At 63.1% G+C, this 57,671-nt stretch carries 47 protein-coding genes and 1 pseudogene (1 of these 48 cut by a window edge); 12 read left to right on the top strand and 36 right to left on the bottom strand.

From position 1 onward, the window contains the following. From G3N59_RS08965 to G3N59_RS08925, 9 genes and pseudogenes are all read right to left on the bottom strand, one after another. A pseudogene (locus tag G3N59_RS08965) lies at positions 1-671 on the bottom strand (aldehyde dehydrogenase (NADP(+))) (it extends 924 nt beyond the left edge of the window). 46 nt (positions 672-717) lie between these two features. Continuing rightward, the gene (locus G3N59_RS08960; RefSeq protein ID WP_205982196.1) at positions 718-2,355 is read right to left on the bottom strand and encodes an APC family permease; all 1,638 of its coding nucleotides are present in this window, start codon (positions 2,353-2,355) and stop codon (positions 718-720) included. 505 nt (positions 2,356-2,860) lie between these two features. Then, positions 2,861-3,649 (bottom strand): AraC family transcriptional regulator, encoded by a 789-nt coding sequence (locus G3N59_RS08955; RefSeq protein WP_241023283.1) that lies wholly within the window; start codon positions 3,647-3,649, stop codon positions 2,861-2,863. 107 nt (positions 3,650-3,756) lie between these two features. Continuing rightward, positions 3,757-5,037 carry an FAD/NAD(P)-binding oxidoreductase gene (locus G3N59_RS08950; RefSeq protein WP_205982195.1) on the bottom strand — a complete coding sequence of 427 codons (1,281 nt, stop codon included), beginning with the start codon at positions 5,035-5,037 and terminating at the stop codon, positions 3,757-3,759. Next, complete coding sequence (locus G3N59_RS08945; protein ID WP_205982194.1) at positions 5,034-5,300, bottom strand: (2Fe-2S)-binding protein; 267 nt, start codon at positions 5,298-5,300, stop codon at positions 5,034-5,036. Before G3N59_RS08945 ends, G3N59_RS08950 begins: the two co-directional genes overlap by 4 nt. Continuing rightward, complete coding sequence (locus tag G3N59_RS08940; RefSeq protein ID WP_205982193.1) at positions 5,293-6,483, bottom strand: FAD-dependent oxidoreductase; 1,191 nt, start codon at positions 6,481-6,483, stop codon at positions 5,293-5,295. Before G3N59_RS08940 ends, G3N59_RS08945 begins: the two co-directional genes overlap by 8 nt. Next, complete coding sequence (locus tag G3N59_RS08935) at positions 6,465-7,442, bottom strand: 4-hydroxyproline epimerase (protein WP_346777868.1); 978 nt, start codon at positions 7,440-7,442, stop codon at positions 6,465-6,467. Before G3N59_RS08935 ends, G3N59_RS08940 begins: the two co-directional genes overlap by 19 nt. Positions 7,443-7,672: 230 nt before the next feature. Further along, entirely contained in the window at positions 7,673-8,821 is a 1,149-nt protein-coding gene (locus G3N59_RS08930; protein ID WP_205982192.1) for a branched-chain amino acid ABC transporter substrate-binding protein, read from the bottom strand. 349 nt (positions 8,822-9,170) lie between these two features. After that, positions 9,171-10,115 carry a dihydrodipicolinate synthase family protein gene (locus G3N59_RS08925; RefSeq protein WP_205982191.1) on the bottom strand — a complete coding sequence of 315 codons (945 nt, stop codon included), beginning with the start codon at positions 10,113-10,115 and terminating at the stop codon, positions 9,171-9,173. 349 nt (positions 10,116-10,464) lie between these two features. Between G3N59_RS08925 and G3N59_RS08920 the strand changes: the two genes are divergently transcribed. Further along, positions 10,465-10,827, top strand: a complete 363-nt coding sequence (locus tag G3N59_RS08920; RefSeq protein WP_205982190.1) for a translation initiation factor Sui1 — start codon at positions 10,465-10,467, stop codon at positions 10,825-10,827. Positions 10,828-11,029: 202 nt separating this feature from the next. Then, positions 11,030-11,701, top strand: coding sequence for a hypothetical protein (locus G3N59_RS08915; RefSeq protein WP_205982189.1), 672 nt, complete (start codon positions 11,030-11,032; stop codon positions 11,699-11,701). A gap of 47 nt (positions 11,702-11,748) precedes the next feature. Here G3N59_RS08915 and G3N59_RS08910 read toward each other — a convergent pair whose 3' ends face one another. From G3N59_RS08910 to G3N59_RS08850, 13 genes are all read right to left on the bottom strand, one after another. Then, entirely contained in the window at positions 11,749-12,063 is a 315-nt protein-coding gene (locus G3N59_RS08910) for a helicase (RefSeq protein WP_205982188.1), read from the bottom strand. A 302-nt stretch (positions 12,064-12,365) separates the two neighbouring features. Beyond that, positions 12,366-13,469 carry a porin gene (locus G3N59_RS08905; RefSeq protein WP_205982187.1) on the bottom strand — a complete coding sequence of 368 codons (1,104 nt, stop codon included), beginning with the start codon at positions 13,467-13,469 and terminating at the stop codon, positions 12,366-12,368. 37 nt (positions 13,470-13,506) lie between these two features. Beyond that, on the bottom strand, positions 13,507-14,529 hold the full coding sequence (locus G3N59_RS08900) for a histone deacetylase family protein (RefSeq protein ID WP_205982186.1): 1,023 nt from the start codon (positions 14,527-14,529) through the stop codon (positions 13,507-13,509). 35 nt (positions 14,530-14,564) lie between these two features. Beyond that, positions 14,565-16,034 (bottom strand): NAD-dependent succinate-semialdehyde dehydrogenase, encoded by a 1,470-nt coding sequence (locus G3N59_RS08895; RefSeq protein ID WP_205982185.1) that lies wholly within the window; start codon positions 16,032-16,034, stop codon positions 14,565-14,567. Then, on the bottom strand, positions 16,021-17,424 hold the full coding sequence (locus G3N59_RS08890) for an aspartate aminotransferase family protein (protein ID WP_205982184.1): 1,404 nt from the start codon (positions 17,422-17,424) through the stop codon (positions 16,021-16,023). Before G3N59_RS08890 ends, G3N59_RS08895 begins: the two co-directional genes overlap by 14 nt. Positions 17,425-17,492: 68 nt before the next feature. Continuing rightward, positions 17,493-18,557 (bottom strand): ABC transporter ATP-binding protein, encoded by a 1,065-nt coding sequence (locus G3N59_RS08885; RefSeq protein ID WP_205982183.1) that lies wholly within the window; start codon positions 18,555-18,557, stop codon positions 17,493-17,495. A 33-nt stretch (positions 18,558-18,590) separates the two neighbouring features. Next, a complete protein-coding gene (locus tag G3N59_RS08880) occupies positions 18,591-19,400 on the bottom strand; it encodes an ABC transporter permease (protein ID WP_205982182.1) in 810 nt (269 codons plus the stop codon). Positions 19,401-19,404: 4 nt separating this feature from the next. After that, a complete protein-coding gene (locus tag G3N59_RS08875) occupies positions 19,405-20,307 on the bottom strand; it encodes an ABC transporter permease (RefSeq protein ID WP_241023281.1) in 903 nt (300 codons plus the stop codon). An 83-nt stretch (positions 20,308-20,390) separates the two neighbouring features. Then, a complete protein-coding gene (locus G3N59_RS08870; RefSeq protein WP_205982181.1) occupies positions 20,391-21,509 on the bottom strand; it encodes an extracellular solute-binding protein in 1,119 nt (372 codons plus the stop codon). Between the two features lie 50 nt (positions 21,510-21,559). Then, positions 21,560-22,525, bottom strand: coding sequence for a dipeptidase (locus tag G3N59_RS08865; protein WP_205982180.1), 966 nt, complete (start codon positions 22,523-22,525; stop codon positions 21,560-21,562). After that, positions 22,519-23,226: a hypothetical protein gene (locus tag G3N59_RS08860; RefSeq protein WP_205982179.1), complete on the bottom strand. Its 708-nt coding sequence runs from the start codon at positions 23,224-23,226 to the stop codon at positions 22,519-22,521. The genes G3N59_RS08865 and G3N59_RS08860 overlap by 7 nt, the downstream gene beginning before the upstream one ends. A 35-nt stretch (positions 23,227-23,261) precedes the next feature. After that, positions 23,262-24,986: a hypothetical protein gene (locus G3N59_RS08855; protein WP_205982178.1), complete on the bottom strand. Its 1,725-nt coding sequence runs from the start codon at positions 24,984-24,986 to the stop codon at positions 23,262-23,264. Continuing rightward, entirely contained in the window at positions 24,983-25,705 is a 723-nt protein-coding gene (locus G3N59_RS08850) for an IclR family transcriptional regulator (RefSeq protein ID WP_205982177.1), read from the bottom strand. Before G3N59_RS08850 ends, G3N59_RS08855 begins: the two co-directional genes overlap by 4 nt. 212 nt (positions 25,706-25,917) lie before the next feature. Here G3N59_RS08850 and G3N59_RS08845 point away from each other — a divergent pair, with 212 nt between their 5' ends. Both G3N59_RS08845 and G3N59_RS08840 read left to right on the top strand, forming a co-directional pair. Further along, positions 25,918-26,592, top strand: coding sequence for a hypothetical protein (locus tag G3N59_RS08845; protein ID WP_205982176.1), 675 nt, complete (start codon positions 25,918-25,920; stop codon positions 26,590-26,592). Continuing rightward, entirely contained in the window at positions 26,522-27,394 is an 873-nt protein-coding gene (locus G3N59_RS08840) for a beta-lactamase family protein (RefSeq protein WP_241023280.1), read from the top strand. Before G3N59_RS08845 ends, G3N59_RS08840 begins: the two co-directional genes overlap by 71 nt. A 48-nt stretch (positions 27,395-27,442) precedes the next feature. Here the strand turns inward: G3N59_RS08840 and G3N59_RS37435 are convergent, their stop codons facing one another. Then, positions 27,443-28,705: a leucine-rich repeat domain-containing protein gene (locus G3N59_RS37435; RefSeq protein ID WP_205982174.1), complete on the bottom strand. Its 1,263-nt coding sequence runs from the start codon at positions 28,703-28,705 to the stop codon at positions 27,443-27,445. Positions 28,706-28,902: 197 nt separating this feature from the next. Between G3N59_RS37435 and G3N59_RS08830 the strand changes: the two genes are divergently transcribed. Then, complete coding sequence (locus G3N59_RS08830; RefSeq protein ID WP_205982173.1) at positions 28,903-30,567, top strand: cyclic nucleotide-binding domain-containing thioredoxin-disulfide reductase; 1,665 nt, start codon at positions 28,903-28,905, stop codon at positions 30,565-30,567. Positions 30,568-30,636: 69 nt separating this feature from the next. On the opposite strand, the gene G3N59_RS08825 is transcribed toward G3N59_RS08830, so the two are convergent. Together G3N59_RS08825 and G3N59_RS08820 are read right to left on the bottom strand one after the other, a co-directional pair. After that, positions 30,637-31,440 carry an OmpA family protein gene (locus G3N59_RS08825; protein ID WP_205982172.1) on the bottom strand — a complete coding sequence of 268 codons (804 nt, stop codon included), beginning with the start codon at positions 31,438-31,440 and terminating at the stop codon, positions 30,637-30,639. Between the two features lie 116 nt (positions 31,441-31,556). Further along, positions 31,557-34,967: a YadA-like family protein gene (locus tag G3N59_RS08820; protein ID WP_241023279.1), complete on the bottom strand. Its 3,411-nt coding sequence runs from the start codon at positions 34,965-34,967 to the stop codon at positions 31,557-31,559. A gap of 851 nt (positions 34,968-35,818) precedes the next feature. Here G3N59_RS08820 and G3N59_RS08815 point away from each other — a divergent pair. Next, positions 35,819-36,550, top strand: coding sequence for a response regulator transcription factor (locus tag G3N59_RS08815; RefSeq protein WP_205982170.1), 732 nt, complete (start codon positions 35,819-35,821; stop codon positions 36,548-36,550). Between the two features lie 144 nt (positions 36,551-36,694). Here G3N59_RS08815 and G3N59_RS08810 read toward each other — a convergent pair whose 3' ends face one another. Both G3N59_RS08810 and G3N59_RS08805 read right to left on the bottom strand, forming a co-directional pair. Then, positions 36,695-37,396 carry a response regulator transcription factor gene (locus G3N59_RS08810; RefSeq protein WP_205982169.1) on the bottom strand — a complete coding sequence of 234 codons (702 nt, stop codon included), beginning with the start codon at positions 37,394-37,396 and terminating at the stop codon, positions 36,695-36,697. Positions 37,397-37,435: 39 nt separating this feature from the next. Next, the gene (locus G3N59_RS08805) at positions 37,436-39,802 is read right to left on the bottom strand and encodes a CHASE2 domain-containing protein (protein WP_205982168.1); all 2,367 of its coding nucleotides are present in this window, start codon (positions 39,800-39,802) and stop codon (positions 37,436-37,438) included. A gap of 628 nt (positions 39,803-40,430) precedes the next feature. Between G3N59_RS08805 and G3N59_RS08800 the strand changes: the two genes are divergently transcribed. Beyond that, positions 40,431-41,225, top strand: coding sequence for an EAL domain-containing protein (locus tag G3N59_RS08800; protein WP_241023278.1), 795 nt, complete (start codon positions 40,431-40,433; stop codon positions 41,223-41,225). 34 nt (positions 41,226-41,259) lie between these two features. Here the strand turns inward: G3N59_RS08800 and G3N59_RS08795 are convergent, their stop codons facing one another. From G3N59_RS08795 to G3N59_RS08775, 5 genes are all read right to left on the bottom strand, one after another. Next, positions 41,260-42,252: a beta-ketoacyl-ACP synthase III gene (locus G3N59_RS08795; RefSeq protein WP_205982166.1), complete on the bottom strand. Its 993-nt coding sequence runs from the start codon at positions 42,250-42,252 to the stop codon at positions 41,260-41,262. 84 nt (positions 42,253-42,336) lie between these two features. Further along, positions 42,337-42,663, bottom strand: coding sequence for an acyl carrier protein (locus tag G3N59_RS08790; protein ID WP_205982165.1), 327 nt, complete (start codon positions 42,661-42,663; stop codon positions 42,337-42,339). A gap of 18 nt (positions 42,664-42,681) precedes the next feature. Then, a complete protein-coding gene (locus tag G3N59_RS08785; RefSeq protein ID WP_205982164.1) occupies positions 42,682-46,512 on the bottom strand; it encodes a type I polyketide synthase in 3,831 nt (1,276 codons plus the stop codon). A 32-nt stretch (positions 46,513-46,544) separates the two neighbouring features. After that, entirely contained in the window at positions 46,545-47,822 is a 1,278-nt protein-coding gene (gene ccrA, locus G3N59_RS08780; protein WP_205982163.1) for a crotonyl-CoA carboxylase/reductase, read from the bottom strand. A 74-nt stretch (positions 47,823-47,896) separates the two neighbouring features. Continuing rightward, a complete protein-coding gene (locus G3N59_RS08775; RefSeq protein ID WP_205982271.1) occupies positions 47,897-48,655 on the bottom strand; it encodes a glucose 1-dehydrogenase in 759 nt (252 codons plus the stop codon). Positions 48,656-48,891: 236 nt separating this feature from the next. Here G3N59_RS08775 and G3N59_RS08770 point away from each other — a divergent pair, with 236 nt between their 5' ends. Both G3N59_RS08770 and G3N59_RS08765 read left to right on the top strand, forming a co-directional pair. Further along, entirely contained in the window at positions 48,892-49,917 is a 1,026-nt protein-coding gene (locus tag G3N59_RS08770) for a carboxymuconolactone decarboxylase family protein (RefSeq protein WP_205982162.1), read from the top strand. Between the two features lie 69 nt (positions 49,918-49,986). Then, positions 49,987-50,457: a MaoC family dehydratase gene (locus G3N59_RS08765; RefSeq protein ID WP_205982161.1), complete on the top strand. Its 471-nt coding sequence runs from the start codon at positions 49,987-49,989 to the stop codon at positions 50,455-50,457. A gap of 17 nt (positions 50,458-50,474) precedes the next feature. Here the strand turns inward: G3N59_RS08765 and G3N59_RS08760 are convergent, their stop codons facing one another. Together G3N59_RS08760 and G3N59_RS08755 are read right to left on the bottom strand one after the other, a co-directional pair. Beyond that, positions 50,475-51,470, bottom strand: coding sequence for a PDR/VanB family oxidoreductase (locus G3N59_RS08760; protein WP_205982270.1), 996 nt, complete (start codon positions 51,468-51,470; stop codon positions 50,475-50,477). A gap of 21 nt (positions 51,471-51,491) precedes the next feature. Further along, positions 51,492-52,817, bottom strand: coding sequence for an aromatic ring-hydroxylating dioxygenase subunit alpha (locus G3N59_RS08755; protein ID WP_205982160.1), 1,326 nt, complete (start codon positions 52,815-52,817; stop codon positions 51,492-51,494). Between the two features lie 282 nt (positions 52,818-53,099). On the opposite strand from G3N59_RS08755, the gene G3N59_RS08750 reads away from it, so the two are divergent. After that, on the top strand, positions 53,100-54,221 hold the full coding sequence (locus G3N59_RS08750) for an FAD-dependent monooxygenase (RefSeq protein WP_205982159.1): 1,122 nt from the start codon (positions 53,100-53,102) through the stop codon (positions 54,219-54,221). Positions 54,222-54,251: 30 nt separating this feature from the next. Then, entirely contained in the window at positions 54,252-55,028 is a 777-nt protein-coding gene (locus G3N59_RS08745; RefSeq protein ID WP_205982158.1) for an IclR family transcriptional regulator, read from the top strand. Between the two features lie 11 nt (positions 55,029-55,039). Here G3N59_RS08745 and G3N59_RS08740 read toward each other — a convergent pair whose 3' ends face one another. Then, positions 55,040-55,681 carry an MAPEG family protein gene (locus G3N59_RS08740; protein ID WP_205982157.1) on the bottom strand — a complete coding sequence of 214 codons (642 nt, stop codon included), beginning with the start codon at positions 55,679-55,681 and terminating at the stop codon, positions 55,040-55,042. Positions 55,682-55,942: 261 nt separating this feature from the next. Between G3N59_RS08740 and G3N59_RS08735 the strand changes: the two genes are divergently transcribed. Then, the gene (locus G3N59_RS08735; protein WP_205982269.1) at positions 55,943-56,527 is read left to right on the top strand and encodes a lipocalin family protein; all 585 of its coding nucleotides are present in this window, start codon (positions 55,943-55,945) and stop codon (positions 56,525-56,527) included. A gap of 22 nt (positions 56,528-56,549) precedes the next feature. Here the strand turns inward: G3N59_RS08735 and G3N59_RS08730 are convergent, their stop codons facing one another. Then, positions 56,550-57,158, bottom strand: coding sequence for an antibiotic biosynthesis monooxygenase (locus G3N59_RS08730; protein ID WP_205982156.1), 609 nt, complete (start codon positions 57,156-57,158; stop codon positions 56,550-56,552). Between the last annotated feature and the right edge of the window lie 513 nt (positions 57,159-57,671).

Below are 57,671 nucleotides of genomic sequence, written 5' to 3'. Positions count from 1 at the left end.
ATTGCAATGCCGCCATCGAACAGCAGCGAGAACACGCCTTCGGGCAGACCGCATTGCGCCACGGCACGCTGGATCGCGCGCCCGACGAGTTCCGACGTGCCCGGATGCGCGCCGTGCGCTTTCACCACCACGGGACATCCCGCCGCAAGCGCCGAAGCCGTATCGCCGCCGGCTACCGAAAAAGCCAGCGGGAAATTCGATGCGCCGAACACCGCCACCGGCCCAAGCGCAATATTGCGCAGACGCAGGTCCACGCGCGGCATCGGCTTGCGTTCCGGTTGCGCGGGATCGATACGTGCATCGACGTAATCGCCCTGGCGCAGCAGATTGGCAAACAGCTTGAGCTGGCCGATCGTGCGGGCGCGCTCGCCTTCGAGGCGCGCGCGCGGCAGGCCGGTTTCGGCCATGCAGCGTTCGATCAGCGCATCGCCAATCGATTCGATCTGTTGTCCTATCGTTTCCAGAAATGCAGCGCGCGCTTCGAGCGAAGTCTCGCGATAGCGATCGAATGCTGCCTCTGCCAGAGCGCAGGCGCGCTCCAGATCATTGGCATTCGCGCTGCCGAACTTCGGTTCGAGCGCTTCGCCCGTGCGTGCGTTTACGCCTTGAAAAAAGCCGTCGATTCCACTCACGCTTGCTGCGCCGATCAACGACTGGCCGGTAATAGTCATAGTGCTTCCTGCAAAAGAATTGAATGCGATGTCGCGATGCGCGGCGTTACTGGTCGTCATCGTCGAGACGCAGCTTGCTGGCCGGCACGCCCGTATTGGCGCCCCAGTAGTAAATAACGAGGCTCGCGATCGCCACGGCGATGGTGTCGAACGGATGCGCCAGCGTGCCGACACCGCCAAAACTGCCCTGCCACGACAGCACGATCATCACGGCGTAAAACGCAATCAGCCACAGCGACGAACGCACCTGTTCCGCGAGACTCAGATCGCGCGTCGGCACGAAACGCCCTGCTGCAAGATAGATCACGAACATGACGATCTGCAGACCCAGCAGCCACGACACCGTGCTCCAGCCCGACCAGTAGACGATCAGCGCGGCGATCACGAACGACACCGGACCGACGATGCCAAAACGCCCCACGCGAAACGGACGCGCCATATCGGGCGCATTGCGGCGCAACGCCGCGACGGAGATCGGCGCGACGGCGTAGCTGAGCACGAGCGCCGCCGACACCACGTTGATCAGCGCTTCCCACGAAGGAAACGGCAGTGTCCAGAATACGGCCAGCGCGAACGTGAGCCACAGACCCGGGCGCGGAATCCCCGAAGCCGCATCGACACGCGTAAACACGCGGAAAAACGTGCCCGTCTTTGCCCACGCATACACCACGCGCGGCGTGGCGTTCATGTAGATGTTGCCGCAACCGCTCGGCGAAATCGCCGCGTCGGCCACCACCATATAGGCGAGCCAGCCCACGCCGAGCGCCAGCGCGATGTCGCGATACGGCAGCGAAAACGCCTTGCTCACGCCGTCCCAGCCGCTCTTGAGGATATCGGTCGGAATGCTGCCGATAAACGCCAGTTGCAGCAGCACGTAAATCAGCGTGGAAAGCAGCACGGAAAGAATCAGCGCAATGGGAATCGTGCGTTGCGGATTACGCACTTCGCTCGCCACGGAAATGATCGGCGTGAGACCCAGATACGCGAAGATGATGCCGCCCGCCGACACCGCCATTTCAATGCCCGAAAGACCGAACGGCGCAAAGCCTTGCACGTGCAGATTCGCGGGTTTGAAAAACGTGAACAGCACGCCGATCACCGAAAGCGGCACGATAAATTTGAAAATGCTGATGAGGTTATTCGCGCGCGCAAAGGTTTTTACGCTCGAATAATTGAGCCGGAAAAACAGGCCGAGCAAGGCGAGTTGAACGAACCATCCCACCATCGTCGGATTGCCCGAACCCGGTTGGCTCAGCATCGGAAACCAGGCGGCCGCGTATTGGCGCGCGGCAACCACTTCAATCGCAATCAGGCTGGAAAACGCAATCAGCGTGACAAAGCCCATCAGATAGCCAAGCAAGGGACCATGCGAATACACGGGATATCGCACCACGCCGCCCGCACGCGGCAAGGCAGCGCCCAGTTCGCAATAGACGATGCCGAGCAGCAGCACCGCGAAGCCGCCAATCAGCCAGGAGACGATGCCAGCCGGTCCGGCGATGGCCGAAACATGGCTCGCGGCGAACAGCCAGCCCGATCCGAAGATCGCGCCCAGGCCGATAAACGTGAGGTCCGTCAGCGACAGTTGTTTCTTGAAGCGGCCTTCTCCGGCCTGTTCATATGCGGCAGCCGATGTGCCGTCGCCAACCGGCAGCGGACGGGATAAATTGCCTTGACTGGACATAGTCGAGTCTCCTGATTTGGGAATTAGCGCTTGAGCGTTTGCCTGCTGCATCGACATGCAGAAGCAGAACGTGAACGAGGTATGCGCTTTGACGTGCTATGAATGACGCGCAATTGCGCACGTGTGAACACGCAGGGCGGCGAGCGCGCTGCCTGACGTCAGATCACAGAAAGATGGGGACTTGCCGCCACGGCGCGCGAGTGTGACGCGCGGCGGAATGCAGATATCTAAGGGCGGAAAACACGCTGCCCGATGGGATAACGTTACGGCTCACAGTGCCAGGCTCCTTCGTTGAATACATCGCGCCAGATCAGCAACGATGCGAAGAAGTATCGCTATCCATATTCTCTTCGGCTTGAGGGCTTTCGCACCTCAGCGTGACGAATTCGGCACAATCGCCGTTATCGACTCATGCAAACAAATCACGCGCGCAAGCGCTATCGGTGAGAACACTTAGAAAATTGCGCGCGGAATTTGCAGGGTCGAACAATCGTTTTTGAATGCGTTATTGATCGGATGGCGCCGCTTGCGGATGCAGCAACGCGCGATATTGACTCGGCGTAATACCCACCGTCGCCTTGAATTGACGCGTGAATGCGCTGTGATCGTTGTAGCCGCAACGTGTAGCGATATCGGTAATGCTCGAATCGCTTGCAAGCAGTTCCGATGCTGCATCGAGCCGCGTTTTCAGCAGCATCTGGCGCGGCGTGAGATGAAAAACTTTATGGAAATAGCGCTCGACCTGCGCCACCGACATATCGATGAGCGCCGCGAGATTCGAAAGCTTCAGCGGCTGCGCGTAATTGTCCTGAATGTATTTCGCTGCGATAGCCACACGCTGATACGCCGGATGCGTGCCTTCCGCCGCGCGCAGATCGCGCGAGATACCGGCCACGCCCAGCACACGCCCTTGCGCGTCCTGCAGCGGCACCTTGGAAGTGAGGCACCAGCCAGGCTGCCGGCCCGGATAAAGATGCAGTTCGAGCTGATCGATCAGGCGGCTGTTGTCGCGCACGACCGCTTCGTCCTGTTCGGTGTAAATGCGGCCGAAACGCGAAGGAAACGCCTCGGCAGCGGTTTTGCCCAGCAGCGCACGCCGATCCTTATAACCGCAGCGCGCCGCCAGTGTTGCATTGACGATCACATAGCGCGCTTCGTGATCCTTCACGAAGAAGACCACGTCGGGCATCGCGTCGAACAGCGGTTCGAGCAGCGAGAAATGCGCCACCATCTGGGCGAGCGTCTGCGGCGGCGTCGAGTGTCCGCTGGCAGCGGGCGTGAGCAGGTCGTGCATGGCAATGCGTGGCGAGTCGGGATCGGCTCGATTATGCCTTCGTCGCCGCCGCTTGCACACCTGCAAAGAAATACGGGCGACGCTTTCGCATCGCCCGTTCAGCCGTTTCAACTTTGCGCCTGCACGCTGGTTTGCACCGCCATCAGCGTGCCGATACGTGCGGGCGAGAACGGCGGGCGCAGGCCATTGCGCGACCAGCCCAGGCAAAACGCCGCCGCTTCACCGCAGATTTTTCCCTGGCACGGCCCCATGCCGCAGCGCGTGTGCAATTTGGCATCGCGCCACGTGCGATGTTGCGCGGCATCGGCGAAACGGACGTCTTCGCAACGGCATAGCACCGTGTCCGGCGTGGCGAGGCCGCGCAATTGCGGATCGAGCGCGAAGGCCTCGTGCATACGCGCAGCGAAGTTGCGGTAACGCTGGCGCTCGGCAAAATGCGCACGCGCCTGCGCGACGTTGCCAAGCGCCGCATACGCCGCGATCAGCCCTTCGACAGCGGACAATTCCATGCCGCCCACGCCCGTGCATTCGCCTGCTGCGTAGATATCGGTTTGCGAAGTGGCTTGCAACTCGTCGACTGCAATCGACAGTACGCCTTGCATTTCGTCGATATCGCAGCCGAGCGCCGTACCCAACGTGGTATTCGGCACCAGCCCGAAGGCACACGCGAGCCGGTCGCAATCGATCTGCGTCTGCTTGTGCCCTTGCTGCACCGTCACCCGGGTGAGTTTGCCGTCGCCCTCCGCCGCGCTCACGTGTGCGCCGCACAGATACGGCGTCGCACGCAGGTCGAAACGCATGCGCGCGGCCTGCACGAGCTTCGCGGGCGTATGCACGAGCGACGCCGCGAAGCCGCGCACCGCATGCGCCGGCGCCTGCTCGACGATGGCCGCCACCTGTGCGCCCTGTTCGCGCGCGGTCACGGCAGCCGCCCACAACAGCGGGCCCGTACCGGCAATCACGATGCGCTCGCCGCGCACGGGCATGCCGCCCTTGATCAGCGCCTGCAAACCGCCCGCCCCTGTCACGCCGGGCAAGGTCCAGCCGGGATACGGCAGAAAGCGTTCGCGCGCGCCGCTCGCGACAATCAGCTTGCGGTAGCCGATCGCATAGCCACGCGAAGCATCTTCCACGAGCAGTTCACGGGGGCGCAGCGCCTGCACGACGCGCGTGCCGCCCAGACGCGTAACATTCGCCGCTTGCGCAATCGCTTCGATTGCCTGGCGTGCGCGCCCTTTGGGCGCATATTGCGGGCCCTGCCGCCAGATCTGGCCGCCGGGCAACGCATTGTCGTCGACGATGCCGACTTTCGCGCCCGCCTGTGCCGCCACGCTCGCGGCGTGCAAACCCGCAGGCCCCGAACCAATAATCAGGATATCGAAATTCATGATTCAGACCTTGCTGTCCTGATGTTCATTCCTTCGGCGCAAAGCGTCTGACATGCCAGCCGATGGCGCACGCCATCGATCGTCACGCGGCATTCCTGACACACGCCCATGCCGCACAGCGGGCCGCGCGGCGCGCCGCTCACCGACTCGCGCGTGACGATGTCCGCCGTGCCGCTCGCCTGCGCGATCGCCGCGATGACCGAACTGCCGTGCGCGACCCGCACGCTGCGTCCATCGACGTCGAGGGTCAACAGATCAGCCATGGCTCACTCCCCTCACATCCATCGTTTCGAAGCGCGCGGGCTGGTACGGCGCCGGGTCGATCGGCAAACCATCGCCTGAGTTCAGCATTTGCGCAGCGATCAGCTTGCCGGTCGCCAATGCGGTGGTCACGCCCAGACCTTCGTGCCCCGTTGCGAGCCAGGTCGAGCGGTGGCACGTATCGTTCGCAAATTGCGCGGCCGGGCCGATCAACGGCAAGCCGTCGCTGGTGGCAGGCCGAAAGCCCGTCCACGCGCGAATGGCGTTGAGCGTTGGCAAGGCGGGCAGATACTCGGCGGCGCGGCGCAGCATGCGCGCAAGAATCTCCGGTTCGATGGCGGGATCGACACTGTCGAATTGCCGCGACGAGCCGATCAGAATCTGCCCGGTCGGACGCGGCTGCACGTTGAACGCAACCGACGTGCCGCTCGCGTTATGCGCGCTCTTGATATAGCCGAGTTCGAGTATCTGATGGCGGATCGTGCCGGGATAGCGATCGGTAATCAGCAGATGGCCTTTCTTGGCCTGCATTGGCAAACCCGGCAGCAACTCCACCGACTGAAGCCCGTTGGCCAGCAACACGGCACCGGCCGCGAGCGCCTCGCCGTTCGCGAGCACCACGCCTTCGCGGGTCACGCGCACAACCTGCGTATCGAGCCTGCAGGTCACGCGGCCCTTGACTGGTTGCGCGAGCAACCATGCTGCGGCGGCAGGCGCGTAGACCACCGCGTCGTCGGGGAGGATCATGCCGCCGCGCAAGCCCTCGCGCAGTTCGGGCTCGGCTTCGCGCACCTGCTGGGCGTCCAGCAGCGAACACGCCACGCCGGCCTGCGCAAGCGCCTGCTGGCGTGTTTGCGCGAGTTCGTATTCTTCGTCGTCGACGGCGACCCAGAGCGTGCCGCAACGCACGAACGCCTCACGCTCGCTCAGGCGCGGCGCAAGTTCGAGCCACAGATCGCGCGACCACGCCGACAATGCAAACTCGGCCGGCGAATCGTCCATCAGAACGAGGTGGCCCATGCCCGCCGCCGTCACGCCGCCGCCCACGCCTGCGCGATCGAGCACCAGCACGTCCGCGCCCTGCTGCGCCAATTCGTGCGCGCAGGCAGCGCCGACGATGCCCGCGCCCACCACGATCACATCCGGGCTCGAATACAGCGGCTTGCTCACGCGCGGATGCCCCATGCGAAAGGATCGTCGGCGGCGAAAATCAGCTTCGCTTCGGCGCTCACGTGAGCCGTGCCGCGAATGCTCGGGCGCACGTAGTTGCGCGCTGTATTGCCTGCATCGCTCGCATCGACATACGGCGCGTAGCTCGCTTCGAACACGCTGCCGATGATGCTTTCCTGCCGCCACGTCGCGCCCGCGGCGAGATGCGCGTCCGCCGCCAGGCAAGCGATCTTCGCGCTCGTGCCGGTGCCGCACGGCGAGCGGTCATAGGCCTTGCCGGGGCACAGCACGAAGTTGCGGCTGTCGAGGCCCGGCGTGGTGGAATCGGCGAGCAGTTCGATGTGGTCGATATGCGCGCCGCCTTCGCCGGTGATGCCATTGGCTTCGAGCGCGGCGCGAATCGCCCACGACACGTCGGTCAGCGTTTCGACGTTGGCGAATTCGAGCTTTTGACCGTGATCGGCGACGAGGAAAAACCAGTTGCCGCCCCATGCGATATCGCCGTGCACGCGACCGAGGCCGGGCACATCGAGCGGCACTTCCGTGCGATAGCGATACGCGGGCACGTTGTGCACGGTGACGCTGCCATCGGCGTGCAATTCGGCTTCGACCACGCCAACCGGCGTTTCGATCCGATGCACGCCCGCCTGAATGCGACCCATATGCGCAAGCGAAACGATCAGCCCGATCGTGCCGTGTCCGCACATCCCCAGAAAGCCGACGTTATTGAAGAAAATCACGCCTGCCGAACAGCTCGGATCATGCGGCTCGCACAGCAACGCGCCGACCATCACATCCGAGCCGCGCGGTTCGTTGACCACACCGGCGCGCACATGATCGAAATCGCGGCGGAAGATTTCAAGCCGCTCGGCGAGCGGGCCGCGGCCCAGATCGGGGCCGCCTTCAACGACGAGCCGCGTAGGCTCGCCGCCGGTATGGGAGTCGATAACGGTAATGGAGTTCATGTCGACAATCCTAGGCATCGGCCGTCAAGCCGTCTTGTTCGAACGGGCCCACCGCGATGACGATTTCAGCATAGCGCACGAACGGCGCAGCAACGGGCGAAGTGCCCGCTACACGCCCTGCAGTGTGCGAGTGGGGAATCGAAAAGTATGGGGAATTCACGGCGGGCGCCGATGGAAACATCTGAAGAAGGAAGCGCGTGCGCGGCGGTGCGTCTATGCACCGCCGCGATTCAAACCAGTTACTTCGTGCCCACCGTCTGCAGCGGCTTCCACGAACCGTTGACGACCTTGTACACCGTCACGCCGCCATACTTCAGATCGCCATATTGATCGTAGGCGAGTTCGCTGGTCGTGACGCCCTTCATGTTCGTCGCTTTCAACGCGGTGAGAAAGACATGCGGATCGGTGGAATCGGCTTTCTTCATCGCATTGAATACGGCCATCGTGCCGTCATAGGCATAAGGCGCGTACAGTTCGACCGGCTGGTTGAAGCGCTTCGCGTAACGCTCGCCAAACGCCTTGCCGCCCGGCATCTGCGCAAGCGGGCTGCCTTCCGATGCCGCAAGCGTGCCTTCCGAAGCCTCGCCCGCGACCTTGATGAGGTTATCGGACTGCAGCATGTCGGGGCCGATCAGCACCGATTTGATCGCCAGCGAACGCATCTGTTTGAGCATCGGCGCGGCCTGGGTATCGGCGCCGCCGTAGAAGACCGCATCGGGATTCACGGACTTGATCTTGGTGAGAATCGCGCGGAAATCCACGGCCTTGTCGCTCGTGTATTCTTCGTCGACGATGGTGGCGCCCGCGGCCTTCGCCGCCTTGGCGAACTCTTCCGCGACACCTTGCCCATAGGCCGTGCGATCGTCGACGATCGCAATACGCTTGAATTTAAGGCCCTTCACGGCGAAGTCGCCGAGCACGCTGCCAAGCTGCGTATCCGAAGTCAGCAAACGGAAGGTGGTGGGCAAACCCAGACGCGTATAAGTGGGCGACGTCGCCATGGCGATTTCAGGCGTGCCGGCTTTGGCGTAAATCGGCGCGGCCGGAATGCTGGTGCCCGAGTTGTAGTGGCCGATCACGGCCACCACGCCGTCGTCCACGAGCTTTTGCGCGACCGTCGTGCCGGTGCGGGGATCGGCCTGATCGTCCTGCGCGTCCAGCACGAAATGCACGGGCTTGCCGCCGATAACCGGATTCGTGCCATTCATATCTTCGATCGCCAACTGCACGCCGCTGCGGAAATCCGCACCGTAATGCGCCTGGCCGCCGGTGAGGGGCGCTGCAAAACCGATCTTGATGTCGACCGGTGCCGCGGCATAGGAGCAGGTTGCGCCGGCCAGAAGGCCCGTGACTAACGCAGTGGAGATGACCGTCCGTTGGAATTGCATTGTTCTCTTGCTCCTCGATAGTGGATAACCCCGGTACCCGCAACCTTGCTGGTGTGGTGGGCACTTGCCTCTCGTTTTCCGGCTTGACCGGTGGTTGGCTGAAGCAATATAAGATTCCAAAAATCGAGGAGTCTTGAGGAAAATCGACAGTGAAAATGCAGAAATCGGCATAGTGCCTGGCACGCGCAACGCTGTGCTTTCTTCCCGCAAAACTCACTGCTTGTTCACTGCCTGTTCAGCGTTTTTTTAATAGCATCGATAAACAAAAAAAGCGCCCTGTCAAAAGGGCGCTTTCTCATACTTCATTGCTGCGTTGCTGCATTGCCTGCGTGAGGCAGGCGTTCAAGCCTCAGGCATTCACTTCCTTCGACCAGCCCGCGTACCAGCTACGGAACAACTCATACTGCGTTTGCGCATAACGGCGTTGCGCTTCGCTCAGCACATCGGTTTCATTGAAGTGCAGCGTATATTCCTTATCGCCATTCAGGACCATCAGATACTTGTAGTACAGCACCAGATCGGTTCCTTCGTCGAACGACGACAGCACGGCCAGCGCCGCTTCCAGCTCACGCGCCTGACGACGCGCCGTGACATCGCCCTTCGCGGCCTTGCGGCACAAATCGACCAGCTGCAGCACTTCGCGCGGCAGCGCATTGCCGATGCCGGTGATCGCGCCCGTGGCGCCGCAGTTGACGAAGCCATGGAACACCTGGGTGTCGACGCCCGCCATCAGCGTGACGCTGTCGTCCTGGCTGGTGATGTGCTCGGCGGCGTAACGCATATCCGCCGCACCGCCAAACTCCTTGAAGCCGATCAGGTTCGGGTACTTGGCGCGCAGTTCGAAGAACAGATCGGCGCGCGTGGCGAAGCCATAGTACGGGCTGTTGTAGATCACGGCGGGCAGCGCCGGAGCCGCTTCGAGAATCGCGGCGAAGTGCGCCTTCTGCGCCGCAGCCGACGCACCGCGCGAGAGCACGCGCGGAATCACCATCAGGCCGCTGGCGCCCACTTTCGCGGCGTGCGCAGCATGAGAAACCGCTTCCTTCGAGTTGACGGCGCCCGTGCCGACGATAGTCGGAATGCCGGCCGCCACCAGACGCGCGACGCCTTCCTGACGTTGCGCTTCGGTCAGCAGCGGCCAGTCGCCCATCGAACCGCAGTAAACCACCGCCGACATGCCGATATCGATCAGCTCGCGCCCCTTGGCGACGAGCGCGTCGAAATCCGGCGTGCGCGCTGCCGTGCACGGGGTCATGAGGGCCGGAATCGTACCCGTGAAGATGTTGTTGCTCATGATGTTTCTTTGGGTCCTGAATGAGTGTGAAGCCGCTTATCGGGTTTGCTTGTTGGGTTCGCTTTGGGCTATATCCGTGCAGAACACGCCATCGCTGCGAGTGCGCCGTGCGTCGTGCGCCGTGCATCGGTCAGGCCGGTTGCATCGATCGTGTTCATGCCGATAATCGTAGGCAACCGGCGCCTGGCCGTCTTGTTCCCGTAGCCCGGCTGCGATGACGATTTCCGCATAGCGCTCCGGCCGCGCCATTTCGGTGCAGGCTGGCTCGCCCTTCGCGGCGGGCAGGACGCAGGCGCGCCACCTGTTAAAATGACCGGTCGTCAGCCTTGAATTCCCTCAGCCAAAACACATGAAAAGCAGTTCGAAGGGCGGCCTCGTTTATTCCACGGAAAGCGGGCGGATGTGTCCCGAATGCAGGCGTCCCGTTGCGGAATGCATCTGCAAAACGATCGCCAGAACGAAACCAGCAGGTGACGGCGTCGCGCGGGTATCGCGCGAAACCAAAGGCCGGGGCGGCAAGAGCGTGACCATCGTGAAAGGACTCGCGCTCGATCCAATGGCATTGGCCGTTTTAGGCAAACAGTTGCGTACGGCCTGCGGCTCGGGCGGCACCGTCAAGGACGGCACGATCGAAGTCCAGGGCGACCATTGCGAGCGCATCGTCGAAGAACTCAAGAAGGCCGGTCATAGCGCGAAGCGGGCCGGAGGATAACGGACTGGATTGACGGCGAGTACCCTGCTCCGTCAAAGACTCACTGGCGGCCAGGGCCGGATATCGCGCATCCGCATCGGCCACGGCCAGCACGCTCTGGTCATGCCGGATCGGCACATTCACTATTTATCCGCATGAAAAGCGGCGCGTGGCGTACCCCAGTACAGCGGTACCGCGACGCCATCATGCTGAAGAGAAACACATGAAGAAAGGCAAACCCAAACTCACTCGTCTCGATGCCGAACGGCTTTTCGAGGGACTTCCCGCGAGCGTCACGAAAACGTCGAGCCGACCGGAAAACCCATTCGAAGCGAATCCGTCCAAGGAATCGAATCCGTTCAGGGAAACGAAACTCGAAGCAAAACGCGCCGACGACGAATCCACGCTCTGGAAAGACAACCTCGTCACGCTGCCGAAAGCGATTGAATTGCCCGCGAGTTACCCGTCGGTATCGGCGATGCGCGAAGCCATGGTCCGGGCGTGGCGCGTGAGATGGGTTCGGGAAGAAAACCATTCGGTGGTGGCCGAATTCCCGGAAGGATGGGCAGCGGTGCGTCCGCCGAGCGGTCCGATCCAGCTACGCGACGCCGCTGGCGTGATCCGCGCGCTGTATGGCTGGGCCGAAGACGCCGAACTCCGCGTGCTGCCCCGCTACCTCGTCGAGGCGCAGGCGAACAGCACGACGGGGCTGGGCAGCCTGATCGTCCGCGATCGCGAAAGCAACCGGATTCTCGAACGTTCGTCGACCTGGTCCGCTAAAACGGGTACCAATCATCCGGACTGGAACAAACTGTCGATGTGGCTCGACACGAATTATCCGCATCATCTGGACCCGCTGCGGTACTGGAAGGATTGCGAAGACAATAGCCAGTAAGGCGATCGTCGACGCGGGGTTTTATGCGGCGCGTTTATGCGTCGCGTTTATGCGTCCTTCAACCAGGGCATTTCCACCGGCGACACCACGAGTTGCTGCCCTTCCCGCTCCAATTCGAAAATGAATCCCACCAGGATCATGGAATCGGCGTAAGGAATGGGGAATACGTGCGGATTGTCGGCCGTCAACAGACGGCGCGTGGGCGTGGCTGCGGAGCTCGCCGCGTTTGCGCGCACGCTTTCCAGCTCGTCGGCCATCGCCGGGCCACTGAGTTTCGTGACGCGGCTGCGCAGCTCGGTAAACGGCTCGATGCGCGCGGCGTCTTCGTTGTACTCAGGCACTTCATAGATAAACCAGCTCATGGGTCTCTCCCTGCGAAAAAGGCGGCCATTCTAGCAGTGGGTTTTCTCGTAGTCTCGCGCATCTCAACGGCAAGCTTAGTCCGCCGTTAATGGCCCTGGCGCGCCACCGATCCGCCGCTCAATAAAAACACCGCGAGGCGCAATTTTGCGCCTCACGGTGTTGTCCATCTGTTAGCTTTTTCCAGCCGCACTGCCAACCCTGCGCGAATCGAAGATTCGCCGGGTGTGGATTCAGAGACGTCAGACCGTTAGTCGCATTATCGATACGCACGCAGTGGGTGTTCTACCGCCCGCGTCACGCATCAGAAGTTGTGCAGCACGCCCACGCGCGCATTCCCCTGCCAGCTCACCTGCGACGGGGCAAAGTCGTAAGCCGTCACGGGGTCCACGCCCGACGACGCCTTCAGATAATCGACCGACGCGTAGATCTGCGTACGCTTGGACAGGCTGTAATACGCACCCAGGCTCACCTGATGCCATTTATGGCCCTCGAACCGCGTGTGCTGATACGCGAGCGCCGTCAGCAGCGCGGGCGTCGCCTGCCACGTCACGCCGCCCTCGTAGACCTGCATCACCGTCGCATCGCCCTGATACTTGAGGCGCGTATTCGTCATGTTCGCGATCAGCGAAACGTCGCCGATCGCATAGCTCGCGCCAACCCCAAGCGTCCCCAGCGAATCGAGTTCGAACGATTCCTGCACCGGCGTCACGACATCGCCTTCACGCGTGACGACGGTGCGGCCCATAAAACTGCGCAAGCCCATCGCCGCGTACGGATCGAAAGTCGTGCCCGCGAGATAGGTGTACGTCACCGCCGCCGTGAAGGGCCCATGGTCGTAAAACACGCCGCTGCTCCACGCGCTGCCCTTGTGGAATTCGCCCGCGGTATTGCTGAACGCGTACATCGCAATCGCCGATAAACCATGAAAATCCGGCGAGCGGTATTTCACCGAGTTGTCGAGCCTATCGCCGAGCGTACGGTCCAGATCGCCCTGGTGAAAGCCGTAACCCGATGCGATCGCGGCCACGTTGTAGTCCCACGCGAAATCGGTGGTCGCGTCGTACTGGCGCCCGAACGTGAGCGTGCCATAGGGCGAACTCAGGCCCACATACGCTTGACGTCCGAACATCAGGCCGCCCTGCCCGAGCGAACCGTTGTCGAGGCTAAAGCCGTTTTCGAGCTTGAAGACGGCCTTCATGCCGCCGCCCAGATCTTCCGATCCGTCGAGGCCCCAGCGGCTGCCGCGATAAACCCCGCTTTCCATGCGCACGTTATGCGCGCCGCCTTCGTTGTTGACGACGGTCATCCCTTCATCGAGGATGCCGTACAAGGTCACTGTGCTTTGCGCATGGGCGAGCCCCGCCATCGACGCCGCGACCGCGGCGAGCGCTATTTTGCCTTTCATTGCGAACCCCTTTGCTGTTGTAAAAAGTGTGTGCGCCTCAGGCGAGGCCGCCGAGAAACCCGAGCAGCGCGTCCTCGATCGCGCCGTGGTGATAGCCGCCCTCCTGCACGATCACCGTGGGCAGCGACTGCGCCCGCATGAGTCGCGCAATCCGCGTATAGGCAGCGCTGGTGATGTCGAAGGGAGAAAGGGGATCGTCGCCGTGCGCGTCCCAGCCTGCCGCGATCACCAGAGCCTGCGCGCCGAATGTGCTCGCGCGCTCGAATAGCGCGGCCACGGCGGCGACGAACGTGTCGTCGTCGGCGCCGGCGGGCAGCGGGATGTTGAAATTCGCGCCCAGGCCCGCGCCTGCGCCGCCTTCATCGGCCGCACCGCTATAGAACGGGAACGTGTCGCGCGGATCGGCATGCGTCGATGCGGTAAGCACATCGGCGCGCGTATAGAAAATCGCCTGCGTGCCATCGCCGTGATGCATGTCGAAGTCGACGATCGCCACGCGCTCGAAACGCTCGCGCAAGCGCGTCGCGGCAATCGCCGCGTTATTGAAGAAGCAATAGCCCGATGCGCGATCGCGTTGCGCGTGGTGGCCGGGCGGACGGCATACCGCGAGCGCAAGCGCTTCGCCGGCCAGCACCGCATCCGCCGCCGACACCGCGGCTTGCGCCGACCAGTACGCGCCCTCGAACGTGCCCTCGCCGATCGGGCAACTCAGATCTCCCATATAAACGCCAGCCTGCGCGAGTACCGGCAATCCCGTGCGATCGCCCACGCTTTCGCGCGACGGCGGGAACACGTTGGGAATCACTTCGCCGTGTGCGCCATCGACACGCCAGCGCATCCAGGCGTCGCGCACGAACTCGACGTAGCCACTGTCGTGCACAGCAAGTATCGGCGCGAGTCCGGCGTCTTTCGGCTCGCTCGTCACGCAGCCTGCACGCTCCAGCGCACGTTGCAGACAGGCGACGCGTTCGGGATTTTCGTGTGCCGCCGTAAAGCGCCCGCGATAAAACGAACGCGTGGGCCGATGCCGCATCTGCCGGTCTGAATAGAAGGCTTTCATTAATTTTGGATGCCTAAATATGATGCGCAAAAAAATTACGGCAAGGGATCGAACTGCGTGATGAAGCGTGTCGCCAGATAACCGTCGAAGGTTTCGCTGCCACCTTCGCTGCCGTAGCCGCTATCGTGCAGGCCGCCAAACGGCGTTTCCGGCAACGCCAGGCCGAAGTGATTCACGCTGACCATGCCCGCTTTCAGCCTTCGCGCCGCATGATGCGCCTGCGCCGCCGAACGCGTAAATACATACGAGGCCAGCCCGAAAGGCAACGCATTTGCAGCATCGATCGCGCCGTCGAAACTGTCGAACGGCACCACCGCGGCGAGCGGCCCGAAGGGTTCTTCGCGCATCACGCGCGTCGCGCCGAGTTCGCCGCACAGCACCGTGGGCGCGTAGAAGTACCCGCGTTCCCGCAAACGCGAGCCGCCTGTCGCGAGCGTGGCGCCGTGAGCGATGGCGTCGTCGACCAGGTCTTGCATCGCCTGCACGCGGCGGGCGTGACACAACGGCCCCATCTGCACGCCGGGTTCGTCGCCCGCGCCCACACGCGTGGCGCGCATCGCCTCCGTGAAGGTCCCGACAAACCGCTCGTAGGCCGGCCGCTCGATGTAAAAGCGCGTGGGCGAGATGCAGACCTGCCCCGCATTGCGCAGTTTCTGCACGGCGAGCGCGCGTGCGCAGGCGTCGATATCGGCATCGGCGAAGACAAGCACGGGGGCATGGCCGCCCAGTTCCATCGTCGTGCGCTTCATGTGGCGGCCGGCCAGCGCGGCCAGTTGTTTGCCGACTTCGACCGAACCGGTGAACGAGACCTTACGCACGATATCGTCGGCAATCAGCCGCTCGGACAACGCCGACGGCTTGCCCCACAGGAGATTCAGACAGCCATCGGGCAAGCCCGCTTCCTGCAGCGCGCGGCCCAGCGCCACGACGGCCGAAGGGGACGCCTCCGGCCCCTTGAGCACGAGCGTACAACCCGCGCCAAGCGCCGCACACACCTTGCGCACGGCCTGGCTGAAGGGAAAATTCCACGGCGTAAATGCCACACACACGCCCACCGGTTCGCGCACGACGCGCTGCTGCACACGCACGTCGCGCGAGGGAATCTCGCGCCCGTAAATGCGGCGGCACTCTTCCGCATGCCAGACAATGTGATCGGCTGCGAAGCGCACTTCTGCCAGCGCTTCCTCGAATGGCTTGCCCTGATCGCGCACGATGCCGGTGGCGATCGCCGCTGCGGTTTCCAGCACGCGCTCGGCAAAGCGCCGCAGCACACGCGCGCGCTCGTAGGCCGATGTCACGCTCCAGTGCACGAAGGCGCGTTGTGCGGCGGCGAGCGCGGCGCTTATATCGGCATCGTCGGCGTGCGGTAGCCAGCCGATCTCGCGCTCCGTCGCGGGATCGAACACCGCTTCGCCTTCGCGCGCGTGCGTCTGCCAGCGGCCGTCGATCAACAGCCCGAGCGTGGCGTAGGGTGCCGTGCAGGCGACGCGTTCAGAAGTCGACATGGCCGCGCTCGCGTGCATAGACCAGCGCGTCGTCGAGCGCGCGTTCGATCCGCTCGACCAGATCGTCGATCTGCGTTTCGTCGATGATCATCGCGGGGCACAGGCTCAGCGTATCGCCGAGCGCGCGCGTAATCACGCCATGCTCGCGCGCACGCTGGCCCGCAAACGCGGCCACGCCCGCCTCCGGTGCGAAGTTCTCGCGCGAGGTCTTGTCGCGCACGAATTCCAGACCTGCGACAAGGCCGCTCACACGCGCTTCGCCGATCAGCGGATGCGCGCCAAGCCGCGCGATGCCCTGCGCGAAGCGCGGCGCCACGCGTCGCACGTGACCGACGATATCGCGTTCCTCGTAGATCTTCAGCGCCTCCAGCGCCACGGCGGCGGCAACCGGATGCCCGCCGTAAGTGAAGCCGTGCGAAAACGAGCCGAGCTTCGCGCTCTGCGCAACGAGTACGCGTTCGATCTTCTCGTTGATGAGCAGCGCCGAAATCGGCATATAGGCGGCCGAAAGCTGCTTGGCCACGCTGATCATGTCCGGTTCGATGCCGAAGGTCTGCGAGCCGAACCAGTTGCCGGTGCGGCCGAAACCGCAGATCACTTCATCGGCGACGAAGAGAATGTCGTACTTGCGCAGCACGGCCTGTACTTTTTCGAAGTAGGTTTTCGGCGGCACGATCACGCCGCCCGAGACCATCACCGGCTCCGCGAAAAAGGCCGCTACGGTGTCCGGGCCTTCGCGCAGGATCAGCGCTTCGAGTTCGTCGGCGCAGCGGCTGGCGAAGGCTTCTTCGCTTTCGCCGGGCAAGCCGTTGCGATAGTAATGCGGGCACATCGTATGCAGCACGCCCTGAATCGGCAGATCGAAATCGCGATGATTGAGCGGCAGCCCCGTGAGACTCGCCGACGCCACCGTAACGCCGTGATACGCACGCAGGCGCGAAATGATCTTCTTCTTTTGCGGGCGGCCGATTGCGTTGTTGTAATACCAGATCAGCTTCACGGCGGTGTCGTTGGCTTCGGAACCGGAGTTGGCGAAAAAGGCTTTCGCCATGGGCACAGGCGCGAGCGCGAGCAGCTTTTCGGCAAGTTCGATGGCAGGCGCCGTCGATTTGTGCGCAAACGCATGATAGAACGGCATCGCGCGCATCTGGCGTACGGCGGCTTCGACAAGACGTTCCTCGCTAAAGCCCAGGCCCGCGCAGAACAGCCCGGCGAGCCCTTCGATATAGCGCTTGCCGTGTTCGTCGATCACATGGATGCCATCGCCGCCAGTGATAACGTGCGCGCCGACCGCTTCATGCAGGCTCAGATTCGTATAGGGATGCAGCAGGTGCGCGGCGTCGCTGCGTTGCAGTGCGCTCGGCGCAATGACTTCGTGAGGGGCGTTCATGGGCAAATCCTTTTTTGTTCGCTAATACAGGGAGAGGGGTTCGATGCGGGGCGCTCGCGCGCTCGACCTCACACCACCACATGCAGATCCGACGACTTCCAGCCCACGGCACAGCGCGCACCGGGCGCAAGCTCGCGCGCTTCCGGGCCGCGCACACGCACACGCAGGGCGATGTCGTCGCAACGGCCGCTCAGCAGCACGCTGTCGCCGTAATTGACCATCGTGTCGATCAGTAACTGGCGCTGCACGTCGCATTGATTACGCGTGACGGCTTCGCCGCAATGGATCATTTCGGGGCGCAGCAGCACGTCCACTTTCGCGCCCGGCGTAGCCTCGAAGCGCTTGCGGCCGGTGAAGTCGCCGCCTGGCAGCGCGAAGCGTCCCTCGCCGAGCGCGCGGCCTTCGAACAGATTGCTGTCGCCGACGAACGAAGCGACAAAACGCGTAGCCGGTTCGAAATACACCTCGTCGGGCGTGCCGATCTGCTCGATGCGGCCCGCGTTGAACACCGCGATGCGATCGGACATCGTCATCGCTTCGGTCTGGTCGTGGGTCACGTAGATCATCGTCACGCCCAGATCGCGATGAATGCGCTTGAGCTCGATCTGCATATGCTCGCGCATCGCCTTGTCGAGCGCGCCGAGCGGTTCGTCGAGCAGCACCACATCCGGCTCGAACACGAGTGCGCGCGCCAGCGCCACGCGCTGCTGCTGGCCGCCCGAGAGCGCCGCCGGGTGACGCGCCGCGTAGCCGCCCAGCCCGACCATCTCCAGCGCCGTCTTCACGCGACGTTGCTTTTCGGCCCGGGCAACGCCGCGCATGCGCAGCGGGAACGCCACGTTATCGGCCACGCTCAGGTGCGGAAACAGCGCATAGTTCTGAAACACCATGCCGATATTGCGCGCGTAGGCGGGCACATTGTCGATCGCGCGACCGGCAATGCGGATCGCGCCGGAACTGGCGTGTTCGAAGCCGGCGATCATCATCAGCGTCGTGGTCTTGCCCGAGCCCGACGGGCCGAGAAAGGACACGAACTCGCCGGGCTGGATGTCGAGCGATACGCGATCGACGGCGCGATGCTGGCCGTCGTAGGTCTTGCTGACCTGGTCGAGCGTGAGGGAGCGGGCTTGCATGGGAACCTCAACGAATAATGGGCAAACGGCTGATCAGGAACGTACGGCGCCAGGCGCGACCGGCGCGACAGTCAGGCGCCGGCGCACGAGGCGCACCGCGAGCGGCGCGAAAATCGCGGCGCAGACGAGCGCGAGCAGAAACGACGACGCAGCGGAAATCACCGGATCGGCTTCCATACGGAAACTGTTGAACATCTGGCGCGGCAGCGTGCCGGTGTCCGGGCCTGCGAGAAACACGGCGATCACGGCTTCGTCGAAGGACTGGATGAACGAGAACAGCGCAGCGACCATGACGGCCGGACGCAGCACGGGCAGCGTCACGAGAAAGAACGTGCGCAGCGGCCGCGCGCCCAGATTCATCGCGGCGCGTTCGAGATTGCGGTCGAAGGATTTGATGGCGGCGGTCAGGATCAGCGTCGCGACGGGCAGCGCGAGACAGGCATGCGCAACGATCAGGGCCGCAAAACTCTGGCTCATGCGCAGGCGGCCGAAATACGTGTAATAGCCGAGCGCCATGACGATCTGCGGCACGATCATCGGCATCATGAGCAGCAGGTTGAATGCGCCGCGCCCGAAGAATGTGTGACGCACGAGCGCAAACGAAGCGGGAATCGCCAGCGCCAGGGCGATCAGCGTCGCGCACGAAGCGATGAACACGCTATGCCACAGCGAGCCCATCCAGTCGGGCGAAGCGAAGAAGCGCGCGTAGCTGGCCGCCGACCAGCCGGGCGGCGGGAATTCGAGCGAAGCCGCCGAACTGAACGACATCGGCACGACAATCGCGAGCGGCGCGATAAGCACGAGCGCGATGAAGCAGGCGAGAATCTGCACGGGCTTTTTCATGACGTCATTTCCAGAGCCGGTCGAGGCCGACGAAACGGTGATACAGCGCGAACACAGCCAGGGTGAGAACGAGCAGAACAATCGACATCGCCGACGCCATGCCGAAATCCAGCACCTGTTCGATCTGGTCGCCCACCACGCCCGAAATCATCTGGTCGTGCGGACTGCCGAGCAGCGCGGGCATCACGTAAAAGCCCAGCGAGGTGATGAACACCAGCGTGCAGCCGTTGACGATGCCCGGCGCGCTCAGCGGCAGCCAGACTTCGCGAAACGCCCGCCACGGCTGCGCGCCCAGGCTTTCGGCGGCACGCATGAGACGCACGTCGATGCGCTTCATGACCGCGTAGAGCGCCATCGCCATGAACGGCACGAGCGCATGGGTCATGGCGAGTGTCGAACTGAACGAGGTGAACAGCATGTGCGGCGCGGGCCGCCAGCCGAGCGTTTCGAGCAGCGCAGAAAGCGGCCCGCTCACGCCCAGAATCACCATCCACGCGTACGTCTTGACGAGAAAGCTGGTCCAGAAACTGAGCGCCAGCACGGTGAGCATCAGGCGCGAGACGAACGCCGATCCGGTCGCGGCCACATAAGCCAGCGGATACGCGCAGACGAGCGCACACAGCGTCACGAACGCCGAGCTGAGAAAGGTGTGCACAAGCACGCTGCGAAAATGCGCGGAGCCCAGCAGATCGACGAAATTGCCGAAGCCGAAGGTCGGCTCGCTCACGCTCATAAAGATCACGTAGCCGAGCGGCACAACGAAAAACACGGCGAGGAACACCAGCGCCGGCACGTACAGCAGCCACGGATTGGGCCGGCGGTCCACGTGCTCGCGCTGCGCGGGCGCGCCGGCGGCCTGCGCCGCTTCGTCGACGATCGGCATGCTCGAAAGGGTCGATTCAGCCAAGGTTGAACTCCAGGAATAAGATTGCGCACGCAACCATCGATTGCCGCGTGCGCAAGGAACGGCAACACGCCATACGCGTAGCGTCAGAGCGTCATCCAGCGATCGAAACGCGACGCGATCTGGTCGAGTTGCGGCAGCAGCTTCACGCCGTCGAGCACAACAGCCTGCTGCAGATGCTCGGGCAACGTCGGCGCGTTCTGCTTCGTCGCGGCGTCCATGTAATCGAACGCCTTGGGATTGAGCGGGCCGGAACCGTCGACCGCATTGAAGCGCGCAAGCCCCGCCGGATTGCCGGCGATATGCTGCACGAGACGCCACGCGTTCTTCGCGCGCGGCGTGCCCTTCGCCACCACCCAGCAGCCCTTGTCGATCACGGCCTGATTCCAGACGATTTCGATCGGCGTCTTCGAAGTGTCCTTGACGGTCTTCGCGTAGTCGTTCCAGATCGCGATGGCCTTCACTTCGCCGTCACGCAACAGCTGCTGCGATTGCGGGCCTTCGGTCCACCACACGCGAATCGCGGGCTTGAGACGGTCGAGCGCGCGGAAGGCACGGTCGAGATCGTAGGGAAACAGATGCTCGGGCGGCACGCCATCGGCGAGCAGCGCGTAGGCCAGCACGCGCGTGGGGTAGCGTTGCAGGCTGCGCGCGCCCGGATACTGCTTGAGATTCCAGAAGTCGCTCCAGTTACGAATCCCACCGCTGCCGAACGCGTCCTTCTGATACGCAATCTGGTTCGCGAACGCGTGGGTGGCGAGACCGTTTTCGTAGATCGCGCCCGACCACAGCGCGTGCTCGTCCAGATGCCCATGCGCCGGTTCGATCAGTTGCGCCGCGTTGGCGCGCGCGGTGTCGGTGACGCCGAGCGTCGTGACATCGAATTGATACGTGCCGTTGCGCACCTGCGCGGCAAGCTTGGCAAAGGAAATCGGCGAGACCGTGCGGATCTGCACGCCGGTGTCCTTCGTGAACGGATCGAACAGGTACTGGCGCGCGGCCGCTTCCCAGTTGCCGCCCCACGTGTTCACGTAGAGCATGTTGTCGTCGGCGGCGGCCGCGCGGCGCACCCACGGCGCGGCCACGAGCGCCGTGCCCGCGGCGGCGGCGCGCAGAAAGCCGCGCCGCGAGACGGTTGAAGCGGTGGAAATCGTCGGATCGATTCGATCGGTCGGGTCGATCGCGTAATCGTCGTCGCTCTTCATGCTGGGACCTCCTGGCTGGAAACCGGGTTGAAATGTGGATCGTGTTGCGTTCAGCCGAATACGGCCTGATAGAGACGCAGCCAGTTGCCGGCCGTGAGCTTGTGCACTTCCTCCGCGTTGAAGCCGATGCGGCGCAAGCCCTCGTGCACCTTGTTCAGTTCGCCCGCGCTCTTGAGCCAGTCGGGTTTCGGTGTCTTGCCCGGATTCGCCGCCGATCCCGCACCGTATTGCACCGAACGCGTCCAGCGGCCCTTGCGCATCCAGTCGAGATCCGGCTGGCCCGTGTTGTGGCTGTAGTCGGTGCCGATCCCCACGCTGTCGATCGAGGTGAGTTCGACCGTGCGCGCGACCATCTGGCACCACGCATCCACCGTCGTGCAGGCATCCTGCGGCGTGATGTTGCGATAGGCCACGCAGCCGATCACGCCACCGTTTTCCACCAGCGCACGCAACACCGCATCGCTCTTGTTGCGCTTGTGATCGAAGACGGCGCGCGCGTTGGCATGCGTGATGGCCACCGGCTTTTCCGACCATTCGATGGCGTCGAGCGTCGTGCGATCGCCCACATGCGAGCAATCGATCACCATGCCCACACGATTCATCTCGCGCACCACTTCGCGGCCAAAACGCGCCAGCCCGCTGTCCTGCGCTTCATAGCAACTGCCGCCCAGCTCGTTCTGGTTGTTATAGGTAAGCTGCACGACGCGCACGCCCATATCCGCGAACAGTTCGATATACGCGAGACGGTCTTCGAACAGATTGCTATTCTGATAACCGAGCACAACGGCGAGCTTGCCCTCTTCATCGGCGCGACGGATATCGGCGCTCTTGCGTGCGATCACGACGAGGTCCGCGCATTCGCGCTCGAAATCGCGCCAGCGTCCGATCGCGTCCATCGATTCGAGCGTGCCTTCCCAGAACCCGAGCGTGGGCGTGACGCAGGTATAGCCGCTGGCGCGCAGATCTTCTAACACTTCGCGCGTGAAGTGGCCGCATTGCAGGGCATCGATCAGCATGAAATTTCCTTGTTTTCCTGAGTGGACGGGGTCCCGGTGTAGAGCATGGAGAGATCGGTTTCGTCTTCGTCGGTACGGCCGATCACGCGGCCCTGCTCGTCGACGATGATCGGACCTGCATGACGGCGCGACTCGTACGAGTCCGGTGCGAGCGCGTCGTTGGCGCGATGAAAGAGCGCCCACCAATACGCGCGCTCGACGCTCAGGCCTTTGCGCACGATGCGCGCGAGCGTGCTTTCGGCTGGCGTCGACGCCGCGCGAAACGTTACGTGCCGTGCGTTGTCTTTCACCTCCAGCGTGGCCTCGAGGCCATACGGCTGGGCAAGCGCCATCGCTACGCGCAATTCGTCGGCTTCGCTGGCGTCTTCGACGACGAAGCGGGCCTCGCGCCCTGCCTGCACAGCGTCGACAGCGAGATCGACGAGGGTGAGCGCGACCGGCCACGCATGCTGGCCTGCGCAACGCACCCGTGTCGCGCCCTCATCCGTCACATCGATCGAGACACCCACCGCCTGATTTTTCGAAAGCTGTCCTAAATGTTTTGTCAAATGAATAAAACCGTCTTCGCAAAGTGCCGTGGAATACAGTGCGCAGTCGCGCAGCGCGGGCACGAGGCCTTCGTCCACGCGCGTCACCTGCATGAGACGTTCGAGCACCATGCGGCTCTCGCGCAGGCTGACGGTGATGGGATCGGTTTGCATCGGTTCGCTACTAACAGGGTCGCTCACAGTGTCGCTCACAGGGCAGGTTCGGCGGGATAGAACCAGTGCGGATCGGCGTCACCGGACTGGAGGTCTTCGGGCGTCGGCGCACCGTGAAACAGCACCCCGCGCAGATTGCGGTTGAGGAAGTCGCGCGTCTTGTCGATCCCGTGCACGCCCACGTTCAGCAAACGCGTGATATGCGCGGGCACGAAGCCTTCGCTCATGATGTCGGCGTGAGGCGAATGGAAATGCGTGCCGTGCAGCGCCTGCACACGCGTGACGATGGCGCGATGCCACGGCCGCTGCGCGAGAAACGAAGCCGTGCTGGCCGACGCATCGAAGCGGGCGAGTTCCGCGTCCAGGCGCACGACCTGACGCGGCAAATCGAGCGCCAGGTTGATCGCATCGCCCACTTCCTCGCGCGGGCCGCGACGGGGTTCTTCCGCCGTCACCGACTTGTACCAGACGTAGCGCGCCGCTTCGTCGTCGAGATCCATTGCGAAAGCCCAGGCATAGTCGTGACGCAGGATCTCGCGCAGACGGCCCGCGCGCATGGCCGGCTCGAGCTTCAGCTCCTCGTCGATAACCAGCGTTTGCGCCAGTGCGTCCGCTTCGTCCGGCACGAGTTCGATCAGCAGTGAATGCAGCGTTTCCAGCCCTTCCTGATGCACACGGCCCGCCAGCGACGCGCACAGCGCGGCAAACGGCGCGGCGCCGAGCGGCGCGTTGGCACGTGCGCGATCGAGCAATGACTGCACATCGGCGCGTATCGTGACGAGCGCATCCGCCACCACATCGCTCGACGCGACCTGTTCGTACGCGGCGCGATCTTCGCGGCGGAATACGATCGCCTTGTCGATCAGGCGCAGCAGCGTTTCGATCTGCGCGGCGTCCGGCTTGAGCACGCGTGCACGCGCCAGCGCTTCTTCGCGGACCCACAACCAGCGGTCGATCAGCCGCGGATGGTTATTCACGAACAACATGAGACCGAGCGCCGAGCCATTACCTACGCCAAGAAAACGGCGCAACGGCGCAGCGAGTTCGACGGCGCTCGACGAAGCCGCACGCGCGAGATGGCCGAGCAGATCCTGCGCGAACACACGCATCATGTAGGCACACAACATCTGCGCGGACAGCGACGCACGCAGCGGATGATCGGCTTCCAGCGAGAGAAACGATCGCGTGCCGAAGGTGCCGTTGCCGTCCAGCCCGGTGTTGCGCATGAGGTAACAGGTCTGCGCGAGTTCGGCGACGTCGGGCTGACGTCCCGCCGCCAGCGCCTGCAGCGCGTGATCGAAAAAGCGCCCGCTGCGATTCGAACGGCACCAGATCAGCGTGCCGGGCGTGGCGCGCCCTTCGTAGAGCTTCGGCATTTCCTGCTGCGTTTCGGCGAGCGCCGCGTCGCTCATATCGCCTTCGACAAGCGCTCCCATCATGTCCCACGAACGGCCGATGATGCGGCCGGTGCGGCCCTGCGCCGAAGGCTCCTTCGAAAACACCGGGAAGGTGAAGCGCCAGCTACCGATGTCGATGCGATAGCGCGCCACGCCGTTGCCGCGCGCGTCGATGTCGAAGCGCGTGCAGACGATCGACCAGCGGTCGCGCAGCGCGCGTGTCATCAGCGAGCGCGACGCGCTCACGCGCGACGGCTGGATGGCGGCGAGCCGCTCCGGCAACATCAGTTCAGCGGGCGCGCGCATCTGCCTGACGAGGTCTTGCAGCCCGGTCGGCGCGGGCGGATCGAGCACGAGGCTCATTGAGCGTCTCCTTTCAAACGTGCATTGATGTTCTGCGCAGCCGCCTTGACGAGCGCGGCGCAATCGTCCATTTCGAAACCGGCGGTCGGGCCGGAAAGCGCGACCGTCGCCACACAATCGCCGCGCTCGTCGAACACGGGCGTCGCCACCGCCGACACGCTGCGCGGGCCGGTCATGCCATTGATGGCGTAGCCATCGGCGCGGATCTTTGCCATCATGGCGTCGTCGGGCAGCGCCGTGCCGGCTTCGCGCCAGCGTTCGCGCTGCGCGGGCGACGCGTAGGTCGCGAGGATGCGGCCCATCGCCGTCAACTCCAGATTCAGATGCGAACCCACGCGCAGATCGGCACGCAACACGCCGCGCGATTCCACGCGTCGCACGATCACGGCCTCGGGACCGTCGAGCACCGCGAGCGACGCCGTTTCGTTGCTGTCGGAGACGAGGTCCTGAAGCACATCGGCCACGCGCGCGCCCAGGTTGGCCTGCTCCATCGCCGCGTTCGCGTAGCGCACCATGCGCAGCGTGAGACGATAGCCACCCGCTTCGGTCTGCTCGACGAGGCCGCCTTCCGCGAGCGTGACGAGCCGCTGCAGGGTCGCGCCGCGTGCTTCGCCCACCACACGCGCAATCTCGGACAAGGTCATGGGACGCGCAGCGGCGGCAACCGCATCGAGCACGTCCAGGGACTTCAGCACTGACGACAACGCACGCACTGCCATACCTGCTTTCTCCTTTTTGTCTTCTATTAGAAGACGCTGTCTTCTATGAAATACATGCTATAGATCAAAAAAAAGTGTGTCAAAGGTTTCGATTTGCGGGTTTACCAGCGCGTAACGGAACTGGGCACAATGCGTAAGACGATTGCAGCGGCGCGAGTCGCGATGGCCGCAGTACCCGTTCACTGACCGGAACTCAAACGAGGAATGCGTTCATGCAAATGGCTCAACCAACTCCCGGGAACACGCGCAACCATCGCCTCGACGGAATCTGGCTCGGCCGTCTGCGCGCGGGGAGCGATTCGCTTCGGATTCAGCTTTTCATTTCAACCGACCCGCTCGGGCAACTGGCGGTTTCACTCGACAGCATCGATCAGCGCGCAGCCGGCCTCGCATGTGCCAACGTGTCGTTCGACAATGACGCCTTCAGCTTCGATGTGCCCGCAGCGGGCGGCAAATGGACAGGCACGCTGTCCGCGGACAACAACCGGTTGACGGGGCGCTGGTTTCAGTTCAAAAACTCCCCGCTCGAATTCGAGCGCCAGGAACAGGCCACGCCAATACCGCCGCCGCCAACGCGCCGCGTTTTGCCCGCCTTGTCTCCCATCCCGGCCAGCGAAGTGAGCGCACAACTCGCCCACGACTTCGGCGATATCGTGACGACTGGCTGGCTCGCGCCCGAAAGTCGCGGTGGCATCGCGGTCGGTATTTCGCAGAACGGCGTGCGCTCGATTGCAGTGTTTGGCGCCGCGAAGATCGATTCGATTTTCGAAAATCGGCTCTATTTCCAAGACGTTCACGGGATTGCTGCTCGCGCAGATGGCCGCGCAAGGCGAAGTCGAACTGGACGAACCCGTTCGTCGATTGCTGCCGCTTCAAGCAGCGACTAAGCCAGCATCGCAGGAGATCTTACTGGTCGATCTTTCGACGCATCATTCGGGCTTGCCCAGCCTGCCGACGAATATGCACCCGGCCAATCCCGAAGATCCTTATGCGGATTACGACGCGCAGAAGTTACTCGCCTTTATCGATTCTCACGGCTTGACGAAGCCGGACAAACCGGCCTTCAATTACAGCAACCTCGGCGCAGGTCTGCTGGGCTACGCACTCGCGCACCGCGCGAACCAGCCGTTTTTCGCATTGCTCGACGAACGCATTCTCGGCCCTTTAGGTCTGACCGATACCGCTATCGCGCTGGGCGAAGAACAGCAGACGCGCTTCATGCAAGGCCATCGGGCAAACGGGATGGCGACGATGCCCTGGCATCTGGACGCAATCGCGGGTGCTGGCGGCCTGCGAGCGTCGGTCACGGATCTGCTGAGTTATCTAGAAGCCTTTTGCAATCCTGAAGGACAGCGAAGTAAATCGCAAAGCGATCGGCATTCATTGAGCACAGCGCTGGAAAATGCGCAGAAGCCGCGCGAGGAGATTCGCGACGTGGGGCAGATCTGTCTTGGCTGGCTTTATCGGCGTGATGAACACACCCATTGGCATACCGGCGGCACGGGCGGCTTCACGAGCTACGCCGCGTTCAACCGGCAAAGCGGGCGTGCGATTGTCGTCCTGGCGAACGCGGGAGGCAGTATCGACGGATCGCCCGCAGAAGCGATAGGCCACTATGTCGCCGATCGTCTCGACGGTAAGCCGGCGCTCTGGCCGGGCTCCACGTTACCCGCGCAACACGCGGGCTGACAAAGTCAGGCGTAGTATTCGCGGCGTTTGCATCGGCGCGCCGCGCGCTCACCAGACAATCCTCGCATTCGGCAACGCCGCCTTAAGATCGTCGACATTGCTCACTCTCGTGCCGTAAAGCACCAGTTCCCTCAGCCCGGTCAGGCCTTTGAGCACGTCGACATTCTTGACCGGCGTATTCGCCAGATAGAGTTCCTGCAAACCCTTGAGCCCTTGCAGCGCGTCGATATCCTGAACGTCGGTGCGAAAGAGATTGAGCGTTTTCAGGTTCTTCAGATTGCCCAATGGCTCGACGTTATCGACGCCGGTGTCCGAGAGGTTGAGTCTTTGCAGGCGGGTCAAACCCTTCAGCGCGCCAATATCCGTGACCTGCGTGCGCGAAAGCACCAGCGTGTCGAGCTTGACCAAGCCCTGCATCGCGTCGATATTCGCGACTTTCGAGCCGTCGAGCACGAGCGTTGTCAGGTTGGGCATATTCGTCAACACATCGATATCGCGCACGGGCGTGTTCGCCAGATAAAGCGCCTGAAGATCATGCAGATTCTTCAGGGGATCGAGGCGCTCGACCTGCGTTTCGTTGAGATCGAGTGTTTTCAGCGCGGTCAATTGTTCGAGCGGCTTGACGCTCCTGACGTTTCTCGCGCCACCCAGTTTGAGCGTTTCCAGATGCGGCAGCTTCGCCAATACATCCAGATCGCGCACTTGCGTATCGCGCAGATCGAGTTGCCGCAGATCGCCCAGATCCTTCAGTGCGTCGAGATTCGAAACCCCGGTCTCCCAGAGATTGAGCGATTGCAAACCGGTCAGATCCTTTAGCGCAGCGATGTTCTGAATCTGCGTACGGTGCAGCACGAGCGTTTTCAGCGAACGCATGCCTTGCAGCGCATCAATGTTCCAGACCTGGGTGCCGGTGAGATCGAGCGATTCCACATCGTCCAGATCTTTCAGCGAATCGATGTTGTCGACCGCACTATCCGCCAGGCTCAATTCGAGTGTTTGATGGAGCGTGTCGAGGTGCGTAATCGCGGCGGCCAGCTGGGACGTCGTCATGCCAGGCTTGGCCCGCAATGCCAGGCACCCTGGCTCGGGCGCGCCCGTGGCGCCGCCGTCGCTGCAGACGCCCGTGAAGAACCCCAGCTTGTCCAGCGCACGGTCGTCGAGCCTTTCCCTGAACGGTTTGAATACCATCAGCAGAATGACGACCAGCAGGCCGATGCCGGCGCATAGAAACCAGAATCCGCGGCGGCGCGAAATGGGCGTGCGCTCGCCTTCAGCGGCTGGCTGGGTGTTGTCGGGCGGGGTTGCGGCCACGGGCGGCTCCGTTTGTGCTGGGTTGCCCCTTTATACACGAAGCGCGAGGCGGCGCTCATCTGGTCACGCGAAACCGGATGCTCAACCTATACTGGATTCGACCAGGCAAGTTGCCGATCTGGCCGATGTGCGCTTTCTCTGCTGCGATTCTGCTTTGAATCCGCTGTGATCTTCTGCCCTGCCTGGGATAACGAATCATGCTGACCATTGACGATATCCGCGCCGTTCCGCTGTTCTCCACGCTGGGCGACACCGCACTCGAACATCTGGCGAATACATCGGCCGATCTGCATTTGTGTGCCGGCGAATTCGCCGTCCACGAAGGCGCGGAACGCGCGCTCTATGCCGTTCTGAGCGGCAAGATGGAAGTCGTGAAGATGTTCGACGGCGTCGAGCGCACGCTCGGATGGCGTTTGCCCGGCACCATTTTCGGCGAGGTGCCGCTTGCCCTGAGTTCGCCTTTCCCGGGCGCCTATCGGGCTGCGCAAGCGTCGCGCGTCATGCGGGTGGATGCGCAGCACTATTACGCGCTGGCCGCCGGGTCGCCGGAAGTCGCGGAGAAAATGGGCGCGCTCGCCCGGGAACGCATCGGCGGGCTGCAAGGGCTTTCCGCCGAGCCGCCCAAACCGCGCGTGACGCTCGTGGGCGCGCGCTGGGACCCGGACTGCACGGGCTTGCGCCAGTTCCTCGAACGCAATCAGATCAGTTGCGACTGGCTGGCGCCCGATGCGCCGGAACTGCAAGGACGCTGGCCCGGCCCCTGCCCGGCGGAACACGAATGCCCGGCACTGCGTCTGGCCGATGGAACCCTGCTCAACCGACCGGCCATCCGCGAACTCGCCGAACGGTTGGGCCTGCAGACTCAGGCCCGGCTCGCCGAATATGACGCGACCATCATCGGCGGCGGCCCGGCTGGCCTCGCGGCGGCCGTGTATGGCGCGTCCGAAGGCTTGCGAACCATCGTGGTCGAACGCGAAGCGCCGGGCGGACAGGCCGGCACCTCGTCGCGCATCGAAAACTACCTCGGATTTCCGAACGGCGTCTCGGGCGATGAGCTTGCGAATCGCGCGCTGCTACAGGCGAAACGCCTCGGCGCGGAGATTCTGGTGACGCGCGCCGTGGCGCGCATCGACGTCGATGCAGCCGCCGATTCGCGCCATGTGCATCTGGACGGCGGCGACGTCATCCGTACCCGCACCTTGATTCTCGCAACGGGCGTGACGTGGCGGCGTCTTGCCATCGACGGCTTCGCCCGCTTCATCGGCAAAGGCATCTATTACGGCGCCTCGCGCGGCGAAGCCGGCGCCACGCATGGACTCGATGTGTATCTGATCGGCGGCGGCAATTCGGCCGGGCAGGCCGCGCTGTATTTTTCGAATCACGCGCGCCGGGTCACGCTGGTCGTTCGCGGCGACGCGCTGGAAAAAGGCATGTCGCGCTATCTGGTCGAGCAACTCGCCAGGAAGTCGAATGTGGCGGTGCGCTTGCAGGCGGAAGTGGTGGGCGCGGTTGGCGAGATGCATCTGAGCGCCATCGATATCGTCGATAAAGCGAGCGGGAGTGTCAGCCGGCACGATTGTGGCGGCCTGTTTGTTTTTATCGGCGCCGATGCCGAAACCTCGTGGCTGCCCGATGCGATTGCACGTAACGAGCGCGGCTATGTTCTGACCGGCGATGACGTCGTCAAGGCCGGACGCTGGTTGCACAGGCGCGATCCCTTCCTGCTCGAAACGAGTGTGCCGGGCCTGTTCGCGTGCGGCGATGTGCGATTGAGTCCGATCAAACGCGTCGCCTCGGCAGTCGGCGAAGGGAGTATGGCGATTGCGTTCGTGCACAAGTATCTGCAGGAGCCGCAGCCTTAGGCCCGGCTTGCTGCTGACGCGGCAAAACACAATCGCCAGCCTTCACAATAGTTAGTTACCCAAAACGTATTAACGTTGTGCCGACACGCCGATCGTCACGCGCCGGTCCGGCTTGAGGCATGCAATCACCGCGCCGCTCTCGCCCGCTGGGCAATGCGTGACCGGCTGGCTCGCGCCCACGCCCTCGGTATGGATCACGTGTGCGTCGACGCCATGCGCAACCAGATAATCGCGCACCGTATTCGCACGCGCGAGCGACAGACGCTGGTTGATCGCATCGGAGCCGATACGATCCGTGTGCCCCACCACCGTCACTTCGCTCACCGCCTGATGATGTTCGATGCGCGCGACGGCGCCATCGAGCGCCTGGCGTCCTTCGGGTTGAAGCGCCGCAATATCCGATTTGCCGAACGCGAACAACGCATCGGTTTGCAGCGAGAATTCATCGACGGTCGCGCTGGTCTGCTGCGCTGTCGCGGGCGCAACCGGCTCGCTAGCCGCGGCCTGCATCAATGCCGCGCATGACGGATCGCGCCAGAACGTGCCGCTCACCTGCATATGGCGATCGAACTGCACCTGATACTGGCACGACACAATCTCGCCGCCGCGCCGGAAATCGAACAGATAATTCCAGACGTGATTGCCGACGAACCATTCGTTGAAATGCGGCGGTCCGATCAGATCGCGCACCTGATCCTTGTTCAGCCCGACGCCGATATTGCGCAGATTCTCCACGTTGACAAAGGTGCCGCCCGCGGGCGACGCGGACTGCTGATCGGGAAAGCGCGGCGGATTGTACGGCGACGCGCAGCCTTGCAGAACAACGCTCGTCATCACGGCGACGAACGAAACGGCAATCGACGTTTTTTTCATGGTCAGTTTCATGGCCCTATACCACTCATGATGGAAAACCGGCTTGCCGTAGCGAGTCGCAACGACTCGCGCGCCGCGCGCCACGACAAGGCCGGTTGAAAGTCAGACGGATCGCCTTACCACTGATAGCCGGCACCGACCACCGCGCCGTAATAGCTGCGCGTATTGGTCGTCACCGCGGCCTTGTAGATCCAGTGGTTGTTCTCCGAGATCGTCGAAATGCCGATCGCCTGCCCCGACTGCCCGTGGTAGTAGCTGCCCGCAATCGCGACCATGCTCTTGCCCGGACCCGAGGGCTGCGGCAGTCCCGCGACCGCCATCGCCGCGGCCGTGCCTGCGTCGGCGTCGTGACGCAGTTGCTGGATCTGGCCGTCGGTGTAGCTGTTGGCCTGCGAGATCGCGCTGTTGAGCTGCTGCACGTTGACCGCATCGGTGGGCGCGGTGCCGGCGGCCACGTTCGTCACCTGGCGCGGCGTATCGGCGCTGCCCATCGACACGACATTCGAGCGGCCATCGTCCGTACTGCCCGCGCCGATCGCGACCGAGTTGGTCCCCGTCGACGTCGCGCCCGAACCGATCACCGTCGAGCTGACGCCCGATGCAGTCGAAGACGTGCCGACCGCCGTGCTGTTCGCCCCCGACGCCACCGCGCCCGAACCGCCCGCCGACGAATTCGAACCGGTCGCCGCCGCCGTATTCGCCGTGCTGCTGGTGTTCGACGGGAACGTGCCGCTGTTCGAGGTCTGATTCGACGTCTGATTCCCGGCCTGATTGCTGATGAGTGTCTGCAATTCCTCGTTGACGGCCTGCAACTGGCTCACGTTGACCGCGTCCGTTGCCGCCACGCCCGCTGCAACGCCCGTGATCTGGCGGTTGCCCACATTCACTTCGCCCACCGACGAGCCCGGCGAACTCAGGCCATAGCCGATGTAGCTGCTGAGCGCGCCGACCGTCGTGACCGAGCCCGCGCCAATCGCCACGCTGTTCGCATAGGTCGACTGCGCGCCCGCGCCGATCGCCACCGCGTTGAGCGCCGTGCTTTGCGCGCCCGAACCGAGCGCGATGCCGGCCGCACTGGTCGCCAGCGCGTTCGCGCCTTGCGCAATCGACTGCGCGCCGCCAGCGGTCGCGCCGCTGCCCAGCGCCAGCGCATCGGCCTGCGCCGACTCCGACTTCTCGCCGATGGCGATGCCGCCAGGCGCGGTCGAATCGACGATCGCACCGTTGCCGATCCCCACGCCGCTGTCGCCATTGACCACGGTGGTCGGGCCGACCGCCACCGACTGATCGCCCACGGCGAGCGAATCGGCCGCCGTGGAGTTGGCGTGGAAGTACATCGTGGTGGTGGTCGCGAACGCCTGCAGCGCGCCGCTCAACTGGCGCACCGTGACGGCGTCCTGCGCCTGCGTGCCGTCCGCCACGTTGGTGATCTGGCGATAGGTACTGGTCGCCGCATCGCCCACCGAGACCGCGCCGAGCAAGGTGCGATCCGAGGTGTTGTACGGAATCGCGGCGCTGCCCGCCGTGATCGAACCGATGCCCGAGAGCACGGCGCGATCGGAGACGGAACCCGCGCCGAGCGCGACACCGTCCGCAACCGATACCGTCGTCTGCGCACCGAGGCTCGTCGCGTTGTCGGCGCTGGCCTGCGCGCCATTGCCTGCCGCGAGGCTGCTTGCACCCGTCGACACGGCGAGCGGTCCAATCGCCACGCTATCGGTGCCGGTGGCCTGGCTGTCGGCGAGCGTCGAGTTCGCGTGGAAGTACTTGATGCCGCCGCCGTTGACCACGCTGCCGATTTCGTTTTCGATGTTGGTCAGGCTGGTATCGACGCCGTCGAATGCATCGCCGACATTGTTGTACGTCGAGCCCTGAATCGTGTAGCTCGGTGCCGAAACGCCGCTGCCCGCCGTGTAGGTCGAGCCGCCGCCAAGCGCCGCCGCAACCGTCGAACCCGTTGCGTTCGATGCGCTCGCCACCGAGTACAACTGCGAGCCGTTGATCGCATCGGTCGAGGTGGCCGACACCACGCCCGCCGCCACGTTTTGAATCTGACGCTCCGAGCCCGCCGCGCCCACCGATACAACCGAAGTCGGCGCAGTAGCCGCTGCCGTGCCGCCCGTGAGATCGAACGTGCCCGTATGCGGTGCAGCAGTCGTCGAGTTCGCACCCAGCGCGACATCCGATGCATTCGTAGCCACCGCGTTCGTACCAAGCGCGATGCCATTGGTCGCCGCGCTCTGCACCACCGCGCCATTGCCGATCGCCACGCCGCCCGCCGCATTGGCCTGCGACGCATTGCCGAGCGCGACCGCACCGATGCCGTTCGCGACCGCGCTATTGCCGATGGCCACCGCGCCCTGCCCGGTCGCGGTGTTATTCGCGCCAACCGCCACCGCGCCGTCGCCCGTTGCGGTGTTCGGATCGCCGATCGCCACGGCGCCATTGCCGCTGGCCGTCTGACCTTCGCCCAGCGCGATCGCGCCCGTGCCGCTCGTCACCTGCGAATCGTGTCCGCCGGCGATCGAGCCGGTTCCGGCGGCGGCGGCCACGATGGCGTTATCGCCGAACGCCACCGTCATCGATGCGAGTGCCTGCGCCGACGGGCCCATCGCGGTCGCGCCTGCCGCAGCCGCAACCGCGCCATAGCCGAACGCCGACGCCAGCGTGCCGCTCGCCGTGGCGGTGCCGCCCAGCGCCGTGCTGCCGGTGCCCGTAGCGATCGAATTGATACCAAGCGACGTCGCATTGAGCGCGGTAGCCTGTGCACCCGCGCCGAGCGCGGTCGTGGAAACGCCCGTGGCCTGCGCTGCATTGCCCATCGCAATGCCGTATTGCGCCGACGCCACGGCGCCGTTACCCATGGCGATCGAGCTATCCGCGCTCGCCGTCGAGCTGACGCCGTAAGCCTGCGCGTTCGCCCCGCTGGCGACATCGTTGGCGCCGAGCGCCACGGCGTTGTCGCCGCTCGCCTGCGTGCCGGAACCCGGCACACCCGACGTGCCGCCCCAGCCGATCGCGACCGCGCCGGTGCCGGACGCACCGCTGTTGACACCGATAGCGACCGCCGAGGCACCGCTAACCGAGGCGCCCGAGCCGATGGCCGTGCCGGCATCCGCGGTCGATGTCGAAATCGCCTGGTTGCCGATCACGATCGAGTAGGCGCCTGCCGCGGAAGACTGCGAGCTCAAGGCCGTCGCGTGGTCTCCGGTTGCGATCGCGTCCCAACCCAATGCAGTCGAATTCGCCGACGATGCGGTGGAACTCGCGCCCACTGCAGTCGAACGAATCCCGGTTGTGATCGATCCGCCGCCAATTGCCGTGCTGGCGCCACCGGAGGCGGTCGCATGTTCACCGACCGCCGTATCGTTGATACCAGCGGAAGTGAAATAGCCCAGCGCGGTACCACCCTGACCGGTTGCATTGGCGTCGCAGCCGACGGCGGTTCCATCGACGGCAGCCGTACTCGTCGCGCAGCCAGAGCCCGTGACGCCGCTCACGACGGCAGAACCGCTCGACTGCGCCATCGCCGTTACCGGCAGGCTCGCGAGAACAAGACTGAGAATAGAAACAATCGGACGCAGCTTCAGCGAGTCAGCGTTCCCTTTGCGATTTAAATGCAATTTATTCTTGAATTTGCCAGCCATGAGGGCCCACTCCGGGTTGTCGGCTTCTGATTGATTTAGAAAAAACTGCTTCGGATTACTATTCAATGCAATCCGCAATGAACGCTCTGCCGCGCATCGAGTGTTCGTGCGCGCTGTTCGTTCGTATTGGTCAACCTACCGAGAGCGTGCGGTCTGGAAATTCTTATGACGTCGGCGCTTGAGGCGCGTGAAATCGTCGTCGGCGTGATAGGCGTCTGAAATGATTAAACCGGGCGACGACCTTGTTTCCAATTCCTACGAGATCTTTCAGCGACGAATAATATTGGCTTCGTCGCGAAAGGAAAACTGAACTTTTGTCAATTTTTGGAAGGATTCAGCGTGACTGGATTCACTTGCGATGCGTATTGAATACACAAGAAGGGAAAGCGAAACTGCCTTGTTTACGCGGCCTGAAATGCGCTATTCGCCTGCAGATAGCGTATTCCTCCCAACTGTGCAACGACGTACTGTTGTCAGGAAATCACAAATATCTGGAAAGCTTTTGAAATCGCCCCGTTGATTTTGAAAATCGCTGAAAACCAACGTCGAAGTGGCTGTGGAAAAGGCTTATCCGAAACTAAAAGCATCACCATGCAATGCGGCAAATACATCAATCCGCATTTTCTTCACGCAATGTCACATCGAAGTTCACAATTGTTCACAAACGATTCTTCTCCCCGCCAATAAGATCCTGTCCCGTGTGTTTGGCGTCGCGTAAAGGAGATGACTCAGTGCACATTCTGGTTGTCGAGGACGATCCCGTTCAGGCGGAAGGCGTGGCAGGCGTCCTGTCGCGGCTCGGCTATCACGTGCACTTCGCGCGGGATGGCGAAAGCGCGATCCGGGCATTGCGCGTCCAGCCTATCGACGCGGTCGTGCTCGACTGGCATCTGCCGAAAATGTCGGGAATCGACGTGTTGCACTGGATCAGGGACGGCGTAGGCGGGACGTATGGTGTGCTGCTGCTGACGAGCCGCGTGGAGGAATGCGATGTCGTCAGCGCGCTCGACGCGGGCGCGGACGACTATCTCACCAAGCCGTTCCGACCGGACGAACTGGCAGCGCGCATGAAGGCGCTGACGCGCCGGGCCGCGCGCAACAGTACGCCGCAAAGCCTGCTCAAGGCCGGTGAATACGTGCTGGACCGGCAAGGCCGAACCGTGTCGCTACATGGCAAACCGATCGACTTCACGCCGAAGGAATATGACGTGGCGGCCGCGCTGTTCAATAACCTCGGCAAGATCATGTCGCGCGACATGCTGGCGAAGACTGCCTGGGGCCGTGAAATGGATTCGCGTTCCCTGGATACGCATGTCTATCGCATTCGCCAGAAGTTGAAATTACGCCCGGAAAACCGTCTGCGTCTGTCGTCGGTTTACACCGTTGGATACCGGCTCGACGAAATGGTCGCGGCCGAACCGGGTTTCGCTGCGGGCAAGGTTATCGTGGGCGAATGTCTCTAGCCGCGCGCTTCATCGCGGCGCATAGGTAGTCAGTTTCTTTGAAGCACGTTCTCCTGGCGTAGCGAACCCCGTCGCTGCGTCATTTACGGCCGGCACATCGAGCGCCGGCCGCTTTTTCTTTCTTCGCAGAGAACCGGCAATCAATCAGGCATCCGAAACAGATTGCGCGACCGGTTCCAGACGATATCCCGCCGTATAGACCGAAGTCAGCCGCAGGCCGTTCTCGGGATGCAGTTTCAGTTTGCGCCGGATGCGGTAGATATGGGTGTCGAGTGATCGCGATTCGGCGCCGAGTTCGCGCCCCCACGCAGTCAGTGCAAGCAACTCGCGTGACAGGATTTTCCCGAGGTTATTGAACAGCGTCGCAACGAGCTGAAATTCCTTGGTGGTCAACACGATATCGGCGTCACGAAGCGTAATCGTTCTGGCCTGTGCATCCAGCACGTATTCGCCGGCCCTGATGGCCTTGTCGCCCGCATTGCGCACCAGGCGGCGCACCAGCGCATGAACGCGCGCGACCAGTTCATCGGAACGAAAAGGCTTGGCGATGTAATCGTCGGCGCCAGCTTCCAGCGCGTGCACCACATCGAGTTCCTGAACCCGGCTGGTCAGAAACAGCACGCCATATTTCTCGCCAATACCTTCGCGTATCCATTTCAGGACCTCGATGCCGCTCATGCCTGGCAAATGCCAGTCGAGCACGACGGCATCGACCGTCTCGGCCTGCAAAAAGCGGATCGCCGCTTCGCCGTCGTTCACGACACTCACGCTGAAGTTATGCCGCGTCAATACGCCCGCTACGGCCTGAGCCTGAACGGGATCGTCTTCGACAATCAGAATATGCATGCTTTTAATTCCAGACATCCGGTTCCGGTCATAGAAAATCTATCCGAGCCTCGGCAGGCGAACCGTAAATACCGTCCCCTGCCCCACGGCCGAACGCACAAAAACCCGCCCGCCCAATGCATCGACCACCGATTTGACGAACGCAAGCCCCAGGCCATGACCGGACCAGGACCGCGAGCTTTCGAGCTGGCCGAATTCAAGAAATAAGCGCCGCATATCGGGTTCCGCAATGCCAGGTCCCTGATCGACCACCGAGACCTTGAAATGATTGCGCGTCACCGATAAACGCACGCGAATCGCCGATGAAGGCGGGCTGTACTTGATGGCATTGCCGATCAGATTGCCGAACGCGCGCCGCAAAAGCTGGGGATCGGCAATCGTATTGACGCCGGGCTCCGCGATCAGATTCACGTCGATCGATTTGGCGCTGGCCTGCGGCCAGAAGTCGTCGACGGCATCGCCCAAGGCCAACGCCGGGTCCACCCGGCTCAAATTCGGCGCCACCGATTCGGCGCGCGCGAGAAATAGAAAATCGTCGGACAGACTCAGCGCCGTGGTCGCATAGTGCTCGACGAGTTCGACAAACTGCCGCTGCGTCAGACGCGGCGGGTCTTGCCGCATCTGCTCGACGAGTGCGAGCAAGGCGGCTTGCGGCGAACGCATGTCGTGCGACATAAAACGCAACGCCATATCCCGCTGCCGTTCCGCGCGGCGGATCGAAGACAGATCGGTCACATAGAAAATCAGCGCGCTGCCGCGTTCCGCACCCGGGCGTATCAGCGCGCATTTGAGCAGCAGCGACCGCCCGTCGCGCGCACTCGTAATCTCGATGCCTTGCGAAAGCAGGCTTGTGGCGCTCACCGGCAGGGTTCGGCCCGCGTATTGCATTTCGAGCAGCGATAGCGCCTGCTCGACGAAATCGACGGCACGATGCGATGACGTGATCTCGAACAGCACATCGGCGGCCTGACGGCCCGTCGGCGAGGATGTCGCGCCGTTGCCATCCGGGTGCATGGACAATGCAATCACCTGCGCGTTAGCCAGCAGCACCGTGCCCGCATAATCGGCCACGAGCGTGGCCTCGGGCAGCGTGTCGACCCAGTCCGCCACCAGCTCGCGATAACGATGCACGCGTTCGACCAGCGACGTCACGACCTCCAGGCGATGCTGGATCGGATCGACGAAGCGCCGGATACGCGTCGATCCCGACGGCGCCGTGGATTCGCGCAGCGATCTCGCGGTCTCGCGCGACAGATAGCTCAGCAGCGCCTCCTGACGCCGCCACGCCCATAACGGCCACGCGATCAGGCAAGTCACGAACCCCACTGCCGGGGCGAGAAACATGTGCCCCAGCCGCATCGCCAGCAAGGCGACAAGCGCATTCATGCAGGCCAGCGCGACGGAAACGCACAAGCTCCAGCGCGGCCCCAGCAGATAAAGCGCGATGCACACGAGCGGCACGACGCCGAGATCGAATAGCAATTGCTGCCAGAATTGGCTGGGCCTGACCAGCGTGGAAGTCGCCAGCGCATTGGTTGCCTCCGCAACGAACTCGATGCCGCTCAGGGATGCGCCATCGACCAGCGGTGTGGGAAGCCGTTCTGCGTAACCGCTGGCCGTCACGCCGATCAGGACGATCCGCCCGCGCAGAAAACTGGCGGGAATGCGCCCTTGCAGCACGTCGAGATACGACACGCTATCGAACGAAGGCTCCGCGCCCAATGGCACATAGCGCACGCATCCTCGGCCCCCGGCGCGCTCACTCGCCTTATCGTCCCGACTGCATATCGGCATGGTTTCATCCGCAGCACGCAGCACGAGCGCGGCAATGTGCCCCTCGGCCTGCTGCACGCCAGACCAGAGCTGCACGCTGCGATAAATCCCATCGCTATCCTGACGCGCGCCGGTAAAAGCGCGCGCATAGCTTGCACGCACGAGGAGTTTGTCGCCGTCGGTGTGAGGCGCGGGCAGCGGAATCACCACCTTGCCGTTGCGCCGCACGGCATCCACGAGCGGCAGCAACTCGGCCGTGGACGCGCTGCCTATGGCGCGTCCCCACGGCACGAGGCCCACGGCCGCAACGCCGTCATCGGTCAGCCGGTCGAGCAGACGCGCGTGCACGCTGGGCGCAAGCGGCAAGCGGCCGAGCGCGGACACCGTCTGATCGTCGATGGCGACGACCAGAATGCGTCGCGGCGCAACCTGATGCAGGGCACGCGAGGCAATATCGAGGAATGCGAGGTCGGCGCGATGGAGTGCGTGCGTACACGAAAGCGCAAAACACGCCACGATCAGCGCGAGGACGAGTCCGGGCCACTCGCGGGATAGATCCGGTTGGGCCCGCGCGGCCAATCCTGAGTCATCGCGAAAGCGGTTACGGGAACCGAAGAAGAACCGGCCTTTCATGTCAGGGTGTGAGCAACGAAAAACCGCTGAAGTCGCGCGATGCGCTGACGGGGTTCCGCGAAACGCCTGATGGGCGAATGCAGCAAAATTCTGACACCGGTAAATCTCGACTCTCTGACTGCGGATTGCCTCGCGCAAATGCACGACAGTGGCGGGAGCCTGAATTATCCAAATAGTTAAGCGTGCGTCAGCATTTGTCACAAAATGAAACAAATTGTCTATTCTTCATACGTTTGCGCACGCAACCAAACGCATTTCCAGAAATTTCCTTTAAGTCACCGTTATTAAATTTCCCTGAAAACGATTTTAATCTGCAAAAAGATTCGGAAAATACGCAATAATAAAAACGCCCAATTGACAATTCGTTGCGCACGCAACGCAGGCAAAACGCTTTTGTCAACAGGCCCGATGTGTTAGCCTCCGCGGTCAATACCCGTTACGCATCACCACACTCCCCACAGCAAAAGAAAGAGTTGACGTAGTCCACGCCAGCCATCCGTCTATGCGAGTCCAGGTCAAACAACGGTTGAGTTCGTTCTGGCGCCCCATTCGGGCCGCCGTTGAAACGGCGCCTTCCGGCAGCGCGCAAGAGCCGCCCGAAACACGCCCACGCCCGCCGCGATCCCTGTTGAGCGACGCCGAGCTTGGACTCGCACGCGGCGAGTTTTTCTTCGTCGCCCAGCCGATACTGCGTCTGCACGAGAAGCGGCTTTCGGGGTTCGAATACCTGATGCGATGGCGACATCCCGATGACGGCATTCTCGCGCCGGCGCGTTTTATCAGCCTGGTGGAAGATTCGATTCTGGCCCGCCGCTTTACCGACATGCTGATCGAGCGCGCCGCCGACACGCTGCAGCGCTGGCAACGCTCCGGCCACGGCGATCTCTCGCTGGCCATCAATCTTGGCGCAACGGAATTGGCGAGTGCCGATCTGCCGCAACGCATCCAGTCGATTTTCGCGGCACGCGAGGTCATGCCGGCGCGGCTCGATATCGAATTGACGGGCGCGGTTCAACCGGATTGCCTGGACGGCCTGGCGGAAGCCATTCGCGCGGTTCAGGCTATCGGCACGCGGGTCGCGCTCGACGATCTGGGCGGCGGCTATAACTCATTGACCCTGCTTCAACAACTGCCCGCCGATATCGTCAAGTTCGACCGCTCGTATCTTGCGAACGTACCCGCCGATAACGAAGCCACGCGCGTGATCGAAATGCTCGTCAAATTCGCGCACGGCCACGGAAAGCAGATCGTGCTCGCCGGTGTCGAAACGCAGGAGCAGTTTGCCTGGGCCCAATCGCTGCGCGACGTCGACGTGCAGGGGTTTTATATCGACAAACCGCAGGACGAAACCCGCGTAAACGAATTGATCGCGCGTTACGGACGTCCTTCTGCGAGCGCCCAGGCAATGCGCGGCAGCCCGTAATCACGCGCCGCCGCGTGCGAATGCCGATGCCTGTCTACCAGCGAATCAACGCGGCGCCCCAGGTGAAACCGGATCCCATGGTCGGCGTGAGCACCAGATCGTTTTCCTTGATGCGCCCATCGGCAACGGCTTCGCAGAGCGCCAGCGGAATCGACGCCGCCGACGTGTTGCCGTGATGATCGACGGTGAGCACGACTTTCTCCATCGGCAAATGCAGCTTGTCGCTCAAGGTCTGCACGATGCGCTGGTTTGCCTGATGCGGCACGACCCAATCGAGATCGCTCTGGCTCAAACCATTCGCGGCGAGCGCTTCCTGCGAGGCCTCGGCGAGATTCACCACGGCATGCAGAAACACCTCGCGGCCGGCCAGATGCATCGTGCCGGCGGTCTGGGTGGACGACACGCCGCCGTCCGTGTGGATCTTGTCCTGATGCCGCCCGTCCGAATGCAGGTGCGTGGAAAGAATGCCGCGCGGCGTGCCTTCGGCATGACGCTCGGCGCGCAGAATCACCGCGCCCGCGCCGTCACCGAACAGCACGCAGCTATTGCGATCGTGCCAGTCGACCACCCGCGACATGGTTTCCGCACCGATCACGAGCGCCGTGCGCGCCTGCCCCAAACGGATCATGTTGTCGGCCACCGAAAGCGCGAATACAAAGCCCGAACACACCGCCTGCACATCGAACGCCGCGCCGCCTTCCATACCGATGGCGGCCTGCACGCGCACCGCCGTGGACGGCATGGTGCGATCGGGCGTGCAGGTCGCGAGGACGATCAGGTCAATATCGGCGCCACGCATGCCGGCATGCCTGAGCGCCGCGTTCGCTGCGCCAATCGCCAGATCGGAAGTCAGCTCGCCGCGCGCTGCGATGCGCCGCTCCTTGATGCCCGTGCGTTGCGTGATCCACTCGTCTGTCGTGTCGACCATGCGCGCGATCTCAAGATTCGTCATGCGCCGCTCGGGCAGCGCCGAACCGCAGCCCACCACGCGCGACATCCAGGTGCCAGCGCGGTTGATTTCCGCCATCCTCAGTACTCCGATTAAAGTCGATGATGATCGATGCTGCGCCGGGCGACCAGCCAGGACGCGCCGGCGCCGGCGCAGACGCGCTTACCAGCTTCCGGCAGCGGCTTCGTCCGATTCGGCTTCGTCGGCTGCGGCCGGCTGGACGCGCGAAACCAGATGATCGGCGAGCGAAGCAAAGGTCGGATAGTCGAACAGCACGGTATCGTCGATCTTGATCTTCAGGCGCTCTTCGAGGAAGAACGCCAGTTCGACCGAATGCATCGAATCGAATCCGGCATCGGCGAAAGTCTGGTCGAGGTCGGTCGGCACCTGAAGCTGGTTCGCCTCGGTCCACTCCTGAATCCAGGCGAGGATCGACTGCGCGGTCACCCTGGACGCGTTAGCGGTTGCGGCGTGAAGTTGGTCGCTCATGAGTTCGGTTCCTTGAGATCAGATGGAGAAAGATGTTGCGTGCGCAACGTCGTCATAGCGCAGCAAAGCGGCGAGCCGTCGTGCTGCCGGTTCGCGCACGATGGAGTTGTGGTCGTCGTCGAATACGCTCACGGTGATGCCGCCGCGCGTGAGCGCGCGCAAATGCTGCGCCGCGTGGGTGGCCGATGCGCCGCTCTCATTGCGCGCGGCAAGCGCGTATTCGATGCGCGCCTCCACCTGGCGCGGACGATGACGCGCCTGCGCCACCGCACTCGCCGCATGCAATCGTGCGAGATGAGCAAAAGTGGCCGGATGCGCGCGGCGTCGCGCCTCGGCGAGATGAAAGTCGTGGTCGAGCATGGCGTCGAAGCGCTCATCGGCCAGCCATTGATCGATGAGCTGGGTGTCGTCCAGCTTCTCGAAGTCGCTTGCCAACTGGCGCAGCCGCGTTGCGAAAACACCTTCGAATAGTGGACTATCGACGATCAGCAGCGGCGGCGCGACATTGCCCTGCGCCTCCCATTGCGCCGCCATTTCGTGCGCGACAATGCCACCGAACGACCAGCCGCCGAGCAGATCGGGCTGCTTGCCGTGACTGGCGAGCAGCGCCGCCCGATAGCGCGCCGCGAGTTGCCCGATCGAGAGATACGCGGGTTGGCGATCCTGGTCCGCATAGGGATGCCGGAACGCAATAATCGTTGGGTCGCCCGGCCACGCGGCGGCCAGTTCCTCGTAGCAAAGCACATCGCCGCCAACTGGATGCACGAGCGCAACAAGCGGACCACGGCCCTCGCGCAAGGTCACGACGAGTGCGCGATCATCGCTTGTTTCAGGCACTTTCTTCACTTCGTTCGCGCTTGCATCGCGTGATGCGCCGTACCACGCCGCCAATGAATCCAGCGACGCGCCGCGCGCGAGCATCGACATGGGCGGCATCTTGCCGAAGCGCTGATGCAGACGCACACGCAATTCCGTCAACGCAAGCGAATCGAGTCCCTGACCGACGAGTGAATCCGCATCGGTCAGGTTCACGCCATCTGCTGCCACCGACGCGACAATCGTGCGCAGTGTAGCGAGCAAGGCTTCGCTGTTCGCTTCGGCGAATACAGCCTGCGGCGCTCGCGTCATATCGCTATTCGCCGCGATTGGATTCGAGTGCTGCACGACGCGGCGCGCAACATCTGGGAACGGCAATTCGAATCGCACTTCGTCGAAGCAATAACCTGGCGCTTCGGCAGGTTGTGGCGCCTTGCCGTAAAGCTTGCTCCACGCGATCGTCTGACCCGCGCCGTACAAATGCGCGCAGGCATGGGCAAAGCCGGTGTTTTCGCTTTCTTCGTCGCCTTCCGGGCCGTCTGCCAGCGATGAAATCGCACACTGCCAGTCGCCGCCCGAACTCGCGCGGGCGAGCCTCGCGAGCGCCGCGCCAGGGCCGACTTCGATAAAGAGCGTCTTGCCGTCACACGCCGCGCGCAAGGCCTCGTGAAAGCGCACGGGTTGCTCGACCAGATCGAGCCAATGTTCGACAGTGGCAATCGATTCAGTCGCCAGCGCGCCCGTCAGCGTGGAGACGATCGGGATGGCGCACGGCTTGAACGTCAAGGATTCGAGCGCCTGCTGGAAGGCTTCGCGCATCGAACGCAGCATCGGCGAATGGCCGGGCGTTCCATAGGTCTTGAGCAACGAGACGCGCTTGCCTGCCGCCACCATCGCGTCCTGCACCTTCGCCACCGCTGCCTGCGTGCCGCTCACGACGGTCTGCTCCGGCGCGTTGATGCCTGCCACGAACAGGTCCGTGCCGAACGCGAACTGTGCGCGCAGTTCATCGGCGCTGGCCGCGACGGCGAGCATCGCGCCCGCAGGCGTCGCGCTATCGAACAAGCGCCCACGCGCTTCGACCGCCTTGATGCCATGCGCGAGCGACATCACGCCGCCGATCACGGCCGCCACATGCTCGCCCAGCGAATGCCCGATCAGCAGATCGGGCTGCACGCCCAGATCCATCCACGTGCGCGCGAGCGCATAGCAAACGCTGAAGTGCGCGAGCTGGCCCGGATGATGGCGCACCGAAGCGGCGTCGCGGCCAAGGATCGCATCGAGCACGGCGCGCGCCGTCTCGGCGTCGAGGTGGCGCAGGCACGCGTCCACATGCTTGCGGAAAAAGCCATTGCCGTTGTAGAGATCGCCGCCCACACCGGGCTGCCACGCGCCCTGCCCCGGCACGAGAAACGCCAGGCGCGGCTTGCGCGCCTGCTCGCCTGCGTGCCATTGGCCGGTGGGATTCGCCGCGAGAAAAGCGTCGAGACCCGCGATGAAATCGTCTTTTGTCGTGCCGACCAGCGCCACGCGATGATCGAAATGATCGCGCCTCACACTCGCCGTATGGCAAGCGTCGCGCAACGGCGTGGACGTATTCGCAAGCCAGGCTCGCCATGCCGATGCGAGTCGCTGACGTGCCTGAGGCGAACGCGCCGACAGTGTCAGCACGCGCTCGCGCTCGACATTCGCCGCGCTGTCCGCCGCGCTATCCGCTGTATTCACCGGATCAGGCGCCGCCAGAATCATATGCACATTGGTGCCCGTGATGCCGAATCCGCTCACCCCAACCAGCGTCGCGCCTTCGGCGAGCGCCGTGCGTTCGCGCGCGATCTCCAGTTGCGTGCCTTCCCAGTGAAAACGCGGATTCGGCGTCGTGAAGTTCACCTGCGCGGGCACATGGCGATGACGCAAAATCAGCATCGCCTTGATGAAACCGGCCATGCCGGCAGCACCCTCCAGATGACCCACCTGGGATTTCACGGAACCCACGAGGATCGGCTTGTCGCGCTCGACATCGCGCGCATAGACATTTCGGAGTGCCGATAATTCGATGGGGTCGCCAAGCGATGTGCCCGTGCCATGCGCCTCCACATACGCAATCGTTTGCGCGGCCACGCCCGCGCGGGCCAGTGCACGACGGATCACCGCTTCCTGGGCCGCGCCGTTGGGCGCGGTGAGGCCGTTGCTCGCACCATCGCTATTGAGCGCGGAACCGGCCAGCACCGCGTCGATGCGCTCGCCATGCGCCAGCGCATCCTCCAGCCGCTTCATGACGATCGCACCACCGCCCTCGCCGCGAATATAGCCATCGGCCTGCGCGTCGAACGGGCGACATTGTCCCGACGGCGACATGGCCTGGAGCCGCGCGACGCCGATGGTTTCCTCGGGCCCGAGAATCAGGTTCACACCGCCCGCGATCGCCACATCGCAGTCGCCCGCCAGCAGACTTTGCGACGCCAGATGAATGGCCACGAGCGACGAGGAGCAGGTCGTATCGACAAAGATCGCCGGCCCGCTCAAGCCCAGCACATGCGCCACGCGCCCCGGCGCCATCGCCCGCAGATTGCCGAGCTTCGAATAAGTCGTGATGCCGGCGGGGTCGCCCGACCAGACGGTGCGGCGACCATAATCGGCCTCGCCGGTCGTCATGAAAACGCCAACGTTCTTGCCGCGCAACTGGCCCGGCGCAAGCCCCGCGTTCTCGAGCGCAGACCACGCGAGTTCCAGCATCCAGCGCTGTTGCGGGTCCATTTCCACCGCTTCGGCCGCCGAGGTGCGGAAGAACGTGTGATCGAAGAAAAAGGGATCGTCGACATAACCGGCGACGCGCGAATAAGTCGTGCCCGGCTCGTCCGGGTCCGGCGAATAGAATGCGTCGATATCGAAGCGTTCGCGCGGCGTTTCGCGAATCGCGCTGCGCCCGGAATTGAGAAAGTCCCAATAACTGGCTGCGCACGAGGCGCCGCCCGGAAAGCGGCACGCCATGCCGATAATGGCGACCCGTCTGGAGGGTACGCTGGACTGGTCCATTGCGGTCTCGTTGCTGGAAGAGTTCTGCATGTCTAGTGGTGACGCGCCGCGTCGAGATCGTCGCTGCTGCTTGCCTGCACCAGCACGGCCATGTTGCCCGGCAGATGCTGGTTGGCGCGAATCTTCGCGTGTGCTTCGGGCAGACGGTTCCAGGGAAACACTTCCGAAAGACAAGGATCGATCTTGCCGCTCATCACCAGCCGGCTCGCCTGCGCGGCTTCCTTGAGGCTCGCGAAGTGGCTGCCCTGAATGCGTTTCTGGCGCATCCACACATAGCGCGCATCGCAGGTCAGGTCGTAGCCGCTCGTCGCCGCGCAGAACACCACCATGCCGCCGCGCTTCACCACATAACAGGACGGCGCAAACGTATTGCGCCCCGGATGTTCGAAGACCATATCGACATCGCGCTTCTCGCCGAGTGCATCCCAGATCGCCTTGCCGAACTTTTTGACGCTGTCGATATAGGCCGTATAAGCGGCCGTTTCATCGACCGGCGGCGGTGCGCCCCAGCACGAAAAATGCGAGCGATTGATCACGCCGACTGCGCCCAGGCTTTTGACGAAGTCGGCTTTCGAATCGTCGGAGACCACCGCAACGGGGCGCGCGCCCGCGAGCGCGGCAAGCTGGATCGCCATCGTGCCGAGCCCGCCAGCCGCTCCCCACACGAGCACCGATTGGCCCGGCGACAAGGCGTGCGGCTTGTGGCCGAACAGCATGCGAAACGCCGTCGCAAGCGTGAGCGTGTAGCAGGCGCTCGCGGCCCACGTCAGATGCTTCGGGCGCGGCATCAATTGCGTGGCCTGCACGCGCGCAAATTGCGCGAACGAACCATGCGTGGTTTCGTAACCCCAGATGCGCTGCGAAGGCGACAGCATGGGATCGCCGCCGTTGCACTCCTCGTCTTCGCCATCGACCTGCGAGCAATGCGCGACCACCTCGTCGCCCACCTTCCACTTGCGCACATTCGCGCCCACGGCCCACACGATGCCGGCGGCATCCGAACCGGTGATGTGATACGGATCGTCATGCAGATCGAGCACCGAAAACGGCTGGCCCAACGCCGCCCACACACCGTTGTAATTGACGCCCGCAGCCATCACGAGAATCAGCACCTCGTTGGCGCCGATCGACGGCACCGGCACGACTTCCTTCGTGAACGCGCCTTGCGGTTCGCCGTGGTTCTCGCGGCGAATCGTCCACGCATGCATTTTTCTGGGCACGACGCCCAGCGGCACCGGACGGCCGATCTCGAACAACTCGGGCTGCCCGCTATGGGTTTGCACGACGACATCCAATACTTCGGTATCCATATTGATATCCATAATTGATCTGCTTCGAGAGGCATAGCGCTCGCGCTACGAACCTGGTGAGAATGTCGCGTGAATCAGGCCGCGATCATGCCGCCGTCCATCGACAAGGCGGTGCCGGTCATGAAAGACGCAGCGCTGCTGGCGAGAAACAGCACGCCCTGTGCAATTTCCTCTTCCGTACCCAGACGGCCCACGGGATGAAACGCCTTGATCTGGTCGGTCATCTGCGTTTCATCGAGAAACTTTTCGACCATCGCCGTCGCGACGAACGCCGGGCAGATCGCGTTGACGCGAATATTCTGCTTCGCATATTCGAGCGCGGCCGCTTTGGTCAGGCCGATGATGCCCGCCTTCGAGGCGTGATAAGCGCAGCCGCCGAATGCGGAAGCCACAAGACCGTAAGTGGAAGACATATTGACGATCGCGCCGCCGCCCGCTTTCAGCATCTCGGGAATTTCATATTTCATCGCAAGGAATATCCCCTTGAGGTTGATATCCATGACGAAATCCCAGCTTGCCTCATCGGTTTGCGCAACCGGCTTGCCGAATTGCTCGACGCCTGCATTATTGAAAGCGATATCCAGCTTGCCGAAAGCGCGCACGGTCTGCTCGACCGCATTGGCGCACTCTTCGGCTTTCGAAACATCGGTTTTGACGAAGATGGCTTCGCCACCTGCGCGGCCAATTTCTTCGACCACGGCCAAGCCTTCCTCTTTGCGACGCGACGCAATCGCAACCTTTGCACCTTCTCTGGCAAACAGCAACGCCGTGGTCCGACCGATACCCGAACTACCACCCGTTACAAGGGCGACCTTCTGTTGAAGCTTCAGCAATGCGTTCTCCCGGTTACGTTGATGTGACAGACCATCCATACGGCATCGGCGGCAATGATCAGCAGCGCGATTCGGAAACGATTCTAGGGGGCAAGAAACGCGAGCCGGTCGAACTTCACAAAAATTCAGAATTGCCAAACACCCGCGCGAATATGATGCAGAGCGTCTTTCCTTTCCGCGTTCATTCGAATTGAATTTATATGCATGCACAACGAATATCGAAACATGAACTGGGTATGTCCACGATCCGCGCGATTGGAGATGAAGGCTTCAACAGCCTTAGCGCCGCACTGGACAAACTCGATCCAGATTTCAAAAAATTACTTGTGGAAGGCGCTTATGCGGATATCATCGCGCGCCCCGGACTGTCACTCAAATATCGCGAACTGATTACCGTCGCAGTCCTGACTTCGATGGGCAATGCCGAATCCGCGCTCAAATATCACGCGGGCGGCATGTTGAATACCGGCTGGACGCCGGAAGCGCTGCTTGAAACCGCCATGCATACGCTCGCGTGGTCAGGCGCACCGGTGGCAATGGCCGGCGTGCGGCTTGTGTTGATGCTGCTGCACGAGCGCGGGCTCGCCGTTGGACACGATACGTATCGCCATCTGCGCGACGCATCGTCGATTGCGCGTTTGCTGGTGTCCGGCCACGCACCATCGCAGGCGCTGACACAAAAAGAACGCCAGCTGGCAACGCTTGCGATCGTGATGGCGCAGGGCAATCAACCGGCGACAGTGCGGCACCTTTTGAAAGACTGCCTGCAGCTTGGCTGGAGCCGTGAGGAATTGACCGAAGTGCTGATTCAACTCACGGGTTACATCGGCTGGCCAATCGTATTGCCGTTGACGCGCGTGGCGCTCGACGTATTCGACAGCGCGAAAACGCAATCGGCTGATAGCGTTGCGAGCACGGCGACTATTTCACCCGATATCGAGCGCTGCTTAAAAGAACTGGAGATGAGCGCCTCGCCGTTCGAATCCATTGCACACGCGAAGACGCGGCATCTCACCGACATCGCCTGCCTGACCTGCCTCTCGCGAAGCGCCGACACAGAGACGCTCGCCGCGCACATTCAGGAAGCGCTCGCGCTGGGTGCTTCGCGGCAGGAGATCGTCAGCGCGATCATGCAGGCGCTGCCTCATGCGGGCGCACTCGCGGTGCAGTCGGCGCTGCACATCGCCGATCCCTTGTTTCCCGCGTCGCGCCCGGACGTTGCCGAACACGAGGACGAAGAATCCGCATTGCAATCGATCTAACGCTACGAACGTTGTTTCAATCGATTGATCATTCAATACTACGCACTACGAATAACCGAGGAATTGACGATGAACGATGCTGGTGGATACGACCTCGAAGACCTGATGCCCGGCATGAGCGCCCGCTTCACGAAAACGCTGTCCGAGCGTGATGTCTTTCTGTTCGCGAGCGCCTCAGGCGATCAGAACCCGGTACACCTCGACGAGGAGTACGCGAAGCAAACGCGTTTCGGTGGGCGCATCGCGCATGGAATGCTCTCCGCCGCGGTGATTTCAGCAGCGATTGCATCGCGACTGCCAGGCCCCGGTTCGATTTATCTCTCGCAGGACCTGCAGTTCCGGCGTCCCGTCAAACTGGGGGAAACCGTGTGCGCGATCGTGACGGTCAAAGAGATCATTGCGGGCCGCCGGCGCGTCGTGCTGGAAACGCGCTGCGAAGCGAACGGCCTCGTCGTCGTGGAAGGCACGGCCGTGGTCATGCCAACCTGCGCAGCGGAGCGTAGAAAGGAGGCCGCGAAGCTGGAAGGCGCGGTGGTCTAGTTCGCGCCGCGCGAAGCTCACGCCAGATCCAGCACCAGCGTCCCGCTCTGCGCCCCCGACACGCAGATCATCATCGCGTCGTTCGCGGCGCGTTCGGACTGCGTGAGCACGCTGTCGCGGTGATCCACGCAGCCGCCTAGCACGCGCGTCTGACACGCGCCGCACAGCCCTTCGCGACAGCTATATTCGACGTCGACATCGGCGTCGAGCAGCACGTCGAGCAAGGCCTTGCCGGCCGGCACAAAAAGCGTCCGGCCGCTGCGCGCGAGTTCGACCGTGTATCCGCTGCTTTGCGCATTCTCGACGGGCGCGGCCGCCGCGAAGCGTTCGATATGCACGTTGGCGATGCCCGCCTGCGCGCACGCGCGCTGGAACGCGTCGAGCATCGCACCGGGGCCGCAGCAATACGCGTGCACCTCCCTGGGCTGACGCGCGAGGCAAGCCGCCAGATCGAAAGGCCGGCCGTCGTGCTCGTCGTCGAAATGCAGCAGCACGTCGCCGCCCAGCGCGGCCAGTTCGTCGAGAAACGCGGCCTGAGCACGGCTGCGCGCGCAATACACGAACTGCACCGCACGCCCTCGCTCGCGCAGCTTGCGATACATGCACAACATAGGCGTCACGCCGATACCGCCCGCCACCAGCAAGGTCGATGCCGCCGCTTCGTCGAGCGCGAAGTTGTTGCGCGGCGCGCTGACCGGCAGCGTCGCGCCGCAATGAAGTTGCTCGTGCAACCAGCGCGAGCCGCCACGGCTCTTTTCGTCGTGCAAGACGCCAATCACGTAGCGGTTGCGATCCTCCGGCGCGTTCACAAGCGAATAGCTGCGCGTCAGGCCGTTGGGCAAATGCAGATCGAGATGCGCGCCGGGCGTGAAAGGCGGAAAGACTTCGCCTTCGATGGGCACCAGTTCGATGCTCGTAATGCGCTGCGCCTCGTGGCGCAGCGTGCGCACGCGCGCCTGCAAGTGCGGCTGCAAGTGCGCTTTCGCGCCAGCGCCGTGAATAGCGTCATTCATCATGTGCCCCGTGCGTCCCATTCAAGCCGCTGCGCTGTTCGCATCGTCTTGCGCCGCGCGCCCGCCATGCACGGAGAAGAATCGCGCACGCTGAACCTTCTGGCCGATGGCGGCTTCATACGCTTCGCGCACCGCCTCCGGCTGGCCATACTGACCGATAAAGTCGCGCAGATACGCGCCCAGCAGCGGATGCGCAGCCAGCGCTTCCAGCGTCAACCCATTGATCATCTCGTCGCGGCACGCCGACGGCAGATACACATTCCGGTTCGCTTGCGGGTCCGTTATCAGCCCCTTCGGCGCCTTGCCCGCCGCCACCGCTTCGAGCTCTTCGAAAAAGCGTCGACGCAGCATCACGATGCCCCGATCGCTCGCGCCCAGCGTTTCCTTGGTGCGGTCCGTAATCGTGCCCTGTCCCACCCACGCGGCGAAATCCTGATTCGCCACGTGCGTGGTAATCCACTCGCCCTGCTCGTCGCGCAGCGGCCCGTACCACGCGGGAATATGCTGCTGCACGTAGGGCTCGCGCTCCTTCGGCACCTTGTTGAGCACCCAGAGAATGCTCAGCGTGTTTTCATCGTCGATCGGCACGCGCCATTCGAAGTGATGCCCGAGATAGAACCCATTCGGCCAGAGCGTGACGCGGCCCGTGGTCCACATCGGGTTCTCTTCGTTTTCGTGTGCGCGCAGACGCTTGTAGACGAAGCCATGCTCGAACTCTTCGTATTGCGTGCGCAGATGCGTGGGCACGTGTTCGGCGTGGCTGTCCTGCTGGCGCGAGGTCCAGTTGTTGTGCGTCCACTCGAAATGGATCGGGTCGATCGAGTTTTCCTGGCACTGGAACCAGTTGCATGGAATCTCGGCCATCACCACCTGGGCGAAGCCGTTCGCGTAGTTGAACGGCTCCCAGTCGGGCAATTCGGGCGCGGGCGCGGCGCCCATATACGCCCAGATCATGCCCGCCTTCGCGCGCACCTCGTAGGCGGTGATCTTCGTTTTCTGGCGCAGGCGCGCATCGACATCGACGATTTCCTCGAACGGCTGATGCGTGCACTGCCCGCTCGCATCGAATTCCCAGCCGTGATACGCGCAACGCAGCCCGCACTGTTCGACGAAGCCAAAAGCGAGATCGGCATTGCGATGCGGACAGCGCCGCTGCACCAGCCCGAAGGTGCCGCTCAGGTCCTTGAACAGCACGAGGTCCTCGCCAAAGAGACGAATCGGACGCACCGCCTTGTCGTCGAATTCGGCCACGCCGGCAATCGGATGCCAGTAGCGGCGCAGGTAGTCGCCCATCGGCGTGCCCGGTCCCACCTCGGTCAGCAATCGGTTCTTTTCGGGGCTCAGCATGTCTTGTGTCCTCGCTGGTTGGAAACGCGGCGTCATGCGAATAGGCTGCATGGCCGTCGATGAACACATTTTTCGCGACGCCCCCCCGGCCCACAACTTCCTCAAAATCCAAAAAAGTCGCCGATCGTCCCAAACGTCATCGCGCCCCGTGGTTGACGTTGCGCCCTGTCGACGGATGCAGTTTTTGCTTGATGTCAAAAATCTCCCGTCGCAGAATGATGGTTCATTTATGTTCTATCTGTTCATTTTTGAACATATCAACACCCGACGGACGAGACAGACATGCTGAAAATTGGAGTGGTGGGCGGCGGAATTGGCGGACTGGCGGCGGCGATCGCCCTGCACCGCGCGGGACATCAGGTGACGGTGTTCGAGCAGGCGGAGCGCTTCGGGCGCGTGGGCGCCGACATCAATCTCACGCCGAACGCCGTGCGCGCGCTCGACGGGCTGGGCGTGGGCGAGCAGCTGCGCGAGACGGCCGCGCGGCCCAACGCGCGCATCAGCCGCATGTGGGACACGGGCGAGGAGACCTCGCGCCTCGCCATGTCGGACGAAGCGCAACGCCAGTACGGCGCACCGCAATTGACGATGCATCGCGCCGACGTGATGAGCGCGCTCGAAGCCGCGCTCGCACCGGGCGTGCTGCAACTCGGCCAGCGCACGGTCTCGTTCGCGCAGGACGCCGACGCCGCCACCATCACGCTCGCGGATGGCAGCTCGCACGCCTTCGACCTCGTGATCGGCGCGGACGGCATTCATTCGGGCGTGCGCCGCCACCTGTTCGGCGCGGAGCATCCGCAGTTCACGGGCATCGTGTCCTATCGCGCCGTGGTGCCCGCCGAGCGCCTGAGCAGCATCGACACGGGCGCGTTCGTGAAGTGGTGGGGACCGAGCGACGACCTGCAGATCGTCACCTTCCCGCTCAACCGCGGCCGCGACGTGTTCGTTTTCGCCACCACGGCGCAAAGCGACTGGACCCACGAATCGTGGACGATGCCCGGCGACCCGGACGCCCTGCGCCGCGCCTATGCCGCGTTCCACCCCGAAGCGCGCGCGCTGCTCGATGCATGTGACACAGTGCTGGCCTCGGCGTTGTATATTCGCGATCCGCTGCCGCAGTGGAGCGGCGCGCGCATGACGCTGCTCGGCGACGCCTGCCATCCGATGATGCCGTTCATGGCGCAAGGCGCGGGCATGGCGATCGAGGACGCCGTGGTGCTCGCGCGCGCGCTCACGCACGTGGCGCCGGGCGAACTCGACGACGCGCTCGCGCGCTACGCGCGGGCTCGCCAGGAGCGCACGGCGCGCGTGCAGATCGGCTCGCGCGGCAACAACTGGCTCAAGACCGGCGGCAACGCCGACTGGGTCTACGGTTACGACGCGTGGACGGTGCCGCTGAACTGAGCCGGCCGCCACCCCTTTGAACAGGATCAGATGAATACCGATACGTCTTCACCCCCGTCCGCCGATGCGGCCAGTTCTCCGGTCGAGCGGGCGTTTCGCCTGCTGCGCTACATCGCCGAGGGCGGCTCGACGGCCAACCTCAGCGACGTTGCGCGGCAGATCGGCGTGAATCGGGTGACGGTGATGCGGCTCATCGAGTCGCTCAAGGCTGCGGATCTGATCGAGGAACATCCGGCGGGCGGCTCGCATCGGCTTGGCCTGCCGTTTTTGACGCTGGCTGCGAGCGCGCTCGGGGCGTCGGATCTCACGGCGCGCGCGCGCCAGATCCTGCCTGGGCTGGTGGAAGAGACGGGGCTTTCGGCGTTTCTCGCGGTGCTGGAAGGCGCGGAGATTGTCTATCTGCTCTGCGAAACGCCCGATACGCCGCTCGTGACGCGCATCCGCGTGGGCAGCCGCATTCCCGCGCATCGCGCGACGCCGGGGCTTGCCATGCTCGCGCCCTTGCATGGCGAAGCGCTGCGCGCGCTCTACGCTGGCCGAACGGGAAATGAAGCAACGCCCGACTGGAATGCGCTGGAAAACACGCTCGAAACCGTGCGCGAGCATGGCTGCGCGTGGAGCTTTTCCGGGCTCGAGGCGGGGATCGATTCCTGTGCGGTTGCCGTGCGGGACACGCGCGGCACGGTGCTGGCGGCGCTGAGCGTGGCCGGTCCCAACACGGCGTTCTCATCCGATACGACTTTGCGCACGCGGGTCGAAAACAGCGTGAAGACTGCCGCGCACGCGCTTTCGGGTTCGATGTTCTGAGTCGCAGCCGATTACGCGTCCGATTGTGGACGCGTGCCCCAGAACAACACGGCTTCGATCAGCACGAACGCGGCACCGGGCGCGATCGCGCCCACCGCCCCCGCAAGCTCATGGCCAAACCGGCTCGCCACGTAAAGCAGCACGATCATGCTGAGCGCCATGCCCGGCGCGCCCAGCCCGCGCATCGCCGCGCTGCGATGGTAGCCGAGCCAGAAGGCAACTCGCGCGACGATCCACACCACCGTCGTGGCAACCACGGCGCGCATCTGCGCACCATCCGCACAATAAGCCGCCAGCCCGAATAGCGCCACGCAGAACACGATGATCTGTTCGACTGTGTTCTGCAGATAGCGCTGGTTGACGCGCAGCCTTCGGGTCTCGAAGCGCGCCAGCGGATCGAATGCCGGTGAAGTCAGGCGTTCGTGCGCGACCGCTTCCACGCCGGTTACGAGGCAGAACAGCACGGCCATACAACAGCATTTGAGCGTCAATAGCATTCGCGCAGCGAGGCTTTCCATCCCCGCCAACGGTGACATCAGATGGTCGATGCCAAGCCAGAGTCCCACAGCGAAAACCGCCGCAAGCGCGATAGCGGCAATGCCGCTTTTGCGCTGCCGGCGAAAATCTGACGAGTCGTGCATGGGGTCGCTCATGGAGTGTCCTGTTTTCGCGTGCCATATCGCATTCTACGAGCCGGGCGGGCATGACAGCGATTCAAGCGATTCAAGCGATTCATACATTCGCCGATGCATCCGCCACTTCGCGGCATCCGTATGTATCGATGAGATCATCAAACGGAGCGCCCCACGATGCCCCCTATTTTCCTCGTCGCGGCCATGCTGGCTGGAGCAGCGCAGGCGCGCGTATTGCTCTCGAATGCCTGGCAGCGGCATCGTGTGCCGCCATTGAGCGAAATGCTCCGCCGTGCTTTTTTAATGTTGTGCGCCGCGAGCGCAATTGCCATGACCGGTTGCACGAGTGGTCCGCCCAACCCTAATCCGCGCGCCGACTTGCCGCTGCAAAGCGTGCCGGTGGATCTGCCGCGTTACATGGGCCGCTGGTACGTGATCGCGAATATTCCTTATTTCGCGGAGCGCGGCTTCGTGGCAAGCCGCGCCGAATGGACCTTGCGCAGTGACGGTCGTATCGACGATGTGTTTATCGGACGCAAAGGCGGTTTCGATGGGCCCGAAAAGCGCTATCAGTTTCTCGATACCGTCAAACCCGGCAGCAACGGCGGCGAGTGGAGCGTGCGCCTTTTCTGGCCCATCCACGTGACGCAGATTACCTTGTACGTGGACCCGGATTATCGCTATACGATTCTCGGCTATCCGGGCAAAAACCTCGGCTGGATTTTTGCCCGGCAACCGCAGATTAGCGAGGAAGACTATCGCGCCCTGCTGGCGCGACTCGACGCGATGGGCTACGACACGTCGAGATTTCAACGCGTGCCGCAAGTGCCGGGGCAGATTGGGCAATTCGATTCAGGCGAACATTGAACGAGCCGGTGCGCCGGTACTTTCACTCGCTGGTCACGTCTTTCAGCAGTACCCGGCCGTCCAGCATGGGCTTGGCAAGCGTCACCGCATAACCCGCGCGGATGGTCTGAATGACGGGACGCTTCAGATTGTCTTGATGCGTTGCGTCCGTTGTCCAGCGTTCAAGCTGAACCATTTCATTGCTGTCGCTTACGTTCTGGTAGACATCAAAAGCGATATTGCCCGGCGCCGCGCGAAAGATCGGCGTGACCTTCGCCACATCGGCATGGAACTTTGAAGATTCAGAGGCTTTGACCGACAGGAAAACCAGCACGTTGCTGGTGAGGTCAGCGTGATCGATCTGTTTCGGTTGAATGCCGGCATCGGCAGTCGCCGGCACAATCCGCATGTGGCTGATGCCGCCTTCCAGATCGGCCTGCGCGGCTTTATGCATTTCCAGTAGTGCCGGCTGCGTCATATGCGTCTCATAGGCAGCCTGATCTTTCCATTGCTCCAGCACATAGAGCGTGGTCGGCGCGCTCTCCGATTGAAAGACCGTGAAAGACAGATTGCCCGCTTCCTTGCGCGCATTCGCCGCGTTATGGCGCAGCGCCTGGAGAAAAGGCTGCAATTGCGCAGCCTTGACGTGCAAGGTCGAGAGATTCGCGTAAGGAATCGAGCCTGGCGCCGCTGCGGGCGTGGCGGCGCAGGCCGAACCTGCTGCTATCGACAAACCCGCAAGCAGCGCGAGTTCGAGGGTGATATTGCGGATCTTCGGGAAAGCTGGAGCGCGCATGGGTTCGGGGTCGATCGAATAAAGATGCGCGTAATGGTGCCAGAACTACCGCAATGTTCAGATGAATAAATTTTTAAAAAGCGCACCGTTTTCGATGGCCTTCGAGACACGCCACGTGGAAATAGCGCTGCGGCAAAACGCCACGAATAACACGAGCCGCCAGCATGAATACTGCGAACACTTTTGCCTCCAGCAAAAGGCTTAAGCATCGATAACGCCATAAACAGGCCGCGTCGTGCGCCTGAAACGACCTCGCCCTGCTCGCGCAGAATCGGCGCGCACGTGCACTCGCTGCGTCGCCAACCTAAAGAATCCTTCATTCTTGCGAGTTGCGCCTTTGCGATACTGGCCGCAGACGTTGACGGTGAT

This window comes from Paraburkholderia sp. Ac-20340 (genome assembly GCF_017104965.1).
Lineage (GTDB): Bacteria > Pseudomonadota > Gammaproteobacteria > Burkholderiales > Burkholderiaceae > Paraburkholderia.
This window is presented reverse-complemented; position numbering and strand designations above follow the sequence as displayed.

What these genes read in the sequence shown, in the direction of transcription:
- G3N59_RS08960 (WP_205982196.1), bottom strand. Translation starts at nt 2,355, where the DNA reads ATGTCCAGTCAAGGCAATTTATCCCGTCCGCTGCCGGTTGGCGACGGC.
- G3N59_RS08955 (WP_241023283.1), bottom strand. Translation starts at nt 3,649, where the DNA reads ATGCACGACCTGCTCACGCCCGCTGCCAGCGGACACTCGACGCCGCCG.
- G3N59_RS08950 (WP_205982195.1), bottom strand. Translation starts at nt 5,037, where the DNA reads ATGAATTTCGATATCCTGATTATTGGTTCGGGGCCTGCGGGTTTGCAC.
- G3N59_RS08945 (WP_205982194.1), bottom strand. Translation starts at nt 5,300, where the DNA reads ATGGCTGATCTGTTGACCCTCGACGTCGATGGACGCAGCGTGCGGGTC.
- G3N59_RS08940 (WP_205982193.1), bottom strand. Translation starts at nt 6,483, where the DNA reads ATGGGGCATCCGCGCGTGAGCAAGCCGCTGTATTCGAGCCCGGATGTG.
- G3N59_RS08930 (WP_205982192.1), bottom strand. Translation starts at nt 8,821, where the DNA reads ATGCAATTCCAACGGACGGTCATCTCCACTGCGTTAGTCACGGGCCTT.
- G3N59_RS08925 (WP_205982191.1), bottom strand. Translation starts at nt 10,115, where the DNA reads ATGAGCAACAACATCTTCACGGGTACGATTCCGGCCCTCATGACCCCG.
- G3N59_RS08920 (WP_205982190.1), top strand. Translation starts at nt 10,465, where the DNA reads ATGAAAAGCAGTTCGAAGGGCGGCCTCGTTTATTCCACGGAAAGCGGG.
- G3N59_RS08915 (WP_205982189.1), top strand. Translation starts at nt 11,030, where the DNA reads ATGAAGAAAGGCAAACCCAAACTCACTCGTCTCGATGCCGAACGGCTT.
- G3N59_RS08910 (WP_205982188.1), bottom strand. Translation starts at nt 12,063, where the DNA reads ATGAGCTGGTTTATCTATGAAGTGCCTGAGTACAACGAAGACGCCGCG.
- G3N59_RS08905 (WP_205982187.1), bottom strand. Translation starts at nt 13,469, where the DNA reads ATGAAAGGCAAAATAGCGCTCGCCGCGGTCGCGGCGTCGATGGCGGGG.
- G3N59_RS08900 (WP_205982186.1), bottom strand. Translation starts at nt 14,529, where the DNA reads ATGAAAGCCTTCTATTCAGACCGGCAGATGCGGCATCGGCCCACGCGT.
- G3N59_RS08895 (WP_205982185.1), bottom strand. Translation starts at nt 16,034, where the DNA reads ATGTCGACTTCTGAACGCGTCGCCTGCACGGCACCCTACGCCACGCTC.
- G3N59_RS08890 (WP_205982184.1), bottom strand. Translation starts at nt 17,424, where the DNA reads ATGAACGCCCCTCACGAAGTCATTGCGCCGAGCGCACTGCAACGCAGC.
- G3N59_RS08885 (WP_205982183.1), bottom strand. Translation starts at nt 18,557, where the DNA reads ATGCAAGCCCGCTCCCTCACGCTCGACCAGGTCAGCAAGACCTACGAC.
- G3N59_RS08880 (WP_205982182.1), bottom strand. Translation starts at nt 19,400, where the DNA reads ATGAAAAAGCCCGTGCAGATTCTCGCCTGCTTCATCGCGCTCGTGCTT.
- G3N59_RS08870 (WP_205982181.1), bottom strand. Translation starts at nt 21,509, where the DNA reads ATGAAGAGCGACGACGATTACGCGATCGACCCGACCGATCGAATCGAT.
- G3N59_RS08865 (WP_205982180.1), bottom strand. Translation starts at nt 22,525, where the DNA reads ATGCTGATCGATGCCCTGCAATGCGGCCACTTCACGCGCGAAGTGTTA.
- G3N59_RS08860 (WP_205982179.1), bottom strand. Translation starts at nt 23,226, where the DNA reads ATGCAAACCGATCCCATCACCGTCAGCCTGCGCGAGAGCCGCATGGTG.
- G3N59_RS08855 (WP_205982178.1), bottom strand. Translation starts at nt 24,986, where the DNA reads ATGAGCCTCGTGCTCGATCCGCCCGCGCCGACCGGGCTGCAAGACCTC.
- G3N59_RS08850 (WP_205982177.1), bottom strand. Translation starts at nt 25,705, where the DNA reads ATGGCAGTGCGTGCGTTGTCGTCAGTGCTGAAGTCCCTGGACGTGCTC.
- G3N59_RS08845 (WP_205982176.1), top strand. Translation starts at nt 25,918, where the DNA reads ATGCAAATGGCTCAACCAACTCCCGGGAACACGCGCAACCATCGCCTC.
- G3N59_RS08840 (WP_241023280.1), top strand. Translation starts at nt 26,522, where the DNA reads ATGGCCGCGCAAGGCGAAGTCGAACTGGACGAACCCGTTCGTCGATTG.
- G3N59_RS08830 (WP_205982173.1), top strand. Translation starts at nt 28,903, where the DNA reads ATGCTGACCATTGACGATATCCGCGCCGTTCCGCTGTTCTCCACGCTG.
- G3N59_RS08825 (WP_205982172.1), bottom strand. Translation starts at nt 31,440, where the DNA reads ATGAAAAAAACGTCGATTGCCGTTTCGTTCGTCGCCGTGATGACGAGC.
- G3N59_RS08820 (WP_241023279.1), bottom strand. Translation starts at nt 34,967, where the DNA reads ATGGCGCAGTCGAGCGGTTCTGCCGTCGTGAGCGGCGTCACGGGCTCT.
- G3N59_RS08810 (WP_205982169.1), bottom strand. Translation starts at nt 37,396, where the DNA reads ATGCATATTCTGATTGTCGAAGACGATCCCGTTCAGGCTCAGGCCGTA.
- G3N59_RS08805 (WP_205982168.1), bottom strand. Translation starts at nt 39,802, where the DNA reads ATGAAAGGCCGGTTCTTCTTCGGTTCCCGTAACCGCTTTCGCGATGAC.
- G3N59_RS08795 (WP_205982166.1), bottom strand. Translation starts at nt 42,252, where the DNA reads ATGGCGGAAATCAACCGCGCTGGCACCTGGATGTCGCGCGTGGTGGGC.
- G3N59_RS08790 (WP_205982165.1), bottom strand. Translation starts at nt 42,663, where the DNA reads ATGAGCGACCAACTTCACGCCGCAACCGCTAACGCGTCCAGGGTGACC.
- G3N59_RS08785 (WP_205982164.1), bottom strand. Translation starts at nt 46,512, where the DNA reads ATGGACCAGTCCAGCGTACCCTCCAGACGGGTCGCCATTATCGGCATG.
- ccrA (WP_205982163.1), bottom strand. Translation starts at nt 47,822, where the DNA reads ATGGATACCGAAGTATTGGATGTCGTCGTGCAAACCCATAGCGGGCAG.
- G3N59_RS08770 (WP_205982162.1), top strand. Translation starts at nt 48,892, where the DNA reads ATGTCCACGATCCGCGCGATTGGAGATGAAGGCTTCAACAGCCTTAGC.
- G3N59_RS08765 (WP_205982161.1), top strand. Translation starts at nt 49,987, where the DNA reads ATGAACGATGCTGGTGGATACGACCTCGAAGACCTGATGCCCGGCATG.
- G3N59_RS08760 (WP_205982270.1), bottom strand. Translation starts at nt 51,470, where the DNA reads ATGAATGACGCTATTCACGGCGCTGGCGCGAAAGCGCACTTGCAGCCG.
- G3N59_RS08755 (WP_205982160.1), bottom strand. Translation starts at nt 52,817, where the DNA reads ATGCTGAGCCCCGAAAAGAACCGATTGCTGACCGAGGTGGGACCGGGC.
- G3N59_RS08750 (WP_205982159.1), top strand. Translation starts at nt 53,100, where the DNA reads ATGCTGAAAATTGGAGTGGTGGGCGGCGGAATTGGCGGACTGGCGGCG.
- G3N59_RS08745 (WP_205982158.1), top strand. Translation starts at nt 54,252, where the DNA reads ATGAATACCGATACGTCTTCACCCCCGTCCGCCGATGCGGCCAGTTCT.
- G3N59_RS08740 (WP_205982157.1), bottom strand. Translation starts at nt 55,681, where the DNA reads ATGAGCGACCCCATGCACGACTCGTCAGATTTTCGCCGGCAGCGCAAA.
- G3N59_RS08735 (WP_205982269.1), top strand. Translation starts at nt 55,943, where the DNA reads ATGCTCCGCCGTGCTTTTTTAATGTTGTGCGCCGCGAGCGCAATTGCC.